Raw genomic sequence first — 57,671 nt, 5'->3', positions numbered from 1 at the left:
TGATGTTCATGGAGGCTACGTGATCTGCATCGCCCTGCCAATTGCAATCCCAATAGGGGTTACGACAGTGAAACACATCCCCGCTTCGGTTGTCGAAAGAGACATACCCACACGTTGGATTAGGAGATGTTTGGCTGGTGTAGGCCGCGTTGACCGTTTTAATGCCGGAGGTTCCGACATGCGCATGTACCATAATGCGTTCTTGGTTCTCGTCCCTTGCCCACGATGAGCAGAGTCGAGATATCTTCTTAGACTTAGCCTTACCCCCTAGGTGAGACAGATCTTCGGTGATGATTTCTTTTGGCCGTTGTGATGGATGTTGGGGAGCTCGTCCATTAGCTCTGGTGCGATTGCCCTCTCCGTAGACCACTTCTTTGATTGCAGCGCCCGAAATTGTCTGTAGTTGTGCCTTTGCACGCCTGAGTCGAGCTTTTTGTTTCTTGGTCCCTAGGTTATTTCGTGAGATGTGCTTGGTTCTTCTGGAGCCAGCATCTCTCTTTGATAGAGCGTGAAGTTTGTTCCTTGCCTTGCCGGTCTTATGCCTGCGCTCAGTCATGGAACTAAGCGCTCGGCCATACTCGTCGCCATGATGAACTCCCGAGTCATCAGTGCAGACCTCGGTGATTCCCCAGTCGAGCGATACGGCGGGGCCGGTGGCCTTGGCTAGAGCTGCAACGTCGTAGCTAACGTGAATGAAGGCCCGCTTGTTCTCTTCATCAAGTACGACCCTGACATTCCCCGACACACGAGAAATGCCAGACAGGGGTAGCGAGATGCGTTTGTTGCGAGTTGAGCTGACAACTTTGACATAGCGTCTGGTCTTGCCTTTAGCTGTGTCGTTGTCGACCACTGAATACAAGGTAGAGTCCAAAGACATAGAGTGAGACTTGATAACGGTTGGCCAGCTACCATCGAGTGCATCTCGAATGACGCGATGTAAGTACGAGGCTATCTTTGCACCCGTTTCGGGGGAGGTAGTCACAGTGGAGATCTCTGGCACGCCGCCACCCATGATTTGGCCAATAGCCGAGTATCTCGTTAGACAAGCATAGGCATAATGCCTCTCATCTTCGTCTGTGAAGCGTCTCCACACCCTTGCCTTGACGTTAGTTCTTACAAAGCAGGACTCGATGTGGCGAATACAGGTATCCACGGCGTCAAAGGCAGCTTGGTCTACCAAATGGACGTTGATGCCCTCTGGGTATAAGCCCTGTGCCTTTGCATAGTCACGAAAGCTTTTGCTTCTATCAAGCAGCCTCCATAGGCTAGTCTGGCGCAGATGAGCTACGAAGACGCGCTTTGCGTCGCTATAGTGCCCAATCACAGAGCGCGTCTCGTCATACTTGTTCTTGTTCAGTGGCAACGTGGCTAGACGTACCGTGCGCTTCATAATGCTAACCATAGAGTGAGGCTCGGAGATCGGATCATGGAGTTACCTCTTTGGCCACCTCTTGAAGCCGTTCCATAACCTTTTTGTTTTTATGGTTATGCGATCCATATAGCCAGCCCGAGAAGACGGTTACGATTTCGATGACATCGTTTGTCAGATCTTCTTCAAAGGTTGAATCCTCGCTAGCGTTGATAATGATTACTTCGACTCCAAAATGCTCACAAAGAGACAAAACAAGCTCTGACCCAAAACGAAGCAGTCTATCCTTGTGACTGAGCACCAGCCGATCTACCTCGCCGGAGCAAATCCAAGAGATAAGCACTTTTAGTCCACGCTTATGGTAGTTGAGTCCTGACCCTACATCGGAGATGATCTCATAGCTCCACCCGTTTGCGGCGCAATAGCTCTCTAGGAGAGCCACCTGGCGAACCAAGTCGTCTTTTTGAGCGTTGGTTGACACGCGGGCATAGGCGATGGTAGCTCTGGTGGATGGAGCTTTATGAGGAGTAATAGCACGAAGCTTAGATAGGTCATAACGCCTTCTGCCTCCTTGTGTGCGTATAGGAGGATCGATACGTCCTTCTGCTTGTCATCTCCGTAGCGTCATGGGGTGTACCCCAAGCTCCTGTGCTGGCACCCCAATAGGCACTAACCTCGTCATATAGGCGTTATAGTAAACTTCGTTCAAGAGTGCTCAGCTGGAGAGTAGCAGTAGCGAGCCCCAAAAGTGCCAATCGAAGATTGGCGCACAATAGGGGCCAAGCCCACCTCTAAAGCGCTATGGAAGTTCTCCCTGTCATTAATCTCGGAAAAACTCCGCGAAAACAAACAAGTAAGGCAAATGAACACAAAGCCCCTATCTCTAGACCAACCCACGCTCAATAAGGGCCTCTGCAATTTGAATCGTATTGAGGGCAGCCCCCTTGCGAAGATTATCGCCCGAGATAAAAAGTGCCAAACCGTTTTGCACACTTGAGTCTCTTCGGATTCGACCCACAATACTAGGATCAATCCCCGCGGCCTTGAGGGGAGTCGGGACGTTGTCCAAGACAACACCCTGAGCCTCCGAAAGGACCTTACGCACTTGATCGATTTCAAAGGCAGAATTTAGCTCCAAATTTAATGAGATAGAATGACCCGTAAAGACCGGCACTCGAACACACGTAGCGGCCACTGCGAGATCTGGCAGTCGAAGAATCTTACGGCTTTCGTCTCGGAACTTGTGCTCCTCGTTTGTCTCGTCATCGACCAGAGATCCCGCAAGCGGAATCACATTAGCGGCTATCGGTTCAACAAACTTATTTTTCAATTCACCAAAATCAATCGCGTCACCATCGAAGGTCAACTCCGAAAGCCGATCGCCTCCAGCTTTGAGTTGATCTTTCAGTTCGCTAACCCCAGCGATACCCGCACCAGAAACGGCTTGGTAAGTCGATGCCACTACTCGCTTTAATCCCCAATGGGTGGATATAACAGAAAGAGCACTCATGCAGACCATCGTTGTACAATTTGGATTAGCAACAATTCCGAGAGGTATCGAGTAAAGTTCGTCTCCATTGACCTCAGGTACGACAAGAGGCACAGAAGGATTCATTCTCCAAGCAGAAGAGTTGTCGATTACGATTCCTCCGGCTTGTGCAACCTTTGGCGCCAATTCAACTGAAGCGCTAGCCCCATTTGAAAATAGCGCCACGTCAATCCCTCGAAAATCGCCATCGGATGAATCTTCTACAACAACGGTTTTGTCTCCAAATTGCAGCTGCTTTCCCGCAGATCGAGAGGATGCAAAGAAACGAACATCTCCTACGTCTAAGCCTCGTTCAAGAAGCAGTCGACGCATCACAACGCCAACCTGACCTGTAGCTCCAAAGATCGCCAAATTCATAGCCATAGAGCCTAATATCACAAACTAAGAGTCGGAACCACACTTTGTGGACAATGAAAATGAGTTGCTAGGCCAATGAGCGCGATATCACGTACAAACCCCCGCAAAGATCAACTATCCATCCAACTACCCAAAGAGGCTTAATGAGGATTTCCAACACCCCTGCGACAGTGATTTTATTGTTTGGGCCAGATCAGCTCTCACTATCAGCTGTCTGAATCAGAGCTCTCGATCTAAATTAGCGGCTCATGAAAAATCGGCAATTAGGACCGATCTGCCATTCCTCTAATTGCTCGAAAGCTCCTCATATTCGACCACCCTAAAGCTCAAATGCATCGTGCAGGGCGCGTACGGCATCCTCAACCGCCTCTTGTCTAACGACACAAGAGATCCTGATGGGAGAGGTAGATATCATCTCGATATTAATGCCATGGAGGGCAAGTGTCTCAAACATTGTGGCGGTTATACCTGGGTGCGACTTCATACCCGCGCCAATCAAGGAGACCCGTCCAATTCCAGAGTCAGCATATGATTCACCGGCCCCAATATCTAGGGCTATCGACCTCGTTATCTCCAAACTAGAAGCCATATCGCTCTGAGGTACCGTAAAGGAGATATCGGTGGCACCTTCGTGAGAGGTGTTCTGGACGATCATATCTACGTTAATATTTCGATTCGCAATTTCGCGAAAAACCCTTGCTGCGATCCCTGGCTTATCCGGAACCCCCGTAATGGTAACCTTGACCTCTGTTATGTCATGACTTATCGCAGATACAACTGCCTGTTCCATAGTCTCGTCCTCCTCTTGAACTATAGTCCCCGGTTCCCAGGTAAAACTAGATCTCACATGGAGCGGGACGTGGAAATTCCTAGCAAATTCAACCGATCTTAGCGCCAAAACCCGGCCACCTGATGCTGCGATCTCAAGCATCTCCTCAAAGGAGATCTTCGAAATCTTATGGGCATTTGGAACCACTCTAGGGTCAGCAGTAAAGACGCCCGAGACGTCAGTATAGATTTCACACCGATCAGCACCTAGAGCAGCTGCTAGGGCCACTGCAGTCGTATCAGAACCACCTCGACCGAGCGTAGTCACATCCTTTTCAGTCGACACACCTTGAAAGCCAGCCACGACAGGCACTTTACCTTCGCTTAGGGCTTCAAAGAGGCGATCGGGGCGGATCTCTAGGATCTTTGCCTTGGTGTGATCTGTGTCGGTAATAATTCCCGCTTGCGATCCAGTAAATGAAACCGAAGGAACTCCTTGATCAGCCAAAGCCATACACATAAGGGCCATTGAGATGCGCTCACCCGCCGTGAGTAGCATATCCAATTCCCTACCCGGATGAGTCTTAGAGACTTCCTTCGAAAGCCGAATCAGGTCGTCCGTCGTCTTTCCCATCGCAGAAACTACCACGACAACCTGATCACCCTTACGTCTGGTTCTCGCCACATAATCGCTCACTGCTCTGATGCGATCTGCGTCGCCGACCGACGTTCCACCAAATTTCTGTATTATCAACGCCACGGGATATAAAACTAATTGACTTATCTGTAAAAATACGACGATTCCGAGCTCCGATTGTTTGGGAATTGCTCAAAGTGCGACTAGCTTTTTTCTACGTGCCAAGTGCTAAACGAGAACGTATAAGGGCTAACCAAGCCAAAAAGAGAGCTGAGCAGGTAGCTGTGGCTAAGAAAAAGACTAGAAATAAAAAGGTAATCTACGGATCGATCCTTGTGGTATTGGCCATTGTGGCCGTCTATCTCGTCTCAAGACCTTCGGGTTCAAAGACGACGAAGTCGGCAACTTCGGCAACGACCTCTACTAACCCGACGCCTACTACGACGGCTGCTCCAACTACGACGGCAGCCACTACCACTACGGCTGCTCCAACGCCACTTGCGTGCCCACCAGTTGGTGGCTCAGCTACAAGGATCATAAAGTTTCCGGCAGCCCCGCCAATGTGCATCAATCCTGCCGCAACCTATACGGCCACGGTAAAGACTGATGTCGGCTCCTTTGTGATCAGCTTGGATGCTAAGACCGATCCAATAACAGTCAACAACTTCGTCTACCTTGCCCGGTACCACTATTTTGATGGAATTATTTTTCATCGAGTTATTCCAGGCTTTGTAGTTCAGGGCGGAGACCCTACCGGAACTGGAACTGGCGGACCGGGTTATCAGTTCGCTGACGAATTGCCACCTGGCCAAAGCTATAAGATCGGAACTGTAGCAATGGCTAACTCTGGACCAAATACAAATGGAAGTCAATTCTTTATTGTGGTTGGAGCCCAAGGAACGACTCTTCCATACCAATATTCAATCTTCGGCCAAGTAACCTCAGGAATGTCGACGGTAAATGCGATTGCAGCAGATGGGACGGCTTCTGGTACGCCAAAAGTAGTACATAAAATGCTTTCCGTAACAATTACCGGACCGTAGTCCACACATTTGCTAATAACTTGGAGTGAGTTGCAAAAATACAACATAGATTCAAGTTATTGGCAAATGGTCACTTAACCGAGAAGGTGGTCCCGATACTAAATGTTTGGACTAGGAAAAAAGAGGCTTCAAATGGACTGTCCCAACCCCGATGGATCGAGCCCAAAGATCCAACAATTCACATCGGCTCCGCCCGAATGTATTGATGTAAACAAGCGCTATAGCGCTACCTTTACTACAAATAAGGGCGAATTCGTCGTAGCATTAGATCCGATCAAAGCTCCAAAGACGGTAAATAATTTCGTCTTTCTAGCCAGATATCACTACTACGACGAAGTGATCTTCCACCGTATCATTCCTGGATTTGTCATCCAAGGTGGAGACCCCACCGGAACAGGTTCTGGCGGGCCCGGTTATCGATTTGAAGATGAGCTGCCTAAGGCGAACCAGTATCAAATCGGTTCCTTAGCAATGGCTAATGCTGGCCCCAATACAAACGGAAGTCAATTCTTCGTCATTACCGGCGAATCGGGCGTCTCACTTCCACCCCTCTACACCCTCTTTGGTCAGGTCATAAAGGGAATGGAAGTAGTTCTTTCAATAGAGGCCGTGGGAACCGGTTCTGGCAAGCCCAAAGAGCGCATAGTCATTGAAAGCGTTGTAATAGCAGAAGCCGAATAACCACTAAGGGATCAAGGGATCTCGATGTGATATTCAAGGTCGCCGAGGCTAATTTCCTTACCGAAATAGTACGCCTCGGCACTGCCCTTTCCAAGGACTTCCCATTCACCATTTGACCATCTAATGAGCGCGGTTTGCTCGTCGACTCCAACTGTGACAAAATCCGAACCCTCCAAAAGATGAGTTCTCTTGCGCCTCTCTTGAGACCATTCGGAGTAGTGAGGACTAAAGGCAAACTTCTTCACCAAACCCAATCCAAGGGTAAACGCACCGCCTCTTGGATCCACCATAGGATCCGTAAGAACCATACCTCCAGCGCTTGAACCGATCAACGTAGCGCCATTTTGCCAAGCATCACGAAGTGCCCCAAAGCAAAGAGACTCCTTGAGAACACTTCTCAGATGCAGAGGAGACCCGCCGCTCAAATAGATAAACTTGGCTTGCGCTATGGTCTGGGCGTTGCGACGATCATTGGCGTCATCATGGCTCAGGACCATCAATCCTTTTGTGGTAACACCAAAATCGTCAAAATAATTTGTGGCATTTTGAATAACCCGCATTGGATATTCATAAGCAGCAGCCGTAGGAAGTACTAGAACTTCGCTAGCACCAGAGACTTCAAGTAGCCTCTGATCAAACGTGCAATCCTTCCCCCACTCATTGCCTCCAACAAAGCCAAGTACCCCATAAGTCATTTTTTTATAATGTCCCATCCCTTATTCGAAAGATCTTGTCTCCGAAAGATCTTGATGGCCACCGAATTGGACCACCAAACTAACTTTAGATCCTATGGCACTATCCATGCAGATTCGCCGCGGCGTTATGACAAGGAGAAAGATAGGATTAAAAACGACATACTTGAAGAGGGGAGCTTGCTGGAAAATCCACTTTCAAACCAGGCTCAGCGACTGAAACGGCACCTTAACTCCAACTAATTCGATACAGAAACTAGTTGAGTATTCCCAATGGCTATCTTCATAACGATGAGGAAGATTTTCCCATGCCGCCAAAAGTCAAGATCCTCAATTAGAATCCGAACGCGTTCTTCGGCTTCCCGCCATCTTCTGCCAAGGCAAATCGATTGGCCTTACGCTAGGTATTACATGACGAGAAACCCTGTCTAGATGTAAGGTCTCCTCCCAATAGGAGACCTTACATCGATCAACCACATCGCCAATGCATAGCGATACCAAAGTAACACCGACTTGAGGGAATTAGCGGCACCCGATTCCCCTATCTCTTTGAGCTACGACTGCCAGAAAAATTTGCGGTAGATCGTCCTGCCCGAGAGGGACCCTGGCCGAATCGATCACGCTTAGGTCCTTTTTGAGCTCTGAGTGCTGAATGATTTCCAACAGTGGAACTCTGAGACGGAGCAGTCGAGCTACCTCCAAAGCGTCCTATTAGTGATGTAAGTTCCTGGGCCAACTTCTTTGAAAAGGCGTCGGCGGTACTGGCAGCGTTGATCGAAGCTGTATTTGTCGCAGCAGCCGCCTCTCCATCGAAAGGAATTGCAGTTGCAATTGCGTGTGATTCCGTGGAACTCACCTGAGTGACCCGAACGATCTCCGCAGTGGTCGCGTATTGCTCCTCAACAGCAGACGAAATAGAACTCCGAAAATCACTAATCATATCGATAACACCGCGAATCTCACTAATCACATTGATAGTATCTGCCATATCGTGTTGAATCGCCGCAATTTTAGAGGCTATATCTTCCGTTGCCCTTGCAGTCCCACTCGCCAACTCTTTGACCTCGCTTGCGACTACCGCAAATCCTCGACCTGCGTCACCGGCTCGAGCTGCCTCGATCTACGCATTGAGCGCAAGCAGGTTAGTCTGTTCAGCTATTGAGGTAATCGCCTCGATAACGCCTTTAATCTCGTTGGCAGATTCAGACAAGACGTCAACAGTCCCCGATCTCTTAGCGGCTAGTTCTACCGCGCGAGTTGCTACCGATGTGGCCTTTGTGGCATTCTCGGAGATCTCTGCTATCGCTAAGCGCATATCATATGTAGCATTGGCGACCGCCTCAATATGGTGAGTAACCGAATCCGCCTCCCACGCTACGTCTTCAACACGACTGGTGGTGTCTTGAGAAGTCGCAAGGATCTGCGAAGATCTCTCTCCAATTAACTTAGAGTCTGAGTTCAATACCTCCATCGTTACTATAAAACCTCTGATAGCGGCCATAATAAAGATGAAAATATTTAGCTAATTCCCCAAACTCATCTGGACGCATTTCATCCAAATCGTCGTTAGCCATGCTTGCGTCATTCAAGGCCGCTAGAGCCGCTATCGCCTTGCTCAGCGACCTCAACACTGTCGTCTTAAAGGCGAATCCTAGGCCTGTCAATAGCCCTAACCCCAGCAGCGAATCCAAGATAGCAATCAATATCAACTGGGACGATTTAGAGACGACAGAGTTCAACTTCGCCGCCGAAAGAGCCTTCTACTGAGAACTAGCAAGGGGAAGAACAGAGGTAAGGTCGTTTGACTGTTTGGCGTTTCCGTTGATCTGAAGGTTGTAAGCTAAAGTCGAATTGCCCACAGAGGCTGCGCTAAAGACACCTGAACTATTCTTGGCATATCCAGAGATATCATTCTGAATCCGATTGAGAGTCGAGACCAAAGGAGTTCCGTTAGCTAACTTTAAAGCTCTCTGAAGACTTGAATCGATCGCTGCTAAATTCCCATTTGCCGCTACTTTGAATCCTTGAGAATTTACCTTATCTCGTTTTGCCACGTAGTAGACGAAGTTATTCAAATCATCGTCCATCTTCCAATATTGTGAGTCAATAGTGGTCAATGTTCTACCAATGGCTGCATCATTGGACTTATAACTCGTCGCTAAGCTAGAGGCGCTGGAGGCAGCAGAGTAAACCAACAACCCCGACCCCAAGAGTTGCATGCCGCCAACTATCACCAATCCTGTCATCGTTCGCTTCATAAGTGGCATGGTTGATCTCGCATACCCTAGTTAATAGATCACGGCATAAACCCTTTGGGATCCACGCGAGCTACCTTGAAAGTCGGCAATTCTAGGTATATCTTTAGCAAACTATGGCTATTTTCGAATCTATATTTAAAAACAATTCGAAATAAAATCAAAATAGGAAAATATATACTCCTATTAAATTCATTCGCTAACAAGAACCAAAATAAGATACTGTCGAACCATAATCTCAGCTATAAAAAAGCCAGCACGACACAATAGAGCTAGATTTATAAGCCTTATCTCTAATTAAAACTACAATCCATTCGGAACCAAACTATCTTCCCAATGTCAACGGCGCAGAAACCACTACTTTGATATTGGCGAATCTGAAATTTAGCGCTACATTATTTGAATGGAAATTCGTCACATTGGAGTATTGGGCTCTGGAATCATGGGCTCTGGGATTGCAGAATGTGCCGCAGAGGCTGGATTTGAGGTAACGCTGCGCTCTCGCAAGCAAGATACTGCCGACCAAATGCGACATAACGTCGAAAAGTCGCTTCTTCGCAAGATAGAACGAGGAAAAATAAGCCAAGAAGAGGCGAAGGAGATTCTTTCAAAGATAAGGGTGACCACCAATATCGAAGCTCTTGCTCCTTGCGACCTCCTCATTGAGTCAGTGGTTGAAGATCTCACTATCAAAAAGCATCTTTTTGCAGAGCTTTCCCTAATCGTGGAGGAGACGGCTATTTTAGCCACCAACACGTCGACCCTTGCTGTAGTCGAGATCGCTGCCGCAACCAAACATCCAGAGCGAGTATGCGGGATTCACTTTTTCAATCCCGCTACCTTGATGAAGCTAGTTGAGATCGTAAAGCCAATCACTGCCTCAGATGAAACGATCGAAGCCGCACAAGCCTTCGCCCGTGCCTGTAAAAAAGATGTTGTTACGGTGAAGGACCAAGCTGGTTTCATTGTGAATGCACTGCTATTTCCATACCTAAACAATGCCATCAAACTCTATGAAAGTGCGATGGCAACCATGGAAGAGATAGATATCTCAATGAGAGGTGGCTGCGGCTTCCCGATGGGCCCCTTCGCACTCTTGGATCTGGTCGGACTTGACACTTCCTTGGCAATCCTAAACGCCTTATATGAAGAGTTCAAAGAGCCCAACTACGCTCCATCACCGCTCCTTCGACGCATGGTGGCGGCTGGATATTTGGGCCGCAAATCAAAACGAGGTTTCTTTGACTATCGCTAAAGTTGCCGGGATTAAATAAAGACCCATAGAGCGACTGCACCTCATTGCCATATGCCCCTCCCGCCAGCTAGTTATTGACGAGAGGGGCAATCCTTATAAAGGGGAGTAATTTACCAATTAGATCTAAATCACTCCTGATTTCAAACGGCGAATTACCCCTAGGCAAAGGATCTATTAAGAAGGTTCAAGATCTCGGATCTACAAACTACATAGGTTGATAATAGAACCCTATAGTTCTAGAATCTAAGATTAAAACCATCGCTAGATGGCTAAGTTCACAAAGATAAGAAAACGATTTGCTAGGCTAAATAAGATACGTAGGAACTTATCCACAAGGATAAGCCACTCTTTCAGTCGGGTTGCGCCACATCACAAGGTTGAAGTTCTAATTATGACAGAAGATAACAGTTTCCAATTTCGACTTCCAAAGCCCGACAAACCGTGGGTACTTCGAACCTACTCCGGACATTCGAGCGCCAAAGCATCTAATTTGCTATATCGAACAAATCTCACAAAAGGACAAACTGGCCTTTCGATAGCGTTTGATCTTCCAACCCAGATTGGCTTAGACCCTGATTCAAGCCAAGCAAAGGGTGAGGTTGGCAAAGTTGGTGTACCTGTCGCTCACCTTGGTCACATGTCAGAACTGTTGGATCAAATTCCTCTGGAAGATATGAACACATCGATGACGATCAATGCCACTGCGCCTTGGTTGCTCGCTCTCTACATTGCAAATGCGACCAATCACGGGGTTGCCCCCAAAGATCTAGCCGGAACAACACAAAACGACATTATAAAAGAGTACCTCTCTCGCGGTACATTTATCTTTCCGCCAGAGCATTCACGTCGGCTCATCGTCGACATGATCACCTATACCGTTCGCAACGTTCCGAGATGGAATCCCATCAACATCTGCTCCTATCATCTCCAAGAGGCTGGTGCCACAGTCGTACAAGAAATTGCCTTCTCCCTTGCAAATGCGATAGCGATACTGGATGCAGTCGCCGAGTCAAAGCAACTGACCAGCGATGAATTTCCTGCAGTGGTTGGACGAATGTCATTCTTTGTAAATTCAGGAATTCGTTTCATTGAAGAGATCGCGAAGATGCGTGCCTTTTCTAAGCTTTGGGAAGAGATCTGTCTCGATCGATATGGAGTCAGCGATCCAAAACTTAGGCGATTTCGGTACGGCGTCCAAGTAAATTCGCTCGGGCTGACAGAGCAACAGCCTGAAAACAATATGACCAGGATCGTCTTAGAGGCACTTGGAGTCACCTTATCACGCGATGCCAGAGCGCGGGCTCTCCAGCTACCCGCATGGAATGAAGCATTGGGACTCCCTCGCCCTTGGGATCAACAATGGTCTTTACGAATTCAACAGATCCTCGCCTACGAGACAGATCTACTTGATTATCCAGATATCTTTGAGGGCTCTGTGGTCGTTGAAGGATTGACCAACTCAATTGCCAAGGATGCAAAAAGGGAACTAGATGAGATCTTGGCCCTAGGTGGTGCCTTTGACGCCATCGATGAATTGAAGGGGCGCCTGGTTCAATCTCAAGCCGATCGAACTCGCAAAATCGAAGCGGGAAATCAAATCGTCGTGGGCGTCAACAAATTCAGAGAGACCGAGAAATCCCCACTCACTGCCAACGAGGAGGCCTCCCACCTAGTCGTAGATTCGGCAATAGAGGAGAAGATGAGAACAGAGATCGCGAATTGGCGGCAAAATCGCGATAACCAAGCCGTGCAACAGGCGCTCTTAGATCTCGCACAAGCAGCCAAAAGTGGCACCAACATTATGGAACCCTCTATAGCCTTAGCGATCGCCGGTGGTACAACAGGAGAATGGGCCGACACACTACGTGAGATATTTGGCGAATTTAGGGCTCCAACTGGTATCTCAAAGGTATCGGGCTCCAAAGGCGACAAGATGGCAACCCTGCGGGTGGCTGCTGCCAGCCTGCAAGGTGGGCCGCCCCGCATATTAATTGCCAAACCTGGATTGGATGGACATTCAAATGGAGCTGAACAGATAGCCGTAGCGGCCAGAGATGCGGGCTTTGAAGTTATATATCAAGGAATTCGTCTATCGCCTCTAGAAATCGCTCAAGGCGCTATCGATGAGGACGTTGACGTCGTTGGCATCTCTATCCTCTCTGGATCCCACCTAGAACTAATCCCCGAAATCATCTCACAAATGAGACACCTCGGCTCTGAGGCTTTGGTCATAGCCGGAGGAATAATCCCCGAGGTCGATCACCAATATTTACACAATGCTGGCGTGGGTGCGATATACACACCAAAGAACTTTGAGATGACGCAGATAATGGAGGATATTATGATGCTGGTCGATAAACATCGACATGGTCAATAATCTCCTTTCGATAGCAATTGATTTAATCAAGTTCCAAAAATAGCTAAAAGCTTGGAGGAAAAGTGCCGATAACTAAAAGAGTGAATAAGCTTCGTCTCCCAATAGTCTTCCTTCTGTGCGCAGTTGTAGCGGGCGTAATAGGATATTTTTACGCCCCAGTACTCCTGGTTAGCTTGCTATTGGTAGCGTTAGCTGTGGTATCGATGCTCCAGATTGGTGCAAAAATCACATCCCAGGAAGACGAGCGTCGCGAAGCACAGAAGATTATCATATCGACCAAAGACTTCGATAAGGGTGTTGAAAAATCAGAGACAAATACGCCATCAGATCTAAGCCAAACGCATCTAGGCACTGATCCCGAAACGGGTCTCTCCACCTTTCCTGTCTTCAAGGCAATTTTAGAAGCCAAGGTAGCAACTGCTCGCAGACGCCTTTGGCCAGTAACTGTAGTTCAAATTCAGCTATCCTTTATCGATCAGGTGACTCCATCAAATGAAGAGATTGCATCTTCGATCATAAGTTTCGCATCCCTGCTAAGGCTTACCCTGCGCGAAGCTGACGTCGTAGCCCGAATTGGGGACTACCGCTTTGGACTAATCCTAGAGGATACCGATGAAGAGGGATCTGCTTGGGTAGCCGAGCGAGTCCAGGTGGCCCAGATCAAAGCTGGAAGTACGATAGTGCATAAGATATCTGCTGGTGTTGCTGGATATCCAACCAACGGGGCAGCACCCCAGGAGCTCTTCGGAAGGTCGACCCTAGCTCTAGAGCACGCCTTGGCCGCATCCAATGAGCCCGGAATCGGTAAGGTAATAGTCGCGCCGACAGTTCCATATCACGCCTAGTAAAGATCGCGGGCGCCATCAAAACTGTAAATTTTGATGCCCAGTCCGACAATCTCTAGGCAACAATAGGTCAAGCCGACACATGACAATCTATTTTTAAAAGTTGAATAAGTTGGCGCGAAACTTTTCTATAGAGTTCTGGTCATGATAGGTAGGGTAAGTAACTGGCAATAGCAACTGCCCATCAAAGTACGCGCTTTATTATGACTTTATTACGATTTACTTGCCTATCACTTATCTAATTTATGCGATCCACGCAAAGGTAAAAGAAAAGTTACAAGAACCGCTCCGTTCGTTTAGCACCCCAATGCAACCAAAATCTTGCGGTCTGGGGTGCTATTGAAAATTAGAGCGGCTACCAGGGACGCGACCGCCTTGCTGGAACTGGAAGGCTCCACCACCTTCCCGAGAACCTCCACCCCACCATCGAAGAATAGCTATCTGATGCTGGAGCAGATCCCTGCCCCTGTTCGGAAGACAAGATCTGAAGATATGCGCTAACCACGACTGCCAGCGCCTCCTCATCGGTAATTGGGACTTGGGTAACCTTCAATTTAGACACTCTCTTATAATTTAGAAATCTAGAACGCTAGCGCAATCTCCTAAAGTGGAACGTTGCCATGCTTGCGACGTGGAAGCTCTTCCTTTTTAGTCGCCAAAACTGCTAGAGCTTTTATGAGCACCCTTCGGGTCTCTCCTGGGTCGATAACATCGTCCACAAAGCCACGCTCAGCCGCTACGTAAGGATTTGCATAGCGGTCCACATACTCATCAACCAATTCTTTTCGACGAGCACTTGGATCCACGGAATCCGCAAGTTCGCGCTTATGGACGACCTCGACCGCTCCTTGTGGACCCATAACAGCCAATTCGGCAGAGGGCCATGCGAAGGCAAAATCAGCGCCTACGCTCTTGGAGTTCATAACGACGTATGCCCCGCCATATGCTTTTCTGGTTATGACCTGAATTCGAGGGACAGTCGACTCACAATAGGCATAGAGCAACTTGGCACCGTGGCGTATGATTCCGCCATATTCTTGATCCACCCCGGGCATAAACCCTGGAACGTCCACGAAGGTCACGATTGGGATGTTGAAGGAGTCGCAGGTTCGCACGAAGCGTGCTGCCTTCTCAGAAGAGTCAATATCCAAAATTCCAGCCAATACCGCTGGCTGATTTCCCACGATCCCTACGACATTTCCGTTCAGTCGGCCAAATCCACAGGTAATATTTTGAGCCCAGTGCGGAAAGTACTCTAGATAGTCGCCATCATCTAATACGGTAGAGATTACCTTCTTCATATCGTATGGTTGGTTGGAACTCGTTGGCATCATCTCTGCCAGCTCTGGAGTTAGTCGCTCCGGATCGTCAGTTGGCTCCTGGGATGGAGGCATCTCTAGGTTATTGGATGGCAAGAAGGAGAGCAGATAGCGCACTTCATCCAAACATTGCTTTTCATCGTCATAGACAAAAGTAGCCACACCACTCTTGGTAGCGTGACTCATTGCGCCACCTAACTCTTCAAGAGTAACGTCTTCACCTGTAACTGTCTTTACAACGTCTGGGCCGGTAATAAACATATGCGAGGTCTCTTTTACCATAAAGATAAAATCTGTCATCGCTGGGGAGTAGACTGCTCCACCCGCGCATGGCCCTAAAATCACACTGAGTTGAGGTATGACGCCAGAGGATGCTACATTTCGATAGAAGATTCCACCATAAGAGTGCAGCGCGACCACACCCTCTTGGATGCGCGCACCAGCGCCATCGTTGAGGCCAATCATGGGAACTCCGACCGAAGTCGCCAAATCCATAACTTTATGAATCTTCTCAGCAAAGACCTCGCCAAGCGCACCACCAAAGACCGTGAAGTCTTGGGAAAAGATACATACTCTCCGGCCTTCAATCGTCCCAAAACCCGTTACCACTCCATCGGTATATGGGCGATTGTCTTCTAGTCCCATGCCGTGGGCCCTATGGCGCGCAAGCATGTCTAGCTCTTGAAATGATCCTTCATCTAAGAGGTAATCGATGCGCTCACGAGCAGTCAATTTACCTTTTTGATGTTGTCGCTCGACCGAGCGAGCGCTTCCCGCGTGTAAAGCTTGTTCCCTACGGGTATTTAGTTCCGCAATTTTATCGGACATGTTCTGTTCGGACATATATCATAACAATAATCGCCCGCAACAATTAGAAAATCAATTTCAATGGCAACATCACCATTATCACCAAAGTCTTTTGACTCATTCATGAATATCACTGCATCCGAAGTGGCCAATATGGCATTTAAGCTCGAGGGCGACCTCCTATTTTTAAGTGACCCTCCAACCTTGGAGATGGTGCGCCATGGATATCGGATCGGTCTATTCGCAATGCCACTTGACCATCTTGGCCTCGGAAACTACATCTATGGCTGGTTCTTTCCTAAAGTTCGAGGTGTAATCTCAATTCCGCCGCCAATCAACTCCAAATTAATAAAGGTTCCAAAGAGTCTTCGCCATTCGGCTAAATCGATGACAGTGACCGTTAACTACGACTTTAGCCAAGTTATCCAAAGCTGCGCAGAGGCAGACCGCCCCGGTAAATGGATTAACGACAAGATAGTCAAGATATATAGCGAACTGCACCACCTAGGTGAAGCGTATTCGATCGAAGTATGGGACAAGAAAAACCCCACTGAACTAATCGGGGGGCTCTATGGAGTAGCTTTCGAAGATTTTTTCGCAGGTGAATCTATGTTTCACAAAAGAAACGATGCATCTAAAGTTGCGCTTTTAGCTTTAATGGACCTAGCTGAGCAAAAGGGTTGGGTTATGATTGACACCCAATGGATTACTCCCCATCTTGAGTACATGGGAGCGACTACGATCCCTTGGAATGTCTACTTGGAGATAATCGATAGTGAGAGCCAGGGAAGCGACTGATTTGCTCTTTGAGCTCGTCCTCTTCCCTAGATCACTCTAAACACTTTGGGGCGACTACCTATGCGAGCTGAACCAGTTTTGGAACTTCCAGGCACTTGGCAACAATATTGCTGCAAGGAGAACCTTAGCCAGGTCAGAAAGGACAAAAGGAGCAACACCCAGCGATATCGCCTTTGCTAGCGATAGATTGAGAGAGTAGCTCAGATAGGTTACGCCAAAGAGATAGATAACCACATTTCCGATAACCATCTGGGCAATCGTACTTGGGATCTTCTTATCGAATCCTCTATTGGCGAGATAGCCAACGAGTGCTGATGCAAATAGAAAGCCAACGATATATCCAAAAGTTGGTGTTGACGCTACGCTAAAGCCTCCACTGCCGCCTGCGAACCACGGAACTCCCATAAGCCCTGCAAATAGGTACAGAATTGATCCATAGAGTGCTCGTGACATACCAAGTACGCTTGCTCCAAGCACAACGGCAAAGGTCTGTCCAGTAAACGGAACAGGGGTAAACGGTAGATGGATTACAACCTGAGCTGACAAACCAATGAAGCTCGCATAAATCATCACGGCTATCACATCAGAGATGGCGTTAGTCGAGACAAAGTCTGACAAAACCCTTATATCTCTTCTCTGTATTCTGGTGCTATTCAAAATATCTCCTCGTACTAAAAGATCCACCAAGCAATGCCTTGGTTGAACTTGTCGTTAATTTAGTAAGAGCTTCATTAAAAACAATCCCAGCTATCACGGTTTATGAAAAAGTAAGGCAACGGCGAACCGCCCATCAAAATATCAACTTATGGATTTGCGAGCGGTCCAGTCGGATCAATAATCGACTTGAGGTCAACCAGGGGAATATTGACAGTTAGGTCGCCAATGGCACTTGATATGACCTGACCTTGTGAAAATCCCAAGATCAACGAGTTGGAAGTTATGTTAAAAGCAGCAAAATTAGAAAGCAGCGGATTTAACCCCGGTGCGCTTTGGATCTGAGCGGAAGGTACCCCTTGAGCCGCCAATTGAGTAGTTAGTTGGGCTCGAGCTTGATTGGAAAGGGTCGTAAGAAAGGAATTATTAGTACCAAATAGATCAGAAAGCGACAGTACAGTTCCGCTTGCCAATGAGAAGGTCAGGGCTTGGATGCTGGTATTGGGAGCGGAGGCTGCTGCGGCAGCCGTGTTTAATACAAATTGGAAAGATGCCAATCTGGCGTCCAAAAGAGTAACTTTATAGGAACCGGTTAGGTTAGACACTCCATTTGGGCCCGAGCCGCTCGATGCAGCCATCGCAACATTTTGCATGAAGGAATTTGCCCAACTAGCCACAGCCCCATAGATCTGACTATTGATACCATTCTGAGCAGAACTCGACGTCATACCCGATATCACGGGATATGAAATATTAACCGAAAAACTAGGCGATGAACCACTTTTACTATAAGTCTGAGAAACTTGGGTTGGCACCACCGATGGCGATGTCGTAGTTGTCGACGGCAATGTAGTTGAAGTTGAGCCTGTTGGAGATAGTGGCGAAGCGACCAGCGTTGGGGATGCAGAGGCCGCAGTTGTGGTAGTTTTAGCGACCGCTGCCAACGAAGTAGTACTTCCACAAGCTCCGATCAACGCACCAATGCTCATCGCTAGAGGAACAAACAAAACACGTCGGGGGGTTATCACCCTAAAAGATACTAGTTGAGTCATATGATATATCATCGACGCAAATAGCCCCTATCTATATGGCTAGTATGTCACGTGCTAAAAAATCACCGATTTCTATGAAACTTTGCACCTTCATGGGCCGATTCCACAACAACACCTTAGTTATTAGCCCTTGGGGCTCGCTACTGCTACTCTCCAGCTGAGCACTCTTAAACGAAGTTTACTATAATGCCTATATGACGAGGTTAGTGCCTATTGGGGTGCCAGCACAGGAGCTTGGGGTACACCCCGTGACGCTACGGTGATGACAAGCAGAAGGACGTATCGATCCTCCTATACGCACACAAGGAGGCAGAAGGCGTTATGACCTATCTAAGCTTCGTGCTATTACTCTCATAAAGCTCCATCCACCAGAGCTACCATCGCCTATGCCCGCGTGTCAACCAACGCTCAAAAAGACGACTTGGTTCGCCAGGTGGCTCTCCTAGAGAGCTATTGCGCCGCAAACGGGTGGAGCTATGAGGTCATCTCCGATGTAGGGTCAGGACTCAACTATCATAAGCGTGGACTAAAAGTGCTTATCTCTTGGATTTGCTCCGGCGAGGTTGGACGACTGGTGCTCAGTCACAAGGACAGACTGCTTCGTTTTGGGTCAGAGCTTGTTTTGTCTCTTTGTGAGCATTTTGGAGTCGAAGTAATCATTATCAACGCTAGCGAGGATTCAACCTTTGAAGAAGATCTGACAAACGATGTCATTGAAATCGTAACCGTCTTCTCGGGCTGGCTATATGGATCGCGTAACCATAAAAACAAAAAGGTTATGGAACGGCTTCAAGAGGTGGCCAAAGAGGTAACTCCATGATCCGATCTCCGAGCCTCACTCTATGGTTAGCATTATGAAGCGCACGGTACGTCTAGCCACGTTGCCACTGAACAAGAACAAGTATGACGAGACGCGCTCTGTGATTGGGCACTATAGCGACGCAAAGCGCGTCTTTGTAGCTCATCTGCGCCAGACTAGCCTATGGAGGCTGCTTGATAGAAGCAAAAGCTTTCGTGACTAAGCAAAGGCACAGGGCTTATACCCAGAGGGCATCAACGTCCATTTGGTAGACCAAGCTGCCTTTGACGCCGTGGATACCTGTATTCGCCACATCGAGTCCTGCTTTGTAAGAGCTAACGTCAAGGCAAGGGTGTGGAGACGCTTCACAGACGAAGATGAGAGGCATTATGCCTATGCTTGTCTAACGAGATACTCGGCTATTGGCCAAATCATGGGTGGCGGCGTGCCAGAGATCTCCACTGTGACTACCTCCCCCGAAACGGGTGCAAAGATAGCCTCGTACTTACATCGCGTCATTCGAGATGCACTCGATGGTAGCTGGCCAACCGTTATCAAGTCTCACTCTATGTCTTTGGACTCTACCTTGTATTCAGTGGTCGACAACGACACAGCTAAAGGCAAGACCGACGCTATGTCAAAGTTGTCAGCTCAACTCGCAACAAACGCATCTCGCTACCCCTGTCTGGCATTTCTCGTGTGTCGGGGAATGTCAGGGTCGTACTTGATGAAGAGAACAAGCGGGCCTTCATTCACGTTAGCTACGACGTTGCAGCTCTAGCCAAGGCCACCGGCCCCGCTGTATCGCTCGACTGGGGAATCACCGAGGTCTGCACTGATGACTCGGGAGTTCATCATGGCGACGAGTATGGCCGAGCGCTTAGTTCCATGACTAAGCGCAGGCATAAGACCGGCAAGGCAAGGAACAAACTTCACGCTCTATCAAAGAGAGATGCTGGCTCCAGAAGAACCAAGCACATCTCACGAAATAACCTAGGGACCAAGAAACAAAAAGCTCGACTCAGGCGTGCAAAGGCACAACTACAGACAATTTCGGGCGCTGCAATCAAAGAAGTGGTCTACGGAGAGGGCAATCGCACCAGAGCTAATGGACGAGCTCCCCAACATCCATCACAACGGCCAAAAGAAATCATCACCGAAGATCTGTCTCACCTAGGGGGTAAGGCTAAGTCTAAGAAGATATCTCGACTCTGCTCATCGTGGGCAAGGGACGAGAACCAAGAACGCATTATGGTACATGCGCATGTCGGAACCTCCGGCATTAAAACGGTCAACGCGGCCTACACCAGCCAAACATCTCCTAATCCAACGTGTGGGTATGTCTCTTTCGACAACCGAAGCGGGGATGTGTTTCACTGTCGTAACCCCTATTGGGATTGCAATTGGCAGGGCGATGCAGATCACGTAGCCTCCATGAACATCAAATCAAGGATCCAAGATCACCAGATCGACCGGTTCACTCCCTACACGGAAGTGAGAAAGATTCTTGACGCGAGGTTCCTACGCTAAATGGAAAGCCGGAACATCCTCGAAGATGCCAAGGCTAGCGCTCACGGCAGGACTCCAAGGATACCACGACAACGCGAGTTGGACGTGGGAGGTGTGCAACCACCGACTCGCCCTAGTTCTGTCCCCGTGGATGTGGCAGAACACGCAAAGGCGTCTGGAGAGCGAAAACAAAAGAGGTGCATATGAATGTATATGTATTTCGGAGCGGGTACTAGCTATAACGCGCACAGGCGAAATCGCCCTACAAAAGCAGGTCCAAGTCCCAATGTGACTATCAGCACACTAGGGTTCTTGGCGAAATGGGTAACTTAGAGCGATTAAATCTCCCTAGGAGACCATCGTTGTCCACAGGATCCTTATGCTTTATTAAAAGCTGTGACCCAACCTAAAAACTACAGCGGCTACATCATGGCCGCCTTCGCGACGCTCACCGTAGGAGCCGGGATAACCGCCTCTACATATTTGATAACCATACCTGTCTTTCAAAGTCAAGCTATACGCTATGGCGTTGGCGCAATCATTCTCTACTTTTTAGCTAGACCAGAAAGATCCAAAAACCTAAAATTTTCCGCCAAGGACAAGTTTTACCTTTTCGTGGTATCTGCCTTTGGTCTCGTGGGATTTTCAGTTGCGTCGCTTGAGGCACTCAAAAGTGCTACAGCGCCCTCGGTAGCAATAATTATCGGCGCTGCACCAGTCCTGATCGCAATCATTGGTCCATTCATCGAAAATCGACGACCTACTATCAGGCCAATCATTAGTGCTGGCATAGTCTTAGCCGGAACCACAATCATAGAAGGGGCTTCGAAGGCGGGCCTTGCTGGTATTTTATGGGCGATTTTCGCCCTTTTCGGAGATGCAAGCTTTTCGATCTTCAGCGTTCCACTTGTCAAAAAAGTCGGTCCATATACACTTTCTTTCTGGACAACTTCTATAGCATCAATAAGTCTGATAATTATTCACTTTATCTTCGAGCCATCAAAGCCACCAAACACCTTTACCCATCAAGAGATTATCGCGCTGGTTTTCCAAGGCCTCTTTGTTACCGTCGGCGCCTTCGTAGCCTGGTATATCGGCCTAGCACGAATACGTGTAGAACTAGTCGGCCTCTTTCCGGGGTTGATTCCAGTCGGTGCATTGGTTAGCGCCCTGATACTTGGTCAAAACGGCGGCAACCCCTTGGCCGATGTGATCGGAATCGCCCTTTTAGGAGTGGGCCTCTACTTCGGAGCAATCCGATCCGTCGGCCAATAGCCCAAAAATCAGTCTTTACGATTTAAATAGAGCTAGATGAACGAAATAATTGCGTCGATCTCAACACATGCATTTCGAGGGAGACTAGCCACCCCTACAGCGGCCCGGCTATGGCGCCCAACGTCGCCAAAGATCTCAACCAAAAGGTCACTAGCTGCATTAATGACAACTGGATGGTCTCCAAAGTCGGCAGCAGATGCTACAAAACCTCCCAATCGGACTATCGCCTCGATCCGATTCAAATCCCCAATCTCTGCCTTTAGGTTAGAGAGCAAATTAAAGATACAAATTCGAGCTGCAGCTCTCGCCTCATCTAGAGTAACATCGACACCCACAATGCCACTGTGAGATATCACACCAGCCTCCATTGGTAGCACTCCAGACATGAAGGCAAGATTCCCAACTACCCTGCAAGGGAGATAACTTCCTTGAGGAGCGGGTGCCTCCGGAATAATATAGCCAAGGTCCAATATGCGGGATTCAAAGTTGATTTTATTCACAAAACAAATAATAGGCCGATTCCACCAAGAACTCAAAGAACTTCTGCATTAGCCAGTTCCCTTCGATGGGATTTCGAATTGAAATTGTGATCATCTACGCCTATTGGCAAGCTCCAATAGGGACAAAACAGTAAAAGTAGGCAATTGAAATCAACGGCCGAGACGATATCAACCATCACAACCCGCCTATTTTTTCAAGGAGGAGATAAAAACCCAAGTGGACCGAAAGTGGATCCGAGCACAAAACCAGAAGAAAACCATGCAAGGCTCACCCAGCCATGACTCTCGTCAACTACGCAAAAATAGAAAACTTCGATCCGACGGTGGACTAATGGCGTTTAAGATCAGACTATGCAATATGGCGCCCTGATATTTCCGACTCAATACTCCATTCCAATTGAACTCCTCGCGATAGAGATGGAAGACAGGGGGCTAATTAGCCTTATGTTTCCCGAACATACTCACATTCCCGCATCAAGAACGACGCCATATCCCGGTGGCGGCGAACTACCCAAAGAATATGCCCACACCTTCGACCCCTTTGTAGCACTCTCGATCGTTGCGGCTAAGACTAAAACTCTAAAGATTGGCACCGGCATCTCATTAGTCGTGGAGAGAGATCCAATCGTCCTAGCCAAAGAGGTGGCCTCACTCGACTATCTCTCTGGGGGCAGATTCGAATTTGGAGTCGGGGCTGGCTGGAATCGTGAAGAGATGTCAAATCATGGCACGGAACCAACTTCAAGGTTCAAACTTCTAAAAGAGCGCATTGAAGCCATGAAGGAGATCTGGACGAACGACAACGCCACATACCATGGTGACTTTGTAAACTTTGACAACATCTGGAGTTGGCCAAAGCCTCTTACTAGCCCTCATCCACCAATACTCGTAGGTGGCGATGGCGAATCAGCATTTGCTCGAACCTTGGACTACGGCGACATCTGGATGCCTATTGCTCGAAACACAACTGAGGAATTCGGCCTTCGTGTTCAAGCCTTCAAAGAATACGCCCAACAAGTCGGACGTGATATCCCGCCAATCTATCTCTATGGTGCTCCAATCTCAGCCAAAAAGATAATCGAATACCAAAAGCACTCGGTATCTAGAGTTCTATTTTGGCTACCGAGTGCAGACTACGACACAATCATGTCGTATTTAGATAGGATAACCGCGCTCATAGCAACCCTAAATGAAGAAATGGGCTAGGCACGAGCGCTGCTTGAGCGAGCCACTGCTTTTATTATAACTTCCACAATAAAAGCAGTGAAAGTTCCCCGCTCATCCACCACTTTCCTCGGTTGGCGCGCTTGAGAGGAGACCATCTAGGTAGAGACGCATAATATCTCGATCGTAGCGAATACCACTAAAGTCGCTAATTGAAGCTAGATTATGCTGACCTCCGCTAGCCTCAACTATCACCATCTCGTCGCGACGAAAGATATCTTGGTCCAACAAGAGCGGGCTCCCGAGTGTAACCATCAGTTGGATCGACGGATCACGAGGGGCAGCCTCGATAAAATCAAGGAGAATTTTCCTCATCAAAGATGGAAAAATCCTTAAATCAGCATCGTCATAAGCAATCAAGCGAGAAATATTATCTTTATGACTAAAAAAAACCGACGCTACAAGTGCTACTGCGCGCTGCTCACCTGGAGAATATAAAGAGAGAGCTCTAGATCGTCCATCTCGAGCGGACCTAGCAATAAGGCGCCGGAGGACCCAGGTCTCACCCCTTGAAACTAGCCAGCCAGATGAATGGCCAAGGAGTCCGGCCAACAGCTCGACCTGATCAGATCCATCTTTCAGGACTGAGCTATATGGAACTAGGAGTTCCTTATCAAAGACCGTCTCGTCGATGGATATCAAATCGATATCCATCTCATAGCGATTAAGCGCTCGAGAAAGGTCCGACAACATCTGTGTAGAAAAATCTCTAATCGAGATCGAGCCGGAGTTAGAATCACCTAATCCAAAGATCTCTACCGACTCTGAAAACCAGTCATATAGACGGCGCACCATTAGATAGTCAAAGTTCATCGCCTCTTTTTCATCGACCTCTCTTTTGCGCCCTTTCTTCGATGCCAGATCGCTAGCAACCTCGGTAGCACGCTTGCCCAAGTAGGCGAGGATTGGGCCGTCGGCAACAAAGCTATAGCTTCCCAAGTATGGTGACAACGATCTTCTCTGGGATTTGGATCCATCGGTACTCAAAGATGATGGAGTTGCCTCAACTAGCACCTTGTCACTTGTCACCCCAACCTGAGTAATCAATTCTCTCTCTAGACCTCTATGAGAGAGATGTATCCTGTATTCCAGCAAGTCATCGCCGACTAGAACCATTGCTGCGATAGAGATTGTCCGGCTTGGATCATTGGCATATCTACCATATGTCATCCTAAAAAAATCAAAGGTGGTGCTTTGGGATAATGAATCGCCAACGCCAACAGCACGCAAAAATGAAAGCGCCTCAATCAGCGCGGTCTTGCCTGTTCCAGCCTCGCCAAAGAACGATACGATGGGGAGGATTGACATCTTATAGCGAGGGACAGAGCTAAGAGTTTGCCTGTGCTGGCGCTCACGACCAGCAATAAAAGAGACCGTCTCTACATTCGAAAACGGCCCCCAATTCTCAATCTCAAAGCTGACTAACAATATTACCCCTATGACGCAAATCTCTCTTTAAGATGTTATTGCAGGGATAATAATGCTAAAAAATATATCTTTATGCGAAAATACCACTATTGTCGCGAAATAAGCGTCAAATAGACCATAAAAAGCAAAAAGACCTACTTTAATCAGTCCGCTAAAGCTATCTCTTGATTAACGCTACTTCTTGGAAGCTTTAACCTTACGTGAAAACTCTACCCAAACAGAGACAAAGACAGTCGCAATAACCAACACGGCAAGGGCGAAAGGCTGAACAGACGAACCCTTACCCAATAGTGCGACTATTCCCAACACTACAACTATTCCGATAAAGATCTCCGGGGTATCTCCAATTAGGAAATCCCACCAAAACATAGCAAATGCTCGCAAATATTTCATCTTATTACACCGCTCCACGCGACGTTAGTCGCCCTTTGTATTGCCAGGACAGTAGACGGATCATGAGGGCTGTAGCAACGCTATAGGCTAGCAATAAGAGCAAGATGGAGGCATCTGAGGCTGGCCAATGGACACCCATTCCTTCGCCCGACCAAAAACTTCCAAAACTTACGAGCATCAGACCAACGCCCATCTTCATTGCATTCTCTGGGACCTTTGAGAGTTGCTTTGAGACGATTGCTCCTACGATTCCAACGAGAATAACTGCGGCCAAGGCAGAGACCGAAGCGAGCAGCAACTTATGATTGGTGAGCCCTAGCGTTAGAACTACTATGACCACCTCGAGGCCCTCTAGAAAAACACCCTTGAAAGCTACAGCAAAGGCAGTGGAATCCCTACCAGAGGTTGACTTTGGAATTGACCTCAGCCGCTTTACTTCGTCTTCAAAGATTTGATCTTCATTGTGCATAGCCTTGAGACCCGCAGACCTAAGAATCGCCTTTCGTAGCCATTGAAGACCAAAGATCAATAGTAACGCTCCAATTATAAATCTGAGCGATCCAATTGGTACATATTTGACCAAAGAAGGGCCAATGCCAACCACCAAAAGGGTCAGCACTGCAATTCCAGCCGCACTCCCTTCGAGTGCTGACCTCCAACTCCTAGAAGTTCCAGCAGCTAAAACAATCGTCAGCGCTTCGACCATCTCGACACAAGAGGCCAAAAATACAGCAGCAACCAATACATAAGTGCTCAACTCGCAACTCCATCTAGATCTGCACTAAATCTCGATTCGACCTCTACCGAATTAGAGGTCGACTTTTCATCATCTTCAAAAGCTAATGCTCCAATCGGATCTATCCCAAGCGATATTTGGCTTCCGCGTGGAAAACGCTTCGTAGAAAATACCGATTGAAGCACGACATCGCCTATCGATACCGCATGCTCATAGCCCCTACCGCGATAAGCCACATCTAAAATCCAAGCATTGCAGGTAGGTATAGTTCCGATAGGATCAATTGCGATAGCACCTGGGCGAATCGCGACTACGACATTTTGTCCTGCGCGCAAGGTACACATTGCTTTAGCAACCAAGTTATCGGTAACTCCAGGTATATTCACCCCTACTAAACCATTCCCAAGTTTATCTCGAACTACCCCTTTGAGTTCGCCAGAGAGGCCGGTAAAGCGTGCTATAAATTGATTTGCAGGGCTCAAATAGATGTCCTCTGGCGCACCAATCTGAACCAACTCGCCCCGAGAGAGTACGCCAACTTTATCAGCCAAGGCAAATGCTTCGGACTGATCGTGGGTTATATATACCGCAGTCGCGCCAGACTCTCGAGTAAGAGTGGCGATCTCGATTCGAAGGCGTTCTCGAAGATCGGCATCAAGGTTAGATAAAGGCTCATCGAATAAGATCAACCCACTGTGGCCGACTAGAGCTCTTGCCAAAGCAACACGCTGTTGCTCGCCACCGCTCAGTTCAGAAGGAAAACGAGCACCCTTATCACCCAAGCCAACTCGCGAAAGCGTCTCTTGGGCCTTAATTGCTCTGGTCTTAGAATCCACCTTGTTTCGCTTGAGTGCGAAGGCAACGTTATCCAAGACGCTCATATGGGGCCAAAGAGCATAGTCCTGAAAAACCATCGAGATACCTCGGGCCTCAGGTGGCGTATGCATTGTTGTGGAGGCTACAGTCTTACCAAAGATATCTATCCGACCAGACGCAATCCGCTCAATACCTGCGATAGATCTAAGGATGGTCGACTTTCCCGATCCCGACGGACCTAGGAGTACCAAAAACTCACCGTGATTTACTGCAAGAGAGACACTCTTTACGGCATCTCGCCGTCCATCGTAACTCTTAGAAATGGAGGAAAGCTCCAAAGCAACCGAAGCCGACTGCCTATCTTGACTTATATCAATTTCCTTCATTGTTGAACATTCCTCCCATTTTCTTCCATCCCTCAGGAGCGAAGATACGATAGGCGCCATTTACCACACCTATAACCAACAAAGCGACCCCTAGAGCAAGTACAGACATGGCGGTACCTCCGCCATAGTCGTATCCAGCTGTCAACTTATTAATTGCAACCGAAAGCGGAATCGAACCCGGCGGATATAGAAGTTGCGAGAGCGGCAACTCAAGCAAAGTCTTAGCAAAGGTAAGGGACCACGCTGACAACAACGCCTTCGAAAGAATTGGAAATACGGTTTGAAACCATGCGGGAATCGCCTTCGAACCATGGACTCGAGCAGCATATGCCATATTTGATTGAATTTGAGCCAACGGACCTATCAATATTCTTGATGTCGCTGGCAAGGAAGAGGCTAAATATCCCAAGAACAAAAGTTTAGAAGTTCCATACAAATTAATTCCGATATTGGAGAGAAATGGCTGGTTATAGCTAAAGATATATCCAGCACCCAAAACAATTCCGGGCAATGCCACCGATCCAATCAAAAGGAGATCTAGGGCCTGCCCAAAAAACCCGGTATCACGTTTAGCCAATATACGCGCTAAATAAGCTCCAAAGATAATCGTTGCCGTAGCGGTCAAGACAGAGAGATAGCCAGAGAAGCGCAGTGGCGAGCCACCCAATGTCAATGAAAAGACACGTCTATAGTTAGAGAGCGTCAGCGACGTTGCACCGAAATTAGTACCCAGTCCTTTTATAAATGAGGCACTTACCATCCCGAGAAGTGGAACCATGACCGCTAAGACCATTAGTACGATCATGAAGGCATACATGATAACCCTTGTCCTGCCAGTTATGTTCATAATCTTGGCAGCACGTCGCCGGCCCCCCACCACTGCATAGCTCTTGGATTTAGTCACCCTACGCTGTAGGACGATGGGAACCATGGCAGAAGCTACCAAAAGCCAACCAATGGCAGCGGCCTGTTGGAAGTTCAAAGGCACACTGTCGATAGCTGAGAACAAGGTATAAGTTGCAATCGGGAAATGTGCATTTGCAGCAAGGGTATAGGCAACACCAAAATCGCTCATCGATTCGGCAAAAACAATAGCAAATGCCGACATGAGAGCCGGCATGATAACTGGGATAACAATCTTAAACGAGTCGATACGCGATCCAGAGTGGACTCGTGCAGCATCTTCTAGCTCTCCGCCCAAATTCGCCAATGTAGCTGAAATAGCTAGATATGCAAATGGAATTCCAGACATTCCAAGGACAAAAATAACACCAACCGGTCCGAAGAATATATGGTAGATAGGTGCGGCATTGATATTAGCCTTGGAAAGAACACCACTCGGCTCTAGCAGTCGTTGCCATCCCTCAGTAGTGAGATAGGTTGGCACCAGCAGGAGAAACCAGATCGCTCCCGACCAGATCCTCTTGCCCTTGATGTCAGTTCTTCGAAGGATCCAGGAAACTGCTAGCCCTAATGCGGTAGCAATAAATCCTGCCAGAATCGATACAAAGAGGGAGTCGATAATTCCTCGCAGCGATCCACCGGTGATCGCATATTTAAAACCAGAGAGGCTAAATAGGGGCTGGGAACTACTAAAAAGGCCCGGGAAGAAGGCCTGGACCAGAAAGATAAGTACAGGAACTAAAAGCACTCCAGCGATAAGTATCGCTACAACAAAGCCAGGAATCGATCCCTTCCCCCCGGCTTTTTTTATTCGCCTCGGCGAAGGTAACGTCTCATCGGCGTTTAATTCGGTTTCAACCGCAACCACTGGGCTAACCTCACGAAAATTGTAAAAAAAACAAAGTTCCGATCGACGGAAATAGACCATCGATCGGAACCTAAAGATAAATTTGAAAGAAAAGTATCAGTTTACGATATTAGACGTAAACCAACCATTGATCGTATTCTCTTGGGGTCCCCACTTGTAAGGGTTCACAACTTGATATTTGATTCCACTCAACGGTGGTACAGCAGACTCTGGATTCACACCTTGGAGGACTGGCCAATAGAGAGAGTCTCCAGATGGATCACCAGAAAGTTGAACCTTCTGCCCAGCAGGAGAGAGAACGAACTTGACAAACTGCTTTGCTTCGGCGATTTCAGCAGCCGATGCCTTGCCGTCAATGCCAATCACACCAGGTAGCAGTGTCGAAGGCGCCAAAAAGGCGGTCTTGATAGTTGGATCTTTAATACCTGCACCAATACCCGCTGAACTTTGAATCAAAGCAAGTTTGATCTGACCAGTGCCAAGGGCATGCAGAGTATCGCCATTTGTCTGAAAGACCTGAAGACCATTATTCTTCAGTTTCGTATAATAGGATTCGCCTTGGGTGACACCACCAAGGTAGTTCATCATACCGGCAACAAATGGAAATGTGGGTCCAGAGACTGCCGGGTCGTTCATTCCAACAGCACCCTTCCACTGCGGCGATAAAAGTGCATTCCATGAAGTTGGAGGAGATTGGACGGTCTTGGTGGAATATACCAAGGTTCCGGCCATTGTTAGCCCTGTTGGAATGTAGCTACCATCCTTTGGAATAACCAATTTTGCTGCAGAAGTCCAATTTACTTTGGGCTCCCAGTTCTTTAGGAGATATCCCTGCTGATCCAAGGCTGCAAAGGCTTCATCACCATCGACCCACAATACGCCCCACTTAGGATTTGAGGCTTCGGCTTGAACTCTAGTCAGAAGCGGACCCGTTGAATCGTCGACCAATGTCGTTGTAATTCCGGTTGCCTTTTGAAAAGCGGTGGTCATAGCAGAGTCGTAACCCTGTGCGGAATAGACAACCAAAGGTACCTTTGCCGCAGTAGTAGCTGTCGATCCTGCGGCGGAGGTAGTGGTAGCACTCGAACTACTCCCGCAGGCTGCAATAATTACTGGAAGCGCCGCGGTTGCCAAGATCTTTGCTGTCAACTTGGACTTTTTGTTTTTGTTGGATTTCAAATTAAATATCACTTACATACGATGGCCGCATTTGGTTAACCAGAGGAAAACTTAATATGACATTTGGTAAAAAATTACAGAAATAATGGGGGTTTTCTGTGAATTCCCGAGATTTTGGCCACTTTTTGCCCTTAATGCACTTTTTAAGTAGGCAAAATTCTTCGCCTTTTAACCCTGATTGGGCGGAGATCTCTTCGTCAGGAGCAAAGAATTGAAAAAATGCAACCCACCAAAAATTTTAAAGCCAAGCCGAAATAGCAAAGATGAAGAAATTCGAAGCAGCAAAGCAGACATTGGCCTATGCCGACGAAGCTGTGGTTCCGAAGCGTGGTTCCGTTCCAAGGAGCGGTCGTGGCGGTCGTGGCGGAGCAGAAATGGGCATCATATCGGAAACGGTGGATCCAAGCCCCAAACGCTAGCAATGGGTGCCATCGGAGAGATCAGACTTACTGCGGCACCCTTATGGTTCCGCTGAGAGCTGCTGCCTTCCGGCCCTGACTCGGTTCACGATCACAAGCCGCGCAGGGCCCGATCTACTCCGATGGCACCCATCTACATATTTAAGACTAGTCTGGATTGCAACGGAGGAGTGCGAGAGCGGCCGAATCGGCACGACTGGAAATCGTGTGAGGGGAAACTCTCCGTGGGTTCAAATCCCACCTCCTCCGCCAGTAACCTTCCTGAGCTGGTGTAATAGAGATATCCACCGGCAAAACACCCTCCTTGATTCAAAAAATATTAATTGATCATGGAAAGCCAAATAACAAAATTTCAGCTCACAGGTAGCACCAAAAAATAGCCTCAACCACCTCAAATTCGGCCAATGGGGACCTTGGATAAATATTTTTGGAGCAAAATTCCTAAAAAAATTGACTAAAAATTCCCTCCGGGGGTCAGAATATGTTTTCAAGATGCCAATAATCGGGCTTCAAAACAAAATCTACACCCAAATAGCTATCGCCCATCACCGTCATCGTAAACAAGATCTCCTCCTCGAAATAGCTCATAAAGGTCAATGAGGCTCAATCTCGACCATCTCACTAAGACCATGGATAAAAACAGATCAAAGACTCAGTTCTTGGCGCCAAATAAACCAAACATCATGACAAGGTAAGAACCCACAAACCACGCAGCGCCGACCCACCCAACTCCGACCCACCATAGGCGCCACAGTCAAAAGGCGATTCACCACTCACTCGCCACCTATGCTTAAAGGGCGTGAACCCTTTGCAGTGGCGTCAGGAATATAACCCTTCATTTATGGAACTTGCCCTAGCCCAGGCCCAGATCCCCACGAATGACGTTCCGATAGGGGCGGTGATTGTCTTGGATGGATCGGTAATCGCCAGCGCTCACAATGAGCGTGAAGCTAGAAATGATCCAACTGCACATGCAGAGATACTCGCGATAACAAGAGCCTCAGCCGCTCTAAATAGTTGGCATTTGAACGAATGCGATCTCTACGTAACTCTCGAGCCATGTCTTATGTGCGCCGGTGCAATTATAAATTCGAGAATCCGAGGAGTCTACTTCGGCCCATTCGACCCAAAAGCTGGTGCCATGGGAAGCCTCTATGGGGTGGGTTCCGATCCACGACTCAACCACGAATGCTTTGTATGGGGCGGAAACTTTGAAAAAGAATCCATTGAATTGCTAAAAGAGTTCTTTAGCGCGCGTCGAAGCTGACTAAGATATTTAGGTCTACGGAGGGGTGCGAGAGTGGCCGAATCGGGCGGTCTCGAAAACCGCTGTGTCGCAAGGCACCGTGGGTTCAAATCCCACCCCCTCCGCCATCTGTTTTGCCCTAACTTGCATTTAGTCAAATAGCTTGTCAGCAAAGATCAACAGCATCACGATCAACAGCATCAAAAATCGACTTGAATTTTGATTTTCCACACGAATCACAAATTGCGGTTCATCGCCAGATCCTCTTATCTTGTCTATCTAGCATCTCTTGTGCATCGAGCATCGCCCACATCTAACCAATCGTCTCTAACCAATCGTCGCAGTTTTGCCTTTTACGATTTCAACTACGTCGAATACCCTCTTTAGCGATTTCAAGGAATACTTCAGGTGGTTCAGGAAGGCTTAAATAACTAAAGGCTCTTTTCGCACGAAGTAAAAAAGCCTTTAGTTGAAGATAATTGCCAAATAACCTAAAATCGGCCATTTAGCCGCCAGAGTTTCATCAAAGATCTTGCCTTTCGGCTGGATCCAAAAGCCAACTCAAGCAGGGTCGAGCTCTCAATCTATTCTTGGACGAGTTCAATCAAAGTTCCAAATGCCTCTTTGGGATGGACAAAGGCTACGGTCGTACCTCGCGATCCTGGGCGGGGCGTTGCATCAATAGTCATGAATCCTTCAGAGGTCACGCGACCAAGGGCCTCCGCGCACGAATCAACTCGAAAGCCAATGTGATGGAGCCCCTCACCCCTTTTTTCGAGAAACTTTGCGACCGGAGACTCCTCGCCAATCGGCGATAGGAGTTGAATGTAGGAGTCGGCTACTTTAATCAACGCCTCCTCGATCATATCGCTTTCTACGATCTCGCGATGTACGACCTTAGCGTCGAAAACTCGAAGATAGTAGTCGATGGCATCTTCCAAATTTCTAACTGCGATCGCTACATGGTCGATCTGATTGAGCATCCTGACTCACTTTCAAATAATTAGCTGCACCAAAAAATCTATTCACCCCGTAAAGCGACCTTCTTTAGTAACGTCGAAACCTTCCGATTTTATTCTCACCGATACGCTCTCGCATCTCGAGATTATCTATACCCAAGTTCTCACTTGGAGAGAGCGTCAGAACGCCAATCTTTCCTTCATGCTCGTTACGATGGACTGAATAACAGGCTGCACCGACCTCCTCTAGCGGATAAGTCTTTGAGATAACCGGTTGGATCATTCCTTTCGAGATCAATCTATTGGCCTCAAACGCCTCACGATAGTTCGCGAAATGACTGGACTTGATGGTCTTTAGCTTCATCCAGAGGTGACGATTGTCATATTCAATCATGTACCCACTCGTGGCGGCACAAGTCATGATCAAGCCACCCTTTTTCGCTACATAGACCGATGCACCCATTGTCGACCGACCAGGGTGCTCAAAGACGATATCGGGGTCCTCACCAACTAGGGAACGAATATCTTTTCCGAACCTTCGCCATTCCGATTCGTCTTGAGTCGTCTCATCCTTCCAAAACTTATACCCCATCTCGCTTCGGTCAATAACCGCCTCGCAACCCATATCGCGAAGAAGGTCTGCCTTTTCCTTGGAGGAGACGACACCAACGGGAATGCCACCGCCATTTAGGACATACTGAACCGCATATCCGCCAATTCCACCAGTTGCACCCCAAATCAAGACGACATCGCCTTGTTTCATGGCGGCGCCATTCTTAGAGACAAGCATTCGATAGGATGTGGAATTGCATAGGGCATTCACAGCCGCCTCTTCCCAAGAAAGATGAGCGGGCTTTGGCATCAATTGATTAGCCTTTACGACCGTTAAATCGGCCAGTCCTCCAAAGTTGGTCTCAAAGCCCCATATTCTTTGATTCGTCGCCATCATAGAGTCATCGTGCGCCGATGGATCCTGGTCGTCGACGTAGTTGCAATGAATGGTAACCTTGTCGCCCACCTTCCAATTTCGAACTGAGGCACCAACTCTTATAATCACACCTGATCCATCAGATCCAATGACATGGTAGGGCTGATTATGCCGCTGGTCCCAAAGAGATCCTGACCTGCCAAGCTTCTCTAAAAATCCAAAGGTGGATACCGGCTCGAAGATGGACGACCAAACCGTATTAAAATTGATGGACGAAGCCATTACTGCAACCATCACCTCATCTGGTGCTAGTTCAGGAGTTGGAACGTCGCCTAAATGTAGCGACTTTCTGGGGTCCTTTACTGAAGAGGCAATGCCTTCAAAGATACCAACATCTTCCTTTCTGAGATATGCGCCTCTATAGTGATCTGGTATCGGTATGGCTTCTAGCTGCGCGCCCGTAGCGCCTGCCAATATAGCCTCTTGGAAATTCTTCAAGTCAATTCATCCAATTTCAACTGTGGACCCATCTCGCGATATACGCAAAACAAAAGGTCGCGCCCTAAAACTTTTCATATCCACTAAAGATCAAAGTAGATCCTTACCATCGATCAGGCAAATGCCAATATCAATGGTTAGATCCATGATCTATGGAAAAACCAAACCAAACGTTCAACGAAATAACCGACTTCGTTGCCTACTAACTCTTCGAAAGCACTAAGTAGAAAACCTTCACGGTCATTACTCACCATAGACCAATTTCGGACAAGGTAAACAAATTTTACTGTATAGAGTTGCTACATCCTTGTCATTATGAGTACTATATCGTCACAAGTAATATCACCTATTTCTATAGATGAAATCGGGCCGAATAAATAATCGACTCGTAGACATCAATGTAAATCAACGGAGGTTGAGTTGGCTGGTTCGTACCTAGTAGCTGGAGCAAGGACTCCAATTGGCAAATTTCAAGGAGGACTCGCAAATCTAAAAGCGATGGACCTTGGAGGTATCGCCATAGCAGAGGCGCTTCGACGTGCAGGCGTCGCAGCAAACGAAGTCCAATATGTATTTATGGGCCAAGTTCTTCAAGCAGGACAGGGCCAAATGACGGCTCGTCAAGCCGCAGTAAATGCCGGGATACCAATGGATGTACCATCCACAACTATCAACAAGGTATGTCTATCTGGCCTAAACGCCATATACCTAGCTGATCTTCTAATTCAATCAGGCGAAGCCGATATCGTTGTTGCGGGTGGAATGGAGTCGATGACACAAGCTCCCTATCTCTTGCCCGGAGCGCGATCGGGCCTTAGAATCGGCGATGCACAAGTAATCGATTCGATGATGTACGATGGCCTCTTTTGTGCCTTCGACAAGTGCGCAATGGGGTTAGGAACCGAACGATATCTTGCTGGCTTCCCAGCAGTTACTCGTCTCCGCCAAGACCAAATTGCTCAAATCTCTCACGAACGAGCTGCCAGGGCAATAAAAGACGGAATCTTCGCCACAGAAATTGCGCCAGTATCGATCCCATCTCGAAAGGGAGATCCACTGGTCATCACCACAGATGAAGGCGTTAGAGGTGAAACCACACTCTCAACATTAAGCAACTTACGCCCCGCTTTTAGCAGTGACGGAACAATAACCGCCGGAAATGCATCGCAAATTTCAGATGGTGCGGCAGCATTGATCGTCATGTCCGAAGCAGAACTTAATCGTCGAGGGTTGACGCCAATTGGACAGGTCGTCTCCTACGGACAAGTTGCTGGACCTGATGCTTCGTTGCTAACACAGCCTTCGCGAGCAATCGCCAATGCTGCCGCAAAAGCTTCGCTTTCAATTAGTGATCTATCGCTCTTTGAGATAAACGAAGCATTCGCTGCAGTAGCTGCAGCTTCAATGGATGATTTGGGCGTATCTGATGAAATAGTCAACGTAAACGGTGGAGCAATTGCCCTTGGTCATCCAATTGGCGCCTCTGGAGCTCGCCTTGCACTGACTCTCTTAGGAGAGTTAGGCCGTAGAGGCCAGCAATATGGCGCTGCTGCCCTTTGTGGTGGTGGCGGCCAGGGTGACGCCCTAATCGTAAGGGCAATTCGCTAAGGCGCAACTTTAGTCAACGCCAAGCAATAAAAGACGCTTGCTAAGCCACAACCATCTTCAATACTCCGGTACCAAGTTGATGCCAAAGCTAGACTTGGTACCGTGACTAACACTTCAGAATATGCGGCACTCTATCGGCGTTTTAGGCCCCAACGTTTCGAAGAAGTCCTAGGTCAAGATCACGTAACCAAGGCGCTTCGCAATGCAGTCGCCAACCAACGGGTCGGCCATGCCTACTTATTTTCTGGACCACGAGGTACCGGCAAGACCTCTACCGCAAGAATCCTAGCCAAAGCACTCAACTGTCCAAATCAATTGGCGGGCGAACCCTGTTGTGAGTGCCCCTCGTGCATTTCAGTAACGCTAGGTCGTTCCATGGACGTAATCGAACTCGACGCAGCGTCAAACTCCGGCGTCGATGCTATTAGATCCCTTATCGCACAAGCTCCGGTTGGAATAGCTGGTGAATGGAAGGTGTACATCTTAGATGAGGTGCACATGCTCACCAATGCGGCCTCTAATGCGCTTCTAAAGACACTAGAGGAGCCACCACCACGCGTCATCTTTGTATTAGCGACTACCGATCCGCAAAAGGTCCTCCCGACCATCCTCTCTCGAACACAAGCATATGAATTTAGACTTTTAGACGGATCGGTCCTAGAAGACCTTGTCGACAAAGTCCGCCAAAGTGCAGATCTCAATATCGACGAAAAAGCGATGGACTGGGTAGTAAAGCAAGGTCGAGGCTCTGCCAGAGACACCCTGTCATTCCTAGATCAGGTGGTTGCCCTTGGAGGAATAGACGACTCAGTAAGAGGGATCACAGAGATCATGGAGGCAATAGCCAATCAATCCCCCGAAGATGTACTGATCGCGGTAGCAGCCTCGAGCGCAAAGGGGATCGAACCGTCTCGAATCCTCTCCGAGATCGTCTCTCTGGCGAGGGAAAAATTCCTAGATTCCTTCAACCCCCAAAAGGCCGATCGTCGCCTTCCGACAAAGCGACTGGTGAAGGTGGTCGAGGTACTTGGCACAATTTCTGGCCAATTAAGGGACTCACCCGATGCTCGCGCAACAGTCGAAGCCGCCTTGATCAGACTTAGCCAAGATCAACTTGGTCTACCGAGTGAGATTGAATCGATCCTTGAAGATGTTATTACCAAAGTAATTAAGCGAAATGGAGGGGTCGTCCAATCCATCCCTCAAAATCCAACGACCACATCTCACGCTGCACCCAAGAACGATCCACCTCAAGACTACGATCAGCCCGACTATTCGACCCCGAGATCCACAGTCAATGTGGACCGACCAAACTCTAGACCGACCAAACCACAAACCGATATCAGCAGTCTACGGGCCGGCCTCGAATCGAAAGAGATCAAAACTCCGCGCTCCCAAGGAATTGGCTCCCGCCTTGGATCACCAGTTAGACCCTCAAATTCCCCTAATATCAATGATGCCAGCCCACAAAAAGGACCTACGCAAAACGCTCTGGAGCCACCCAGAAAAACTGCAACCCCAGAGCAAGGGCTCAAAGAACCACTTCGAAGTGGTTCAACCGATCGAACCTATCCAAAAACAGACGAAGACCATCTTCCAGGAACGATCGATCGCGATCAACTTCAGCGAGCATGGCCCAAGATCGTTAGCGATCTCGGAGTTGGACCGCTAGAGGGCGCAAACCTAACACAGGGTAGAATTATCTCGGTATCACCGGTTGGCGCCATCATCGGTGTCCCAAATGAAATTATCGCCAAAAGCTGCGCTTCGAACCTTCGTGGACTGTCCCAGCTCATCAAAGACCAATTTTTATTGACCGAATTTCGCATAGATATCAAGATTCAAGAACAGGTTCAAACTAACCCTAACGTACCCAAAATTGATCAAAATATCGACTCCGCGGCTTTGATCGACGAGTTCAAACGTGGCGAAGTAGCAAACGACTTGGGCCTTCGAAAGCGGGTTCTTGAGGTTTTCCCCAACGCAACAGAAATCTCCGAATAGCCTCTCCCCAACAGATTAAATTGTCGTCAATTGCCCTAGAGGCTACCTTTTGGCACGAGATAGAAAGTAAGACAAATGAGCTACACCAAGTCGATGCAAGCGCTCATCGATGAATTTTCAAAACTTCCAGGAATCGGACCTAAATCGGCGCAAAGAATCTCCTTCTACCTATTGCGGAGCGAGCAAGGTGAGTCAGATCGCCTAGCTAAGTCGATACTAGAGGCAAAAAGAACCATCAAGTGGTGCCAACGATGCTTCAACCTCTCCGAAGAAGACCTATGCGCTATCTGCATCGATCCAGAACGAGACTCAACGACAATCTGCGTGGTTGAAGAACCCAAGGATCTTATTGCAATTGAGCGAACGCGCGAATTCAAGGGACTCTATCACGTGCTCCAAGGGGCCCTTAATCCAATTGAAGGCGTGGGACCAGAACAACTTCGGATCCGAGAACTGATGGCAAGACTTAGCGACGCCGCTATCGACGAAGTCATAATCTGCACCAATCCCAACATTGAAGGAGAAGCTACCTCGATGTACCTTGCCAGAATGATCTCACCGACCGGAATCAAAGTCTCACGGATTGCCAGCGGATTGCCAGTTGGCGGCGATCTCGAATATGCAGACGAACTGACCCTAGGTAGAGCACTAGAGGGCAGAAGGGACATGGCTTAAATTGCTACTGGCACGCAAGTGACTAAATGCTAACTTAAAAGAACTATCACATAGAGCGACCCCTTATCAAGGTCGCTACTACGCTCCAATTAGATTGCACTACAACAATCAAAATCTTCTATCAGATTGACTAAGGCTCACCAGTGTGACTTAGAGACCTTGGTAGCTTGGCCCAGCGAATCTGCAAATGGTGGTCCACAAAACGAGATAGTCAATACCGTAATTATGGACTTAGGAGCGATATCAAAAACTAGGCTAACCCTAGTTCATCATCTAGGAGACAATTGCATAAGTGAATTTTTACCCGTTTTAGATTTTAAGCTCCACACTTAATTCCGAACAAGGCATAGTAACTCCATTCTGAGTCAAAAAATACCACCCGAAAGAGTCGATTTATGAATTGCGCAATTGTCTTCGAGGAGAAAGTCGCAATGGCCTAATGGGCATGACCATGGTGTTCCCCAATGGCACTTTGACTGGCTCCACCCCGCTCAAGCCAAATCTTCAAACCTTGTGCGTTTGAATGAATGCCATTCAACGTGTCAAAGCGCTCAATCGCTTCTTGAGCAATCTCACCGGCTTCTAAGTTGAACTGCGCATATAGAGCAGATTCGATGTCATCTCCATCTAGATAGGCACGTTCTGCAACTGTTGCCCAAGAGATAAGCGACTCAATCGCCTCGTCCAAAAGTTCTTCGGGAGATCCATAGACTCCATAGTGAGCAAAGGCTAGAGCGATTGGAGAATACTCTTTAAATCTCCTCAATGATGAAAGTGCGCTCGCTAAATCAAAGTCAGCGGGAGGTGTAGCGGGCCGAAGCAACCTAATCTCGGGCAAGAGCACACCAGCGGCATCTCCAGTAAAAACTAGACCAGATACATTGTCGAAATAACCCAAATGATGCTTTGCGTGTCCTGGCGAATTGATGACCTCGACGGTGTGGTTAGTGGAAATTCGAATTTCGTCACCATCTCCCACGACACGTATCCTTGAGGCGTCAGTTGGAAGTAGTCGCCCATATAGGGTATCCAATTTCTCACCGTAGACCGTCTCCGCAGAGCTGATCAATCGGCTTGGATCAGCTAGATGCCTCGCACCTCGTTCGTGAACATAGATGGTGGCATTTGGAAAGGCATTAGCGATGTCGCCAACGCCCCCGGCGTGATCTAAGTGAATATGAGTCAGTGCGATTCCGGCCAAGTCTCCAGCGCCCAACCCTATATTAGATAGCTCATCTAAAACGGTATCAACCGAACTCTGTGATCCCACTTCGATCAATAACGGAGCATCACCTCTAATGAGGTAACCTGCAGTTATATTATCCCAACCACCGAGTTTCGTATCGACCTCGAAGACTCCACTACCAATTTCAATTGCCACGTCAACTACACTAACCCGAACTTTGATTGGCGTCAATTATCGATTTGCTCTCCTACAAGCGAACTCTGATCTTTTGTTGCACACCTCGAAAAAAAAGAAGCCTTATTTCCGAACCTTAACCACATCGAACCCCCCGACGAAAGCAGATCGGCTCCACTAAATCTGCGTTCGTCTAAGAGTCGATAGCATCATGGAGCCACCTTGGCTTGCCAATCTCGGGACAAAAACCTATTCCAGCACTATCTCAATCAGAGAGATAGCCCAAATAATGGCCAATATTGCCATATGCAAGATTGCTCGAAGTGCCAAACCATAAAGATCAATAGATCAGATCGTATCTTTAAACGATGAACATTTTTTAGATGTAAATTATAAGGACAACAGCGATAAGACTACTTTCCTACCAGCCAAGAAGGCGAAAATTTTGATGAATCATCATGAAAACAACTTTTCAGAAGATGACTACATAAAAGAACTGCTGGCTGCATCAAGATCTAGCGACCCTACCGAACGACAAAGCGCTGCGTCCTCGATGTTTATACCGCAATCGATCTTATCTTTTCTCGCGCATGACCAGGATCTATCGGTACGCATTAGTGCTATTGAGAATCCCGCGATCGACAACGCCCTTTTGGATAAATTTGCCATTGACAAAGAAAAGTCGATTCGAATCGCAGCCTCTCGAAATCCAAATCTCTCCTGGGAGAGCGTAATCCGCATTTTGCTTAGTTTCGAATTTGAGACGATTGAGGCTCTCGCCCAAAACGAACAGCTACCCAAAGAGCTATGGCTCACCCAGACAGGGAACCAAAAAAGTGTCAATTGGTGCTACGTGGCAGCCACCTCTAGAAATCCACATTTTTCAGATGAACTCATGAAACTGAACTTGATCTCTAAAAGCGATCTCATAGAGCTGAGCGAAAATCCCGAACTTCTAACCAAACTCTCATTTGACGACGAAGCAGAGATACGTAAATTAGTAGTTGAAAAGATCGAAACACCAAAAGCCGTAATTGTTCGCCTGGTAAAGGATCCCAGTCCACTAGTACGACAAGCAGTAGCTCGAAGCTTTTTTTGCACCAAACCATATATCGATGAACTACTTCTAGATCCAGAGATCACAGTTCAAGGCGCCGCAGCACAAGGTCATTGGTTAAATGAAAATGACCACCTAAAAATCTATTCAGAGATGCCTCAACTACGAATTCATCTAGCCCATAGCTCCAATTTAGAAGTCGACATTGCCTATCTTCTGAGCCGTAACCAAGATCCACAAATCAGGTGTGCAATTGCCCAAAATCCCTGCTGCGATCCTGCAATCCTCTCTTACCTATCGCAAGATTCTCTTCTCGAGGTCCGTCTGGCCGTCTCTTCAAATGCCAACATGGATGAAGAGACGGCCCTAATCCTCTCATACGACCCCGACCCAAAGATTCGTGCAAGCGTCACCAAAACAGATTTAATTCCATACGACAGATATCTCGAGCTAACCGACGATCCCAGCGCCGAAGTTCGATCCGCTCTAGTTGGCTCCTTTTGCATTTCCTACGAAGCTATAGAAAAACTTCGAGAAGATCCCGACCCTTATGTTCGGGCTTGTGCAACCATAAACTACGACGTTTCGTTGGACCTACTTGAAAAACTAACCCTAGATCCAGATCCAGTCGCTAGATCTTTATCAGCTCGAAGCTTGCAACTAACCGAGGAGATGCGAATACGCCTTTCCAACGATGTTGATCCCAGAGTCCGCATAGTCATAGCATCACTAAAAGAAACCCACCCCTTGATCCTGGCAAGATTGGCAAACGACCAGATCGAACAAGTCCGCCAAGCCGCAACCGCCAACCCAAATTACTCCCCTAAAAGTTGGAAGCTAATCAAAAACTTCTAAGCAACGCTACAGAGATAGCCACTGTCACTCGATCTTCAAATCTGCCTTCAGCTGCTGACCCCAAAGCAAATTAACTAGAGGCATCAAAGAGAGGTTGCCCTCTGTCAAAGTACCTCAATCAAGGTACCACTGTCGAACCCTCTGTCAAGTCGAAGCCAGGCCAATGGGAGCCAAAGAGACACTAAACCAATAATCGACTTTGGATAAGATCCCCTGGGTATTGAGTTGCTTTTGGAGCATAAAACTCTACTTCATCTTCAACTTTAGAGGACAAAACTCCCAGCTCCACCAAGAGATCCAGATGATATTTAGTCTCAAAGATGGCAAGCATCGAATTAAAGAGGTCCAGATCACCTAGATCGGTCTCTCTACGTGTCCATTTCAGATGTCTGGCTACCTCGAAGGCGCTCATACCACCGACGCCAAGAGCACTATAGGTTTGACGCAACCTAAGGTCATGATGCAAAAGAAGCTCGTCGATTCGCTTATGTGAACTTGGGACCACTGGGCCGTGAGCTGGCAGCAACATCGAATCTGGCATCTGTCTAACTTTGTTGAGCGATCCCAAGTAATCTCCAAGAGGAAGGCGCGGCCGATCGGCCTCAAGAGCAATCGAAGGTGTTATATGGGGCAAAACGTGATCTCCCGCAAATAATACTTTAGAATCTGAATCGAGAAAGACTACATGACCGCGTGTGTGACCGGGAGTCGAAATCACACTCAAATTGCGGCCACCGACATGCAAAACCGTTCCATCATAGAGCCAATCATCTGGCCTCTCGTATAGATTGATGATCTCTGAATCGTCGCTACCAAAGGCAGAGACAGTCTCATAGAGTGCTTGTGCGCCACAAAGTCTCAGTAGACCAAATTGTCGTTCCAAGGAATCCTGCTCATTTCGTTGAATCATATCAAAGGAAGAACGTTCACCAGCGCCAATTGAGACCTTCCCGTGAAATTCGCGCCGAAGCGCAATCGCTTGGGTGTAGTGGTCCCTATGAATATGCGTAATCAGAAATTCAGAGACGTCACCTACCTCCACACCTACTAAGGCCAGCGCCCCAGTCAGGGCCTTACGTGCCACCTCAAGAAATTGACCCGAATCGATCAGGACTACTCGATCAGAGCCAAGCAAAAGATAGACATTAACGGCCCGAAGTGAGTCTCCTGGAAGCGGTAAAGGAATGCGATAAACATTTGGAACGACCTCGAATGCTCCGGGTTCTTCCCATTCGTATCGATTTTCTTTATTAGCTGACAAAATTAATCTCCATGGCAAAACCTTATCATCGTGATTTCGACTTAGTGAGATCGATTAGATTTACTCTGCAATTCACAAATCAAAGCTCAAGCGGCCTTCGAAAAAATAAAATATCAAAAGAGTGCTGGAATCTCAGCAGTCGCAGATAAAGCGAGACGCAAAAAGACAGATGTCCCAATTTGACGAAGCCGCCAAAAGGCTCAATCTAGCACCAAGACAAGGCGATCTCGATTGCAGAATAATAGAGAGCGCAAACGAATTGATCCAAACCCATCTGAAGTTGTCGAACTCTTCGCAAGACGATTCGATCCAAAATCTACTTGCGCTAGCAGAAAAAACCAACTGCTTCATCCAACTTCTAGTAGAGACATCTAGCTATAAGAACTGGGCAATTGGCTGGATTATAGAGATGGAGATCTTGGAGTTCGATAAAGCCTTATCTGAACTACTAAAGTCATGCTACTTAGGGCAAACTCACCTTTACTGGCAACCCAAGTAACGCTTTTCAGCAGTCGAACGATCCACTCGTTGTGGAGGCTGCCGGATTGAAGGGGTGGTTTACTGTGCTGAACTCAATTGAAGCGGATCAACAGTCCTGGTGGAGAGAGATCGCTCCAGATATTGCCTTTCCGCTAGCGTTTGCGGGGTCACAGCTATATAGCACCTCTCCTCTTGAAATTAGCGAAGAGTGTCGATGGATCCACTCCAAATTCGATCACCAGCACTCTGGTATCAAGTTCGTAACCCCACAACAGGCACACAGTGGAGAGCATATCGAGCTACTAAATAGACGGCGCGAGCTCTACGAGGGAGCTCGCAAATCCAAACCAGGACGGTGGATCTCGGGCAAATGCAGAGACTGGGATCCAGTATCAGAGGTACCAATTATTCCTACGAATAGTTCGGTGGGAGATGAATCAAAAGGGGGCCAAAGGGAGGTAGCTTAGATTGTGCGAAAGTGACAACTTCCTTGGCAGGCTCCGACACTAGGTACTTATGGGATGTCACAAGTACGAATATCGCAAAAACAGCGAAGATTACTACCGCTAGGTCGCCTCTACGGTTATTTTTCTTCTGCGTGCGAAAGTTATAATCTCATTGATCGCTATTGCCATGTGACCATGATCACGGCCCTAACTTGGGATTAATTGAGAATCAACCCTAATTAAGCTTGGTCATTGAAAATTTATAATCGCTATTTACTGAAATAGCTATTCGTCAAGCAAATTGGTCAAGGCTCTTAGGCAAACGTCAAATCTCGCTTCTTTACTTACTTGCAATCCCGCCAATTGAGAGACGAGCCAAAAGATCAGTTCTATTAACACCATCGTCATTTGACACACTGTCAAGGCAAAATAGATCGATCCATCGATGACTCGTTACTACTTTTAGTGCCCACTGAAGAGACACCAGACTGCCCGATATGGCGGGACACCAAATCTCGAGGAAACAATATTCCAGGGGGACTGCTCGTCATCTTCACGCAACTGAGTCAACCTAACCAACTCAATTACCTATCGGGATCGAGCATCGAAACTCCAAAGGCCTAAGTACAAGGTAGGACGCTTTACGGGACTGTGCGCCAGAGTCGATCGAGAGGCATCACGTAAAGCCGGTCTTCATAGTTGTAAGACCTTGATCCCATAGTGAAAGCTACCCCCGCAATAAAACGCTTCCCTAGCGCGTCCCTAAGTTTACGTAGTCCTCTGAATTCGGCTCCCGTAATGCGCTCTCCTGCCTTTATCTCAAAAGCGATAACGGATCCATCATCGAATTCGATAACAAAATCAACCTCATCATCGGCCGAAGTGCGCCAATGACCGCAAAGAACTTTCTCGTCAAGCCAAGAGATCTGCTTACGCAGCTCTCCGACGACAAAAGTCTCTAAAACGTTACCAAGCACGGTAATTGCCGTTGCGTCAAAACTTAAAACGCGCTCTAAAGACAACCTCAAAACCCGGGCCGCTAAACCAGAATCTACTACATGAATCTTTGGTTTGGAATTTGCTCTTGTCCTGAGCGTCTTACCCCACGCAGGTAAACGTACGATGAGATAGAGGTCTTCGAGAAGCCGAAGATAGCTTTCTAAAGTCTTCCTGTCAATCTCCAACCCCGCGCCCACCTTGCTAACATTTAGAATCTGTGCAGTTTGGGAGGCCACCGTAGAAAAGAGCCTTTGTAATATTTGACGTTGACGAATTCGAACAAGTTCCACCGAATCACGTTCAATCGATTGCATTAAATAGTCATCGAACCACCGATTTCGAGATACGTTTGACGACCGCGAGATCGCCATTGGAAAACCACCCGTAATGATCCTGGCAACATATTCCTGTCTGGTTGAGTCTGATCTTGGCAATGAAGCCACTGTATTTTCCGGATCGTCCAACAACTTTAGAATCAAATTCTCTTCCGAACCCCATATCTCACCTTGCGAAAGAGGCCAAATATTCAATAGGTGCAATCTGCCAGTAAGCGCCTGCGCCGTACGTGGCAAAGTATCAAAGCGTGTGGACCCGGTCATTACCGCGGTTCCGGGTAGCGATCCCTCCCTGTTGAGTCGCGCTTTGATGGCATCTAATACTTCGGGCACATACTGGTACTCATCCAAAAGGATCGGCGTGGAGTCATTCATCGCATTTACCGGACCTGCCTTTACCGCATCTCGAACTACAGGATCATCTAAGTCAATAACAGCCACGCTCAAATTATCTGCAAGTTGAAGAAGTAATGTGGATTTACCAACCGAACGAGGTCCATGTAAGAAGATGACGGGCTCGTCTTCCATGCGATCTAAAGCGACTTTATAGATTCGACGATTAAAAAGAGAACGATAGCTTTCACTCACACCATTATTATAGTGCAGCGAAGGGGGTTAACTACCAAAACGCGAAGGGGGTTAACTACCAAAACGCGAAGGGGGTTAACTACCAAAACGCGAAGGGGGTTAACTACCAAAACGCGAAGGAGGTTAACTACCAAAACGCGAAGGGGGTTAACTACCAAAACGCGAAGGGGGTTAACTACCAAAACGCGAAGGGGGTTAACTACCAAAACGCGAAGGGGGTTAACTACCAAAACGCGAAGGGGGTTAACTACCAAAACGCGAAGGGGGTTAACTACCAAAACGCGAAGGGGGTTAACTACCAAAACGCGAAGGGGGTTAACTACCAAAACGCGAAGGGGGTTAACTACCAAAACGCGAGATGATAAACATTGGAAAGGCGCAGACGATTATCAAAGGGAAAAACCGAAACCTTGAAATTACGTCTAATCCGCCGTCAATTCATGGGTTGCAAGCACGACGTCAACCAACGACATCTCCGAACCACTATCGATAGTCAAATTCAAACCAACGGCCGTTTTTAAATCTTCAATGGCGACACATCCAAGTAACCACTTCAATCTCTAGAACTGCGCATCTTCGATCAGCTAATCAAAGCCCTATTTCGTAGAGCGGGATTCAAAAGAAGCTCCGCAAAATGGCTGTCAGTCTGCACGACACCCTCTTACTGGAGGGCGTTATCCAAGTCGTAAGCTTGCTTTAAAGAGTGCAGCACAATGTCCTCTTTACCAGGGAACGAATTTGCCATGGAAGTATAACCGAAACGAGAGTTACCTCAACGAAGACCTCAAAGCCACCAAGTACATTTTGCAACTTTAGAGGTGTCGCCATCCCGTATCCAATTTACGTTGGCACGGAGGGGTATCGGCCGATACAACAAAACTGTGGAAACGCTTGACTGAATTGGCCCCAGCACGTTTGAGTTAATGGCCCCACTCAACTTTCAACTATAACAACGCGCCATGAGAGATTTGGTTGGTATTTAGAGATCCCTTTTGAATTTCCAAATTTCGGTTAGATTCAGCTGTTTGACGCTCCTTTCGAACTCTCCAATTGGATAGTCTCTACCCATCTAAGCAAAATTGAATTTATCTGCTCCATAGCTGAACTTGCAAAGGTTGTCTTGATAATCGATGACAGATGAGCTCGTGTGGCCCACTATGTGCTGAATCTATGGGTCAGTACAGTTTTACTATTTAGCCTTATCCTCAAATGAGATCAATGAAGGCAACTACTTGATCACAAGAAGGACAGAGTCCGCCACCTTCCACCTTCTTACAGAACAAGCCACAGTCATCGCATCTTTGGACTCCTAGATATCTTGTTTCGCACTGTGGGCATTCATAGACAGTGCAATCTTTTCTCTTATTACCCTTTGGCAATTCTGCTACGGTAACTTTGTTTCTATTTCGTAGCTTCCATGCATTTACTCGACATCTGTCGCTACAGTAGATTCTTGGCCTAGTTGAACTAATTGCATTCCCACAGTAACGACACGCTGGCATTGCCATAGCGTTGCCTAACGGGATTTTGTCTTCCACTTACGTCTCCTTATTGATAGTTGTAATTGGGTCCCAAGTGATCACCCCAAGTAATTGCCGACCCCTGTTGGTGGCCATCTGCATTCATCCAGATTGAGATTGACTAAATAACAACCCACTACGGCCATGGAGGTGGCAATGGAGGTGGCATTTGAGAGTTGTTCACTAAGGCCGAAGAAGATGCACGGGTATGGTTACCCATGTGCATCTTCTTAGCCGTTAGCTTGACGTTCACAAAAGACCATTGACAAGAGTTGCCTCTCAAGGTTTATTTGGAGCTATTGAGTGCTACTTCTTCTGCTTTGTCGCTATTGCTGAGCGAAGACGAAAAGACGAAGATCCAGTTTCGATGATCTTGGAGTTGAAGGTGATTCGATCAACCACTGCACCAGCAAGTCTTGGATCGCTAAAAATACCATTCCATTTGAGAGAACGGAAGATTGGTAGCAACCATCAACGAGGATTGCTCTTCTCTCTCTGTGATTACCTGAAAGAGTAGTTCGGCACCGCGTCTATCGAGTTGAAGGTACCCAAGCTCATCAATCCCAAGGACATCAAGGCGCTGATACCTTTCAATGACCTTGGACAATCTATGGTCATCTTGTGCTTCATGGAGTTCATTTACTAAAGTGGCAGCGTTGGTGTAGCGCACTTTCTTTCCTTTTGCTGTCAGGGAGACAAGTGTTCCAATCAAGAGATGGGTCTTACCAGTCCCTGGTCCACCAACTAGAACAACCGAGGTAGCAACGTCACAGAAGTCTCCTCTTACGAGAAACTCTAGAGTCTCTGTAGTTATAGAGGAATCTGCCAAGTTGAACTCACCTAGTAATTTAGTACGAGGTATCTTTGCCTCTATTAAAAGACGTTGGCATCGTCGGGCCTCGCGTTCGGTCAGCTCTAGAGATAAAAGCTCGGTGATAAATCGCAGATGACTCCAACCATCTCTTTTGGCTTGGGCCAAGATATCGGCGAAGTTGGCACCAATTGCAGGCAGGCGTAGAGCTTTCGCGTAATTAGCTATATCTAGAAGTTCGGACTCTTGGCTCATGAGGCCACCTGGCCCATTAGGAGTTGCTCATATTGACCAAGGTCTACCAACTCGTTGGTAACCTCTGGACATTTAGAAAGAGGAACAGTTTCTTTTGGCTCTAGATATTCTCGAGCTTTGATCTCAACATAGGAAGCCTTCGGACTATTCATCTCAAGTGCGCAATTGATACCAGCTACTATTGCCGCTTTTACGACCCACATTCCCCGTAGCACCGAGTGTCGAACTAAAACTCCAATGCCCTCACTCGTCAAGACATGCCAAAAAGCACCGACCCTCCCTAGCAATCCAGCGCAGATCGAAAACACATCCAAGATGGCATGGAAGATCTTTCGCGCAAGACCCAAGGCATTCTCAAACCTACGGAGAAACTTACCGAGCTCGTTGCGCTTACAGAGTGAAGCGGCCCAACTTTACTTTCGTAGCAGATCCATCGACGATGCTGATATGGGGATTCAACTGTAACCGTTCGCTACTACAGATTAAGTAGATTACGTAACTTGCGCCTCCGCTCATCAGAGGAAAGCCCGGGGATTGACCCAGCTCGCGACCATTTTACCTTTGCATAAGCCGTGAAGACCATGCACACTTTGTGTGCCAGAAAATCAAGTCAAACATTGACAGCCCCGATTCTTCAATTTCATCGACAATCCGTTTCTGCAAAAAGGACGATTCTTAGCGATCAATAAAACAGAGGCTAAGTGAGCGAACCGCCCTCGTAGCCTCTGTTTATTTACGCATCTACAAATTCGTCATTCCGCACTACACGCGATGAGAATGACTTACTTCAAACCGTCAACTTTGTTCAGTGTCACCCAATTGGCGATTGCTTCCGGAACGCAAAAGAACAAGACCTGCAAGACCCACAGTCGCGACTAACAGCCACCACAGATTGGAGCTCCAGGGTTTACCTGTATGGACCGCCGGTACGATCACGGACGACTGAGTCGTGGACGAAGGCTGAGCAGCGACGGTAGTCGGAGACGACGACGGTTGCGAGACCGACGTCGGTACAATAGTCGTTGTTACCGGCAAAGTAGTAGTTGGAGAAGTAGTAGTTGGAGAAGTAGTAGTTGGTGCAGTAGTAGTTGGTGCAGTAGTAGTTGGAGAAGTAGTAGTTGGAGAAGTAGTAGTTGGTGCAGTAGTAGTTGGAGAAGTTATCGTCGGTGCGACCGTAGCAGGCGTCACCGGCGCCGGTGCTAAAGGCACACCAACAGCCAAGCAGGTCGGGTCAATCGAAGTGCCAACACCTGGACCAATATTATCTAACGATACCGATGTTATGTAATTATAAGGGTCGACATCCGCAACGCTGTCTGTACCGACTTGCTGGATCTCAGCCGAGTAGGTCGCACTTCCATCTGGAGCGTAGGCAATCCCCTGCAAACTATACGCTGGGGTAATAGGAACATCTTTGATCGTTGACCCTGAAGACGCAGAACGTACTGCTACGTAACTCGGACCATTGCCATTTACCGTCATCTGCAATGTTGATCCGTCTGGACTCAAAGTGATCCAAATCGGTTGATCGCCAGCATTGGTTAGCCCATCTTTCCGAAAATCAACCTATTCTCCCAGCTAGTTGAGTATGTGGTCTTACGTTGGGACACTACAAATGCGTCGCAATGGTCTTTATCCGTTTAAGGGGATCACTAACTCCTAAGAGACGGTAGATCTCTTTGTGAACCGGCTCAGAAACACCACTAGTGCGGATGTGATAGACAACGCCTTTATCTGATGTAAGAACTATGGTGGCTCGGCGGTGACTGTTGAGTTGCTCTTTAATGGTTGACCATCTTCTCTTATCGTTATTTTGCCTCAAGGTCAGCTCAATAGCACTAAGGAGGTGATAGGCAAGTACTGAGATGAAGAGGTGAGCAGCAGTTCGGCTAGCTAGTTGATGATAGACCGGTCGAAGTCCAAGATCACTCTTGAGGGATCTAAAGGCATCTTCTACTTTAGTGAGAGTCGTATAGATATTCCAGATCTCACCTGCATCTAGCTCGCTATGGCTGGTGTCTATGACGTAGGCTCCTTGGAGATTATCATCTTTGGCTTTAGTGGGTTTTTCTGTAATAGTGAGATTGATTACTTTGTCAAAGCGTCTCTTTTTGATGATCTTGCCATGGTCTTGATGATATTCAAGGGATATCTCGTATTTGGAAGCAATACTTGGGTACTTGGCCTTGATGCGTCCGATACGCTCTGAGACAACTGTGGTCTTAGATATAGAACCCTTTGTGATTGAGGTATTCAACGAAGTGATATCTACTAAGAATCTCTCGTTAGCTTGACTAGAGATCGCTGATTCCTTCTTGGATCTCCCCAAAGAACGACACAACACCACGGTTGTGGTGTTGTTGTTGGAGGAAGAGGAGGAGATGGAGGTGGAAGAGGAAGAGGAGGAGATGGAGGTGGCGTTAGTATCAGTGTCGGTGCTGTCGCTGATATTGTTGCCGGTGGCACCATTACGGATATATTCGTCAGTGTCGGTGCTACTGTCGCTCTTGATGATTTTGGTGTCGTTGCTGCTGTTGCTGATACTGTTGCTAGTGTTGCCGGAGGTGGTGTAACTGTTATTGTCGTCAGTGCCGGTGTCTTCTTCTAGCGTTTGCACTTGTCCTTGTACTTGTGTTTTCACTTGTCCTTGTGGCTTTTGTGGTTCCACTTGGAGCTTTTTCACCAGTACTGGGGATCCTTGGGCATCGTAGATCTCGGTGAAGCCTTCCATCTCCATGAAATGGCTTCGATAGAGACTCTTTTTGTTAGCTCTCTCAATTACTACGTAGTTGAGATTGCGCTTAATAAGAAGTTCTAGGTTTGCCTTGGTAGCAATTCCCCTATCCATCACAATGGTAGGAACAACATCCCCAAAGAGAGATCCATCCGATAGAGACTCCAAGGCATCAAGTACGCTAATGAGAGTTCTAGGCTCAGAGGTATTGCCCTCATGTATCTCTGAGTAGATGGGTAGTCCCCTGTGATCAACAAGTAGTGCCAGAGAAACTAATGTGCAATCAAAACGCTTCTCTTTGGAATGTCCATGTTTAGCTAGGGAGTTCCCCCTAGTAGAACCTTCGAAGTAGGTGTTAGTTAGATCAAAGAGAAAGAGCCTGGTATTCGTCCTAAAGAGATCAGAGCTAGCTCTATAGAGTGCTGGCTCTATGACGCCTTTAGCGTCATAGAGCTTATCTGCAATTGCATAGACCTTATCCTTGTGAAACTTAGAGAGATCGATACCACATATCTCAGGTAATGAAGAGTTGGAGTTGATATACGAATACGTCTTTCGATCAGATCCAGGATGAATAAGACGAGCTATTATCGTTGCCTTGGCAATACCAAGGGATTCACCCGATAGACCTGCACTCTCTAGGATCTTATCGAAGCTAAGAGCTTCATAGAACGAGTTTCCTATGAGTTCTGGACCGATACTTCTACTATTGATAGTCTTAGCACTAGAGAGATCCACCATCTCAAGGTCAGCCTCAGTAGCTCTTGTTTCTTTAGCGGCTGCAACTTCGGAACGAATTGCATACTTAGTGATTGCTAGATCGACGTATCTGGCAATAATAGGATCTGATTCAAAGAGTGAGGTTACTCCAGAGAGTCTCTGGGCAATTGCATTGGCCAGAGCTGGCCACAATGACTTATCCAGGTCCAGTTCGGTCAAGGTCATTACTATACGTTGACGGGGACCTTTTTCACAGCGGTAGGACTCAACGAGTTGGTACTTACTGTAGCTAACGCCGGTCTTTTTATTAACTGTTGGAGTTTCACGGATAAACACAACAAGACAATAGCACCATGTCAGAGCTAATGCAAGTCATAATCAAAACTACTCAAAAATTAGGACACTACATTCGCGACCCAAAAAGACCTAATACCCATCTACCAGGAAATCTATAAATCACCCAAGCCGAAAATCCTCAAAAATCAACTCAAAAGGGGCCAATTGGGGCGATTTTTCGGGAATTCTGCGAAAGATGGGTTAGGGCAGTTGTGTAGTTGGCGTTACCACTTGCTATATCGAAACTCGAAAAGTTGTAAAAGCTCTTGTTATTTTTGGTGGTGATGGCACTCGGTGTTACGAAGACTGAGGAGTTACTCATTGCCAGAGAATTTGGAATTGTGGTAGCAATTGGGATTATTGCTGGCGCAGTTGAAGACTGAATCACATCTCGATTGACCTGATAGATCGCCACTTCACCCGTGGATACGTTTTGCGAAGCGGAGGTATTCAAAGTTACCCCGAGATGACTACCGTCTGGAGATATTGCGATGTCGGTTGGAGTTCCGCTAGGAAGATTGGTAGTGTTGGAAATCGTGGGAGGATTCGAGGTCAAGCTAATTGTCTCGATCTCATATCCATTAGGGCCACTGGTGACTACGTACAGCACCTTGCCGTCAGGAGATGCGGCAACGATCAAAGTGAACCTTCTCGCCGGTATCGTCACATAGCTGCAAATAGTACGCTGACTGACTCTAGTGCATCTCGGTATTGCTCGAAATCTCCGGTGAGCGATACTTTCCTTGTTGGGTTACCTTCGTCAAGAAGAACTTTACACACAGTTAGTTCGGACACTTTCTGAGCCTGTGCTTTTGTCCGCATTACTGCGATCATGAGCACACCGCATCAATAGCAGGCTGAGCTTTGTTAGTAGCCGAACTGCGACCGTAGAGGCGGACACAGAGAGACGTGAGCAGTTCCGTGACGTCGCGCACTAGATCGTCATCTACCTCGGCTGGGTCTACCACAACCAATTTCCTGGACTGAGCCTCAAGTGCAGCCTCTATATATTCAGCTCCAAACCGGCAGAAGCGGTCTCTGTGCTGTAGCAAAATTGTGTCTACAGTGGGGTCTTTAAGTAACGACAGAAACTTTCGCCTATGTCTGCGAAGGGCCGAACCAACTTCTGTGACTACGCGATCTGTTGAGTACCCCTGCTCTGTAGCCCAGGTAAGAACTCTGGCAACCTGAGGATCTAGGTCTGATTTTTGATCTACAGAAGACACTCGTGCATATATGACGGCAGACTTAGATACGGACGGTTGAGACTCTAGATCTCCCACCAATATGGGTTGCCCTACTTTAGCGCAGGGACAGGCAGAGTACCGGCACGATACCACTTATATGCCGTTTGAGGATGTATACCTTGGGACAGTGCCCACTCACGTAAGTTCATTACATATCGTTATAGAACATCTTTGTGCCAACTGTTACAACCCCGTCACCACACATCAAGGCAATCTTTGCTCGAAATACCTGATTTGCAGGTGCGGTAGTCTTTCTAATCACCGATTCAAGGTATTTGCGATCATTCTCATCGATTACTAATCCAATTGGTCGGAGCTTATTCCTATGTCCTTTTCTTATCGAGCTCTATCGCTCATAAGGTAAAACAAAGGCACAAATCATTAATTCCGCATACTACAAGGAAATTACCAAAAGAGACACTATAGAGCTCACACTCTGACTTGCTCCTTGAAATCAAGCAAAGAGTATGGGAATGTCGTCGTGTTGAGATAGTCGACTAATTCCTTTGTGACTGGTTCAATCTTGGGAATGAAGCGATTGTGGGTTACAGCAGAGCGCCCTTGCTTCCAAACGTGTTCCTGGGGATTGAGTTGCGGAGAATACGGAGGGAAATGGACTGCTTCGATGTGATGCTCCCTAATTGCCTCTTGAGCGACGCTCCCTCTGTGCCATCCTGCCCCATCCCATATAAGCAGAATCTTCTCTCTTGGGTAGATCTTGCGGATCGCCAGCAGTATGGCCGCTGTTTCATGCATAGTCTGGCGCTCTGTTGCAAATGCATGCTCCTTGCCTGTCTTGAGGTTCAAAAACCCATAGATGCTCCGGTTCATTCTGGTTCCATTGGTCTCAATTACAGCTGGTGTGGTTCCTTTCGGTATCCACACTTTCTGAGTAGTTGTCGCCTGAGTGAGAACCATCTCGTCTTCACAGAGAATCACCGTATCTGGATCAGAGAATGCCTCTTTCAGACGTTCTTGCTGCTCGTCTTTCCATTCAGCTACCGCTTGTGGATCAGCCTTCTCGTACTGTTTGCCCGGCAGATGGAAGCTGAACTTACTTTCCCGAAACAGAACGTAATAGCTAGTCCTAGAGGCATAGAGAACACCGTATCTGCGCTTGAGTACTGTAGCCAGGATCCGTGTTGACCAAAACGGGGAACTGCTATAGCCGTGGTCATTGGGAGTTGTAGTCGTGAGCATGATTGCCACTTCATCTCTTTGAGACTTTGAGAGAAGTACCGGAGCGTTGTTATGGCGCTTGTCCTTGAATGCCTCAGTGCCAATGCTGCGGAATGACCGTCGAATTCGCTGTACATGCTTGACAGAGAGGCCTGTCCTGTTGAGGGGACTCCCATCTTCAAGGGTGAGAACTGCCAGCGCCCGCTTATATTCGTCGATGTTTTCAGTCTTCGCCATGAATGCTTCAATAGTGGCGAGTTCCTCGGGTGTAAGCATGTCATGAGAAGATTAACACACTTTACAAGAAATTAAAAGGGCTCATTGGAGCATTTCAGAGTGTTATGCGAATAGATGAGAGCCAAACCCAAGAAAATTCAAACAAGACACAAAGAAACGACGATGCCACGGCAACCAAATAGTTAAAACAAATAGCCTTACTTTGACATAGAGGGGAGTTAGACGTCTAGCGCACGAGCCCTATTCGATATAGAAACAGGCGACTGAAGTGATAGTCTCGCAATTAATAATTTAATCGCTATCCCATTAATAATTTAGACGATAGAGACAATTGATGAGCTTTAGCCTGTCTGTTTGCCGAGATTGCCTTTATTGCTCGAGCAAGTAATACGATCCTATCGCGAACTTCGCCTTCCAGTTCGTCTATATACGCCCTTGAAAGATTTGACTTTGCATCTTGAAGGTAGATATGAAGTCGACCATGTGCCATATTTGCACTATTGAACTCATCGAGGAGCCCCCATTTTTCAAAACGTCGATCGAACCAATCCCCTAGCCCACATGAGGCATCTGTGGAACTTAGGAATCGACTATTGGTATGAAAGTGCTGAAGTGCAAGAAGTGGCCTATCAGCTCAAAGTCTTCCACTGGTAAAGCCACATCCAAATTGGGTTTTATTGGTTGATTTCGTATAATCGAAATGCTTTCGCCAAGGTCTCTTGGTCTACCATATAGATATCCTTGAGCAAACTTACCGCCAAGGGTCACCCAGAGTTCTTCTTGGGCTCGGCTTTCAATTCCTTCTAAAACGACCCTTGCGTTCGCGAGTCGCCCAAGCATCAATAAAGAGCTAAATACAGCATAGGTATTTGGATCATTATCAGCCTCTAAGAGGAAAGACCTGTCTATCTTAATCTCATCCACAGTCAACTTAGCAATCGAAGAAAGAGAGGTAAATCCACTGCCAAATCGTCCATGGAGATCCTAAATCCACTGCCCTTAAGTGCTGAGATTCTAAGACGAGCTTCTTCAAAATCCTCAATTGCTACATCTTCAGTTATCTCGATTACGAAGGATCTGCTCCTGGAAGATAGGGGCTCTAAGTCATTCTCAAAGTCCGAACCAAGAAAGTGCGACGGTGAAAAATTCAACGAGAGATCCACTGCCTCTAGCCCTTGACGATCCAAGATCTCTCGCGCGGATCTGGCTCTTTTGATCAGATACCTGCCAACACTTCGAGCTAAAACGGGATTGTTTTTAAGCTCTCCAATGACTACCGAGGTCTCAAAGCTTCCCCAGCGAAGTAGCATCTCTAACCCACAAACATCTCCCGTAGAAATTTGGACCTTAGGTTGATATTTGAAGCTAACTACACCTTTTTCAATCGCATCAGGCAACTTTTCACGAACTGAGTTCGCACACCTACGCTACGAGCGACTTCACCACCATAGAACTTAAATTGATCTCCACCTCCTGATTTGGCTGCATATAGAGCTTCGTCTGCTTTAGCTAAGAGGGAGTCGAAAGAAGCGTCATCCAAAGGTGCAAAAGCCCATCCAAAGCTACCCGTAACGCTCAGTTCAAACGTGCTATCACGGATCAAGTCACTAATTCGATCTACAAAACTTGAAATCTCGCTTACATCTTGGATTCGAAGGCAAAAGCCAAACTCATCACCACCCAAACGAGCAACGATTTCGCTACTGCGAGATGCTTCCAAAATCTTCTGACTCAAGACTTTTAGATATCGATCCCCAGCCTGATGGCCAAAAGAGTCATTCAAATCCTTAAAGCCATCAAGATCCAAAATTCCAATGGCAATAATCTCATCTTTTCTATTTTCAAGCGCAATCGCGCATTGGTACTCAAAAGCAGCTCGATTGCCGATACCAGTCAAAAAGTCCATACTAGCTAAGGTGCTCAGACGGGATCGCTCTTGGTTGAGACTCACTTTGAGATCGATCTCACCAAATCCATGCTCAATCATCATCGCTACCGTCTTTATCATCTGTACAACGGAGTCAGATAGAGCCTCAAGCTGATTAGAGGTAACAATCAAGACTCCAAATGCGCGACCGTCCGCCGAACAGGAGCGGCTACCGCCGAAATCCATCCATTTGAGTGCAGAAGCTTATGCCAATGGGCCAGATCGACATCCCTATGGTTACGATCGCAGACTTGAACCGAATCCCCGAAGGCCAACTTGGCCAAAACTGATCTCTTTTTTTCTAACTCAAACGCGACTAACAACCGATCAAATTCATCCACTGCGATTCCACTGGCTGCCACGGTTCTTAGGGTTCGCAACTTCCTATCCCTCTTTAGAAAGATTCCGGTGCTAAAAACTCCCTTGGAGACAAGCGCTTTGCAGAGTGGGTCCAACAACTCTTCCTCGGTCAGCGCAGAAACAAGCACTCCTGCACTTTCGAGCAAAGTCTCA

Annotated in this window: 54 protein-coding genes, 2 tRNA genes, 1 other RNA gene and 5 pseudogenes (1 of these 62 running past the window's edge); 24 read left to right on the top strand and 38 right to left on the bottom strand. The window is 47.5% G+C overall.

Annotated features, from left to right (window positions below; genetic code table 11):
- From ACIDITHRIX25_RS81890 to ACIDITHRIX25_RS81875, 4 genes and pseudogenes are all read right to left on the bottom strand, one after another.
- On the bottom strand, positions 1-1,390 hold the 5' portion of the coding sequence (locus ACIDITHRIX25_RS81890; RefSeq protein WP_201731835.1) for a zinc ribbon domain-containing protein. Its footprint begins 86 nt before the window's first position; the window shows 1,390 of its 1,476 coding nt (coding positions 1-1,390); it begins with the start codon at positions 1,388-1,390; its stop codon lies off the left edge, out of view.
- A gap of 34 nt (positions 1,391-1,424) precedes the next feature.
- Positions 1,425-2,051: pseudogene (locus ACIDITHRIX25_RS81885) on the bottom strand (IS607 family transposase).
- A 201-nt stretch (positions 2,052-2,252) separates the two neighbouring features.
- A complete protein-coding gene (locus ACIDITHRIX25_RS81880) occupies positions 2,253-3,281 on the bottom strand; it encodes an aspartate-semialdehyde dehydrogenase (RefSeq protein WP_052606104.1) in 1,029 nt (342 codons plus the stop codon).
- A gap of 313 nt (positions 3,282-3,594) precedes the next feature.
- Positions 3,595-4,803: an aspartate kinase gene (locus ACIDITHRIX25_RS81875; RefSeq protein WP_052606106.1), complete on the bottom strand. Its 1,209-nt coding sequence runs from the start codon at positions 4,801-4,803 to the stop codon at positions 3,595-3,597.
- A 74-nt stretch (positions 4,804-4,877) separates the two neighbouring features.
- On the opposite strand from ACIDITHRIX25_RS81875, the gene ACIDITHRIX25_RS81870 reads away from it, so the two are divergent.
- Both ACIDITHRIX25_RS81870 and ACIDITHRIX25_RS81865 read left to right on the top strand, forming a co-directional pair.
- The gene (locus ACIDITHRIX25_RS81870; RefSeq protein ID WP_249685795.1) at positions 4,878-5,723 is read left to right on the top strand and encodes a peptidylprolyl isomerase; all 846 of its coding nucleotides are present in this window, start codon (positions 4,878-4,880) and stop codon (positions 5,721-5,723) included.
- Positions 5,724-5,825: 102 nt separating this feature from the next.
- On the top strand, positions 5,826-6,404 hold the full coding sequence (locus ACIDITHRIX25_RS81865; protein WP_152626055.1) for a peptidylprolyl isomerase: 579 nt from the start codon (positions 5,826-5,828) through the stop codon (positions 6,402-6,404).
- Between the two features lie 11 nt (positions 6,405-6,415).
- Here ACIDITHRIX25_RS81865 and ACIDITHRIX25_RS81860 read toward each other — a convergent pair whose 3' ends face one another.
- Positions 6,416-7,099: a Type 1 glutamine amidotransferase-like domain-containing protein gene (locus ACIDITHRIX25_RS81860; protein WP_201731834.1), complete on the bottom strand. Its 684-nt coding sequence runs from the start codon at positions 7,097-7,099 to the stop codon at positions 6,416-6,418.
- 538 nt (positions 7,100-7,637) lie between these two features.
- A pseudogene (locus ACIDITHRIX25_RS81855) lies at positions 7,638-8,411 on the bottom strand (methyl-accepting chemotaxis protein).
- A 257-nt stretch (positions 8,412-8,668) separates the two neighbouring features.
- On the opposite strand from ACIDITHRIX25_RS81855, the gene ACIDITHRIX25_RS81850 reads away from it, so the two are divergent.
- Positions 8,669-8,863, top strand: a complete 195-nt coding sequence (locus ACIDITHRIX25_RS81850) for a hypothetical protein (protein WP_152626057.1) — start codon at positions 8,669-8,671, stop codon at positions 8,861-8,863.
- Here ACIDITHRIX25_RS81850 and ACIDITHRIX25_RS81845 read toward each other — a convergent pair.
- Entirely contained in the window at positions 8,857-9,342 is a 486-nt protein-coding gene (locus tag ACIDITHRIX25_RS81845) for a hypothetical protein (protein ID WP_213333470.1), read from the bottom strand. The genes ACIDITHRIX25_RS81850 and ACIDITHRIX25_RS81845 overlap by 7 nt on opposite strands.
- A gap of 412 nt (positions 9,343-9,754) precedes the next feature.
- On the opposite strand from ACIDITHRIX25_RS81845, the gene ACIDITHRIX25_RS81840 reads away from it, so the two are divergent.
- The 3 genes from ACIDITHRIX25_RS81840 to ACIDITHRIX25_RS81830 all read left to right on the top strand — a co-directional run bounded on the left by ACIDITHRIX25_RS81840 (position 9,755) and on the right by ACIDITHRIX25_RS81830 (position 13,828).
- The gene (locus ACIDITHRIX25_RS81840) at positions 9,755-10,606 is read left to right on the top strand and encodes a 3-hydroxyacyl-CoA dehydrogenase family protein (protein WP_201731833.1); all 852 of its coding nucleotides are present in this window, start codon (positions 9,755-9,757) and stop codon (positions 10,604-10,606) included.
- Positions 10,607-10,997: 391 nt separating this feature from the next.
- Positions 10,998-12,983: an ethylmalonyl-CoA mutase gene (locus ACIDITHRIX25_RS81835; RefSeq protein WP_052606119.1), complete on the top strand. Its 1,986-nt coding sequence runs from the start codon at positions 10,998-11,000 to the stop codon at positions 12,981-12,983.
- Positions 12,984-13,045: 62 nt separating this feature from the next.
- The gene (locus tag ACIDITHRIX25_RS81830) at positions 13,046-13,828 is read left to right on the top strand and encodes a GGDEF domain-containing protein (protein ID WP_152626058.1); all 783 of its coding nucleotides are present in this window, start codon (positions 13,046-13,048) and stop codon (positions 13,826-13,828) included.
- Positions 13,829-14,183: 355 nt separating this feature from the next.
- Here the strand turns inward: ACIDITHRIX25_RS81830 and ACIDITHRIX25_RS81825 are convergent, their stop codons facing one another.
- Positions 14,184-14,381 (bottom strand): hypothetical protein, encoded by a 198-nt coding sequence (locus tag ACIDITHRIX25_RS81825; protein ID WP_052606123.1) that lies wholly within the window; start codon positions 14,379-14,381, stop codon positions 14,184-14,186.
- Between the two features lie 49 nt (positions 14,382-14,430).
- The gene (locus ACIDITHRIX25_RS81820; protein WP_249685793.1) at positions 14,431-15,990 is read right to left on the bottom strand and encodes an acyl-CoA carboxylase subunit beta; all 1,560 of its coding nucleotides are present in this window, start codon (positions 15,988-15,990) and stop codon (positions 14,431-14,433) included.
- 45 nt (positions 15,991-16,035) lie between these two features.
- Between ACIDITHRIX25_RS81820 and ACIDITHRIX25_RS81815 the strand changes: the two genes are divergently transcribed.
- Positions 16,036-16,752: a leucyl/phenylalanyl-tRNA--protein transferase gene (locus tag ACIDITHRIX25_RS81815; RefSeq protein ID WP_052606127.1), complete on the top strand. Its 717-nt coding sequence runs from the start codon at positions 16,036-16,038 to the stop codon at positions 16,750-16,752.
- 54 nt (positions 16,753-16,806) lie between these two features.
- Here the strand turns inward: ACIDITHRIX25_RS81815 and ACIDITHRIX25_RS81810 are convergent, their stop codons facing one another.
- Positions 16,807-17,409, bottom strand: coding sequence for a biotin transporter BioY (locus ACIDITHRIX25_RS81810; RefSeq protein WP_052606137.1), 603 nt, complete (start codon positions 17,407-17,409; stop codon positions 16,807-16,809).
- A 146-nt stretch (positions 17,410-17,555) separates the two neighbouring features.
- Positions 17,556-18,458 carry a DUF3298 domain-containing protein gene (locus ACIDITHRIX25_RS81805; RefSeq protein WP_201731831.1) on the bottom strand — a complete coding sequence of 301 codons (903 nt, stop codon included), beginning with the start codon at positions 18,456-18,458 and terminating at the stop codon, positions 17,556-17,558.
- 194 nt (positions 18,459-18,652) lie between these two features.
- On the opposite strand from ACIDITHRIX25_RS81805, the pseudogene ACIDITHRIX25_RS81800 reads away from it, so the two are divergent.
- The 6 genes and pseudogenes from ACIDITHRIX25_RS81800 (at position 18,653) to ACIDITHRIX25_RS81775 (ending at position 22,041) form a co-directional block, all read left to right on the top strand.
- Positions 18,653-19,278 (top strand): annotated as a pseudogene (locus tag ACIDITHRIX25_RS81800) (IS607 family transposase).
- Between the two features lie 34 nt (positions 19,279-19,312).
- Positions 19,313-19,480, top strand: coding sequence for a hypothetical protein (locus ACIDITHRIX25_RS81795; RefSeq protein ID WP_201731830.1), 168 nt, complete (start codon positions 19,313-19,315; stop codon positions 19,478-19,480).
- Between the two features lie 42 nt (positions 19,481-19,522).
- Positions 19,523-20,038 carry a hypothetical protein gene (locus tag ACIDITHRIX25_RS81790; RefSeq protein WP_201731829.1) on the top strand — a complete coding sequence of 172 codons (516 nt, stop codon included), beginning with the start codon at positions 19,523-19,525 and terminating at the stop codon, positions 20,036-20,038.
- Complete coding sequence (locus tag ACIDITHRIX25_RS81785) at positions 19,957-20,787, top strand: zinc ribbon domain-containing protein (RefSeq protein WP_201731828.1); 831 nt, start codon at positions 19,957-19,959, stop codon at positions 20,785-20,787. The genes ACIDITHRIX25_RS81790 and ACIDITHRIX25_RS81785 overlap by 82 nt, the downstream gene beginning before the upstream one ends.
- Positions 20,788-20,973: a hypothetical protein gene (locus ACIDITHRIX25_RS81780; protein ID WP_201731827.1), complete on the top strand. Its 186-nt coding sequence runs from the start codon at positions 20,788-20,790 to the stop codon at positions 20,971-20,973.
- A gap of 189 nt (positions 20,974-21,162) precedes the next feature.
- Positions 21,163-22,041 (top strand): DMT family transporter, encoded by an 879-nt coding sequence (locus ACIDITHRIX25_RS81775; RefSeq protein ID WP_152626155.1) that lies wholly within the window; start codon positions 21,163-21,165, stop codon positions 22,039-22,041.
- Positions 22,042-22,073: 32 nt separating this feature from the next.
- Here the strand turns inward: ACIDITHRIX25_RS81775 and ACIDITHRIX25_RS81770 are convergent, their stop codons facing one another.
- Positions 22,074-22,541, bottom strand: coding sequence for a RidA family protein (locus ACIDITHRIX25_RS81770; RefSeq protein ID WP_200891316.1), 468 nt, complete (start codon positions 22,539-22,541; stop codon positions 22,074-22,076).
- Positions 22,542-22,892: 351 nt separating this feature from the next.
- Between ACIDITHRIX25_RS81770 and ACIDITHRIX25_RS81765 the strand changes: the two genes are divergently transcribed.
- The gene (locus ACIDITHRIX25_RS81765) at positions 22,893-23,747 is read left to right on the top strand and encodes an LLM class F420-dependent oxidoreductase (protein WP_052606897.1); all 855 of its coding nucleotides are present in this window, start codon (positions 22,893-22,895) and stop codon (positions 23,745-23,747) included.
- A gap of 72 nt (positions 23,748-23,819) precedes the next feature.
- Here ACIDITHRIX25_RS81765 and ACIDITHRIX25_RS81760 read toward each other — a convergent pair whose 3' ends face one another.
- The 6 genes from ACIDITHRIX25_RS81760 to ACIDITHRIX25_RS81735 form a co-directional block, all read right to left on the bottom strand.
- Positions 23,820-25,193 carry an AAA family ATPase gene (locus ACIDITHRIX25_RS81760; protein WP_052606898.1) on the bottom strand — a complete coding sequence of 458 codons (1,374 nt, stop codon included), beginning with the start codon at positions 25,191-25,193 and terminating at the stop codon, positions 23,820-23,822.
- Positions 25,194-25,367: 174 nt separating this feature from the next.
- Positions 25,368-25,586: a hypothetical protein gene (locus ACIDITHRIX25_RS81755; protein WP_052606899.1), complete on the bottom strand. Its 219-nt coding sequence runs from the start codon at positions 25,584-25,586 to the stop codon at positions 25,368-25,370.
- A 4-nt stretch (positions 25,587-25,590) separates the two neighbouring features.
- The gene (locus ACIDITHRIX25_RS81750; RefSeq protein ID WP_201731826.1) at positions 25,591-26,343 is read right to left on the bottom strand and encodes a COG4280 domain-containing protein; all 753 of its coding nucleotides are present in this window, start codon (positions 26,341-26,343) and stop codon (positions 25,591-25,593) included.
- Positions 26,340-27,524: an ABC transporter ATP-binding protein gene (locus tag ACIDITHRIX25_RS81745; RefSeq protein ID WP_201731825.1), complete on the bottom strand. Its 1,185-nt coding sequence runs from the start codon at positions 27,522-27,524 to the stop codon at positions 26,340-26,342. The genes ACIDITHRIX25_RS81750 and ACIDITHRIX25_RS81745 overlap by 4 nt, the downstream gene beginning before the upstream one ends.
- Entirely contained in the window at positions 27,511-29,295 is a 1,785-nt protein-coding gene (locus ACIDITHRIX25_RS81740; RefSeq protein WP_052606902.1) for an ABC transporter permease, read from the bottom strand. The genes ACIDITHRIX25_RS81745 and ACIDITHRIX25_RS81740 overlap by 14 nt, the downstream gene beginning before the upstream one ends.
- Before the next feature lie 96 nt (positions 29,296-29,391).
- Entirely contained in the window at positions 29,392-30,444 is a 1,053-nt protein-coding gene (locus ACIDITHRIX25_RS81735) for an ABC transporter substrate-binding protein (protein ID WP_152626156.1), read from the bottom strand.
- Positions 30,445-30,737: 293 nt separating this feature from the next.
- Between ACIDITHRIX25_RS81735 and ACIDITHRIX25_RS81730 the strand changes: the two genes are divergently transcribed.
- Positions 30,738-30,893, top strand: coding sequence for a hypothetical protein (locus ACIDITHRIX25_RS81730; protein ID WP_160291900.1), 156 nt, complete (start codon positions 30,738-30,740; stop codon positions 30,891-30,893).
- Between the two features lie 16 nt (positions 30,894-30,909).
- Here the strand turns inward: ACIDITHRIX25_RS81730 and ffs are convergent.
- Positions 30,910-31,008, bottom strand: an RNA gene (gene ffs, locus ACIDITHRIX25_RS81725) — signal recognition particle sRNA small type.
- A 49-nt stretch (positions 31,009-31,057) separates the two neighbouring features.
- Between ffs and ACIDITHRIX25_RS81720 the strand changes: the two genes are divergently transcribed.
- The 3 genes from ACIDITHRIX25_RS81720 (at position 31,058) to ACIDITHRIX25_RS81710 (ending at position 32,267) form a co-directional block, all read left to right on the top strand.
- Positions 31,058-31,145: transfer RNA gene (locus ACIDITHRIX25_RS81720), tRNA-Ser, on the top strand.
- Positions 31,146-31,692: 547 nt separating this feature from the next.
- A complete protein-coding gene (locus ACIDITHRIX25_RS81715) occupies positions 31,693-32,160 on the top strand; it encodes a nucleoside deaminase (RefSeq protein ID WP_249685790.1) in 468 nt (155 codons plus the stop codon).
- Positions 32,161-32,179: 19 nt separating this feature from the next.
- A tRNA-Ser gene (locus tag ACIDITHRIX25_RS81710) sits at positions 32,180-32,267 on the top strand.
- Positions 32,268-32,723: 456 nt separating this feature from the next.
- Here the strand turns inward: ACIDITHRIX25_RS81710 and mce are convergent.
- Complete coding sequence (gene mce / locus ACIDITHRIX25_RS81705; protein WP_052606905.1) at positions 32,724-33,122, bottom strand: methylmalonyl-CoA epimerase; 399 nt, start codon at positions 33,120-33,122, stop codon at positions 32,724-32,726.
- Between the two features lie 64 nt (positions 33,123-33,186).
- Positions 33,187-34,524 carry a crotonyl-CoA carboxylase/reductase gene (gene ccrA / locus ACIDITHRIX25_RS81700; RefSeq protein ID WP_201731824.1) on the bottom strand — a complete coding sequence of 446 codons (1,338 nt, stop codon included), beginning with the start codon at positions 34,522-34,524 and terminating at the stop codon, positions 33,187-33,189.
- A 420-nt stretch (positions 34,525-34,944) separates the two neighbouring features.
- Between ccrA and ACIDITHRIX25_RS81695 the strand changes: the two genes are divergently transcribed.
- The 3 genes from ACIDITHRIX25_RS81695 to recR all read left to right on the top strand — a co-directional run bounded on the left by ACIDITHRIX25_RS81695 (position 34,945) and on the right by recR (position 38,811).
- Entirely contained in the window at positions 34,945-36,132 is a 1,188-nt protein-coding gene (locus ACIDITHRIX25_RS81695) for an acetyl-CoA C-acyltransferase (protein WP_052606907.1), read from the top strand.
- Positions 36,133-36,234: 102 nt separating this feature from the next.
- Positions 36,235-38,136 (top strand): DNA polymerase III subunit gamma/tau, encoded by a 1,902-nt coding sequence (gene dnaX / locus ACIDITHRIX25_RS81690; protein ID WP_201731823.1) that lies wholly within the window; start codon positions 36,235-36,237, stop codon positions 38,134-38,136.
- 75 nt (positions 38,137-38,211) lie between these two features.
- Positions 38,212-38,811, top strand: a complete 600-nt coding sequence (gene recR / locus ACIDITHRIX25_RS81685; RefSeq protein ID WP_052606909.1) for a recombination mediator RecR — start codon at positions 38,212-38,214, stop codon at positions 38,809-38,811.
- 436 nt (positions 38,812-39,247) lie between these two features.
- On the opposite strand, the gene ACIDITHRIX25_RS81680 is transcribed toward recR, so the two are convergent.
- The gene (locus ACIDITHRIX25_RS81680) at positions 39,248-40,228 is read right to left on the bottom strand and encodes an MBL fold metallo-hydrolase (RefSeq protein ID WP_201731822.1); all 981 of its coding nucleotides are present in this window, start codon (positions 40,226-40,228) and stop codon (positions 39,248-39,250) included.
- Between the two features lie 391 nt (positions 40,229-40,619).
- On the opposite strand from ACIDITHRIX25_RS81680, the gene ACIDITHRIX25_RS81675 reads away from it, so the two are divergent.
- Positions 40,620-42,083 (top strand): HEAT repeat domain-containing protein, encoded by a 1,464-nt coding sequence (locus ACIDITHRIX25_RS81675; protein WP_201731821.1) that lies wholly within the window; start codon positions 40,620-40,622, stop codon positions 42,081-42,083.
- Between the two features lie 181 nt (positions 42,084-42,264).
- Here ACIDITHRIX25_RS81675 and ACIDITHRIX25_RS81670 read toward each other — a convergent pair whose 3' ends face one another.
- Positions 42,265-43,344: an MBL fold metallo-hydrolase gene (locus tag ACIDITHRIX25_RS81670; RefSeq protein ID WP_201731820.1), complete on the bottom strand. Its 1,080-nt coding sequence runs from the start codon at positions 43,342-43,344 to the stop codon at positions 42,265-42,267.
- A gap of 121 nt (positions 43,345-43,465) precedes the next feature.
- Between ACIDITHRIX25_RS81670 and ACIDITHRIX25_RS81665 the strand changes: the two genes are divergently transcribed.
- Complete coding sequence (locus ACIDITHRIX25_RS81665) at positions 43,466-43,843, top strand: hypothetical protein (protein ID WP_201731819.1); 378 nt, start codon at positions 43,466-43,468, stop codon at positions 43,841-43,843.
- 64 nt (positions 43,844-43,907) lie between these two features.
- Positions 43,908-44,291: a hypothetical protein gene (locus ACIDITHRIX25_RS81660; RefSeq protein WP_201731818.1), complete on the top strand. Its 384-nt coding sequence runs from the start codon at positions 43,908-43,910 to the stop codon at positions 44,289-44,291.
- A 620-nt stretch (positions 44,292-44,911) separates the two neighbouring features.
- Here ACIDITHRIX25_RS81660 and ACIDITHRIX25_RS81655 read toward each other — a convergent pair.
- The 15 genes and pseudogenes from ACIDITHRIX25_RS81655 to ACIDITHRIX25_RS81590 all read right to left on the bottom strand — a co-directional run.
- The gene (locus tag ACIDITHRIX25_RS81655; RefSeq protein ID WP_201731817.1) at positions 44,912-46,192 is read right to left on the bottom strand and encodes an ATP-binding protein; all 1,281 of its coding nucleotides are present in this window, start codon (positions 46,190-46,192) and stop codon (positions 44,912-44,914) included.
- A gap of 1,205 nt (positions 46,193-47,397) precedes the next feature.
- On the bottom strand, positions 47,398-47,730 hold the full coding sequence (locus ACIDITHRIX25_RS81650) for a hypothetical protein (protein WP_201731816.1): 333 nt from the start codon (positions 47,728-47,730) through the stop codon (positions 47,398-47,400).
- Between the two features lie 288 nt (positions 47,731-48,018).
- Positions 48,019-48,114 carry an ATPase gene (locus ACIDITHRIX25_RS000000104315; protein WP_407071681.1) on the bottom strand — a complete coding sequence of 32 codons (96 nt, stop codon included), beginning with the start codon at positions 48,112-48,114 and terminating at the stop codon, positions 48,019-48,021.
- Positions 48,115-48,136: 22 nt separating this feature from the next.
- A complete protein-coding gene (locus tag ACIDITHRIX25_RS81645) occupies positions 48,137-48,778 on the bottom strand; it encodes an ATP-binding protein (RefSeq protein WP_201731815.1) in 642 nt (213 codons plus the stop codon).
- A complete protein-coding gene (locus ACIDITHRIX25_RS81640; protein WP_201731814.1) occupies positions 48,775-49,125 on the bottom strand; it encodes a hypothetical protein in 351 nt (116 codons plus the stop codon). Before ACIDITHRIX25_RS81640 ends, ACIDITHRIX25_RS81645 begins: the two co-directional genes overlap by 4 nt.
- Positions 49,126-49,573: 448 nt before the next feature.
- Positions 49,574-50,287 (bottom strand): hypothetical protein, encoded by a 714-nt coding sequence (locus tag ACIDITHRIX25_RS81635; protein ID WP_201731813.1) that lies wholly within the window; start codon positions 50,285-50,287, stop codon positions 49,574-49,576.
- A 100-nt stretch (positions 50,288-50,387) separates the two neighbouring features.
- Positions 50,388-52,568 carry an IS1634 family transposase gene (locus ACIDITHRIX25_RS81630; protein ID WP_201731812.1) on the bottom strand — a complete coding sequence of 727 codons (2,181 nt, stop codon included), beginning with the start codon at positions 52,566-52,568 and terminating at the stop codon, positions 50,388-50,390.
- 151 nt (positions 52,569-52,719) lie between these two features.
- The gene (locus ACIDITHRIX25_RS81625) at positions 52,720-53,208 is read right to left on the bottom strand and encodes a lactonase family protein (protein ID WP_201731811.1); all 489 of its coding nucleotides are present in this window, start codon (positions 53,206-53,208) and stop codon (positions 52,720-52,722) included.
- A 23-nt stretch (positions 53,209-53,231) separates the two neighbouring features.
- The gene (locus ACIDITHRIX25_RS81620) at positions 53,232-53,402 is read right to left on the bottom strand and encodes a hypothetical protein (RefSeq protein ID WP_201731810.1); all 171 of its coding nucleotides are present in this window, start codon (positions 53,400-53,402) and stop codon (positions 53,232-53,234) included.
- A pseudogene (locus ACIDITHRIX25_RS81615) lies at positions 53,399-53,964 on the bottom strand (IS607 family transposase). Before ACIDITHRIX25_RS81615 ends, ACIDITHRIX25_RS81620 begins: the two are co-directional and overlap by 4 nt.
- Before the next feature lie 280 nt (positions 53,965-54,244).
- Complete coding sequence (locus ACIDITHRIX25_RS81610; RefSeq protein WP_201731809.1) at positions 54,245-55,270, bottom strand: IS630 family transposase; 1,026 nt, start codon at positions 55,268-55,270, stop codon at positions 54,245-54,247.
- A gap of 259 nt (positions 55,271-55,529) precedes the next feature.
- Entirely contained in the window at positions 55,530-55,721 is a 192-nt protein-coding gene (locus ACIDITHRIX25_RS81605; protein ID WP_201731808.1) for a hypothetical protein, read from the bottom strand.
- An 89-nt stretch (positions 55,722-55,810) separates the two neighbouring features.
- Positions 55,811-56,628 (bottom strand): annotated as a pseudogene (locus ACIDITHRIX25_RS81600) (EAL domain-containing protein).
- Positions 56,601-57,290, bottom strand: coding sequence for a GGDEF domain-containing protein (locus ACIDITHRIX25_RS81595; protein ID WP_201731806.1), 690 nt, complete (start codon positions 57,288-57,290; stop codon positions 56,601-56,603). Before ACIDITHRIX25_RS81595 ends, ACIDITHRIX25_RS81600 begins: the two are co-directional and overlap by 28 nt.
- Positions 57,287-57,671, bottom strand: a 385-nt coding sequence (locus tag ACIDITHRIX25_RS81590; protein ID WP_213333469.1) for a hypothetical protein, incomplete at its 5' end; no start/stop codon positions are given. The genes ACIDITHRIX25_RS81590 and ACIDITHRIX25_RS81595, both read right to left, overlap by 4 nt.

It is taken from the genome of Acidithrix sp. C25, assembly GCF_904848545.2.
Note: the sequence above shows the minus strand (reverse complement) of the source record. Positions and strands in the feature narration are given on the sequence as shown.

What these genes read in the sequence shown, in the direction of transcription:
- ACIDITHRIX25_RS81605 (WP_201731808.1), bottom strand. Translation starts at nt 55,721, where the DNA reads ATGGCACATGGTCGACTTCATATCTACCTTCAAGATGCAAAGTCAAAT.
- ACIDITHRIX25_RS81820 (WP_249685793.1), bottom strand. Translation starts at nt 15,990, where the DNA reads ATGTCCGAACAGAACATGTCCGATAAAATTGCGGAACTAAATACCCGT.
- ACIDITHRIX25_RS81795 (WP_201731830.1), top strand. Translation starts at nt 19,313, where the DNA reads ATGAAGCGCACGGTACGTCTAGCCACGTTGCCACTGAACAAGAACAAG.
- ACIDITHRIX25_RS81835 (WP_052606119.1), top strand. Translation starts at nt 10,998, where the DNA reads ATGACAGAAGATAACAGTTTCCAATTTCGACTTCCAAAGCCCGACAAA.
- ACIDITHRIX25_RS81610 (WP_201731809.1), bottom strand. Translation starts at nt 55,270, where the DNA reads ATGCTTACACCCGAGGAACTCGCCACTATTGAAGCATTCATGGCGAAG.
- recR (WP_052606909.1), top strand. Translation starts at nt 38,212, where the DNA reads ATGAGCTACACCAAGTCGATGCAAGCGCTCATCGATGAATTTTCAAAA.
- ACIDITHRIX25_RS81675 (WP_201731821.1), top strand. Translation starts at nt 40,620, where the DNA reads ATGAATCATCATGAAAACAACTTTTCAGAAGATGACTACATAAAAGAA.
- ACIDITHRIX25_RS81840 (WP_201731833.1), top strand. Translation starts at nt 9,755, where the DNA reads ATGGAAATTCGTCACATTGGAGTATTGGGCTCTGGAATCATGGGCTCT.
- ACIDITHRIX25_RS81815 (WP_052606127.1), top strand. Translation starts at nt 16,036, where the DNA reads ATGGCAACATCACCATTATCACCAAAGTCTTTTGACTCATTCATGAAT.
- ACIDITHRIX25_RS81845 (WP_213333470.1), bottom strand. Translation starts at nt 9,342, where the DNA reads ATGACAGGATTGGTGATAGTTGGCGGCATGCAACTCTTGGGGTCGGGG.
- ACIDITHRIX25_RS81780 (WP_201731827.1), top strand. Translation starts at nt 20,788, where the DNA reads ATGGAAAGCCGGAACATCCTCGAAGATGCCAAGGCTAGCGCTCACGGC.
- ACIDITHRIX25_RS81620 (WP_201731810.1), bottom strand. Translation starts at nt 53,402, where the DNA reads ATGATCGCAGTAATGCGGACAAAAGCACAGGCTCAGAAAGTGTCCGAA.
- ACIDITHRIX25_RS81765 (WP_052606897.1), top strand. Translation starts at nt 22,893, where the DNA reads ATGCAATATGGCGCCCTGATATTTCCGACTCAATACTCCATTCCAATT.
- ACIDITHRIX25_RS81730 (WP_160291900.1), top strand. Translation starts at nt 30,738, where the DNA reads ATGAAGAAATTCGAAGCAGCAAAGCAGACATTGGCCTATGCCGACGAA.
- mce (WP_052606905.1), bottom strand. Translation starts at nt 33,122, where the DNA reads ATGCTCAATCAGATCGACCATGTAGCGATCGCAGTTAGAAATTTGGAA.
- ACIDITHRIX25_RS81880 (WP_052606104.1), bottom strand. Translation starts at nt 3,281, where the DNA reads ATGGCTATGAATTTGGCGATCTTTGGAGCTACAGGTCAGGTTGGCGTT.
- ACIDITHRIX25_RS81865 (WP_152626055.1), top strand. Translation starts at nt 5,826, where the DNA reads ATGTTTGGACTAGGAAAAAAGAGGCTTCAAATGGACTGTCCCAACCCC.
- ACIDITHRIX25_RS81755 (WP_052606899.1), bottom strand. Translation starts at nt 25,586, where the DNA reads ATGAAATATTTGCGAGCATTTGCTATGTTTTGGTGGGATTTCCTAATT.
- ACIDITHRIX25_RS81860 (WP_201731834.1), bottom strand. Translation starts at nt 7,099, where the DNA reads ATGACTTATGGGGTACTTGGCTTTGTTGGAGGCAATGAGTGGGGGAAG.
- ACIDITHRIX25_RS81745 (WP_201731825.1), bottom strand. Translation starts at nt 27,524, where the DNA reads ATGAAGGAAATTGATATAAGTCAAGATAGGCAGTCGGCTTCGGTTGCT.
- ACIDITHRIX25_RS81805 (WP_201731831.1), bottom strand. Translation starts at nt 18,458, where the DNA reads ATGACTCAACTAGTATCTTTTAGGGTGATAACCCCCCGACGTGTTTTG.
- ACIDITHRIX25_RS81645 (WP_201731815.1), bottom strand. Translation starts at nt 48,778, where the DNA reads ATGAGCCAAGAGTCCGAACTTCTAGATATAGCTAATTACGCGAAAGCT.
- ACIDITHRIX25_RS81850 (WP_152626057.1), top strand. Translation starts at nt 8,669, where the DNA reads ATGCTTGCGTCATTCAAGGCCGCTAGAGCCGCTATCGCCTTGCTCAGC.